Source organism: Streptosporangium sp. G12, from assembly GCF_052983175.1.
The window spans coordinates 1-56,651 of sequence record NZ_JBRIQO010000042.1; the positions used below are offsets into that span (position 1 = coordinate 1).

Annotated in this window: 48 protein-coding genes (1 of these 48 running past the window's edge); 25 read left to right on the forward strand and 23 right to left on the reverse strand. The window is 71.4% G+C overall.

The genetic code is table 11. The features are described 5' to 3' along the window. Positions 1-107: 107 nt before the first annotated feature. From ACVCAG_RS41805 to yjfF, 3 genes are read left to right on the forward strand one after another with little or no spacing between them, the layout of a single operon-like run. Positions 108-1,619: an ATP-binding cassette domain-containing protein gene (locus ACVCAG_RS41805; protein ID WP_440088866.1), complete on the forward strand. Its 1,512-nt coding sequence runs from the start codon at positions 108-110 to the stop codon at positions 1,617-1,619. Continuing rightward, entirely contained in the window at positions 1,616-2,734 is a 1,119-nt protein-coding gene (locus ACVCAG_RS41810; protein WP_440088864.1) for an ABC transporter permease subunit, read from the forward strand. Before ACVCAG_RS41805 ends, ACVCAG_RS41810 begins: the two co-directional genes overlap by 4 nt. Continuing rightward, the gene (gene yjfF / locus ACVCAG_RS41815; protein WP_440088862.1) at positions 2,731-3,723 is read left to right on the forward strand and encodes a galactofuranose ABC transporter, permease protein YjfF; all 993 of its coding nucleotides are present in this window, start codon (positions 2,731-2,733) and stop codon (positions 3,721-3,723) included. Before ACVCAG_RS41810 ends, yjfF begins: the two co-directional genes overlap by 4 nt. Positions 3,724-3,930: 207 nt before the next feature. On the opposite strand, the gene ACVCAG_RS41820 is transcribed toward yjfF, so the two are convergent. After that, the gene (locus ACVCAG_RS41820; RefSeq protein ID WP_440088861.1) at positions 3,931-4,530 is read right to left on the reverse strand and encodes a TetR family transcriptional regulator; all 600 of its coding nucleotides are present in this window, start codon (positions 4,528-4,530) and stop codon (positions 3,931-3,933) included. Between the two features lie 70 nt (positions 4,531-4,600). Here ACVCAG_RS41820 and ACVCAG_RS41825 point away from each other — a divergent pair, with 70 nt between their 5' ends. From ACVCAG_RS41825 to pcaG, 5 genes are all read left to right on the forward strand, one after another. After that, on the forward strand, positions 4,601-5,428 hold the full coding sequence (locus ACVCAG_RS41825) for a methyltransferase domain-containing protein (protein WP_440088859.1): 828 nt from the start codon (positions 4,601-4,603) through the stop codon (positions 5,426-5,428). Positions 5,429-5,597: 169 nt separating this feature from the next. Then, positions 5,598-6,395, forward strand: a complete 798-nt coding sequence (locus tag ACVCAG_RS41830) for a 3-oxoacid CoA-transferase subunit A (protein ID WP_440088858.1) — start codon at positions 5,598-5,600, stop codon at positions 6,393-6,395. After that, the gene (locus tag ACVCAG_RS41835) at positions 6,392-7,021 is read left to right on the forward strand and encodes a CoA transferase subunit B (protein WP_440088857.1); all 630 of its coding nucleotides are present in this window, start codon (positions 6,392-6,394) and stop codon (positions 7,019-7,021) included. Before ACVCAG_RS41830 ends, ACVCAG_RS41835 begins: the two co-directional genes overlap by 4 nt. A gap of 101 nt (positions 7,022-7,122) precedes the next feature. Then, a complete protein-coding gene (gene pcaH, locus ACVCAG_RS41840) occupies positions 7,123-7,893 on the forward strand; it encodes a protocatechuate 3,4-dioxygenase subunit beta (protein ID WP_440088856.1) in 771 nt (256 codons plus the stop codon). Continuing rightward, positions 7,890-8,414, forward strand: a complete 525-nt coding sequence (gene pcaG, locus ACVCAG_RS41845; protein ID WP_440088854.1) for a protocatechuate 3,4-dioxygenase subunit alpha — start codon at positions 7,890-7,892, stop codon at positions 8,412-8,414. Before pcaH ends, pcaG begins: the two co-directional genes overlap by 4 nt. Positions 8,415-8,448: 34 nt before the next feature. On the opposite strand, the gene ACVCAG_RS41850 is transcribed toward pcaG, so the two are convergent. After that, positions 8,449-9,282, reverse strand: coding sequence for an NmrA family NAD(P)-binding protein (locus ACVCAG_RS41850; RefSeq protein WP_440088853.1), 834 nt, complete (start codon positions 9,280-9,282; stop codon positions 8,449-8,451). Positions 9,283-9,411: 129 nt separating this feature from the next. Here ACVCAG_RS41850 and ACVCAG_RS41855 point away from each other — a divergent pair, with 129 nt between their 5' ends. From ACVCAG_RS41855 to ACVCAG_RS41885, 7 genes are all read left to right on the forward strand, one after another. Next, positions 9,412-10,389: an AraC family transcriptional regulator gene (locus ACVCAG_RS41855; RefSeq protein WP_447191455.1), complete on the forward strand. Its 978-nt coding sequence runs from the start codon at positions 9,412-9,414 to the stop codon at positions 10,387-10,389. 192 nt (positions 10,390-10,581) lie between these two features. Next, positions 10,582-11,019 (forward strand): type II 3-dehydroquinate dehydratase, encoded by a 438-nt coding sequence (gene aroQ / locus ACVCAG_RS41860; protein ID WP_440088849.1) that lies wholly within the window; start codon positions 10,582-10,584, stop codon positions 11,017-11,019. Next, a complete protein-coding gene (locus tag ACVCAG_RS41865; protein WP_440088847.1) occupies positions 11,019-11,864 on the forward strand; it encodes a shikimate dehydrogenase in 846 nt (281 codons plus the stop codon). The genes aroQ and ACVCAG_RS41865 overlap by 1 nt, the downstream gene beginning before the upstream one ends. 81 nt (positions 11,865-11,945) lie before the next feature. Then, complete coding sequence (locus ACVCAG_RS41870; RefSeq protein ID WP_440088846.1) at positions 11,946-13,769, forward strand: TIM barrel protein; 1,824 nt, start codon at positions 11,946-11,948, stop codon at positions 13,767-13,769. Then, positions 13,766-14,446 carry a TetR family transcriptional regulator gene (locus ACVCAG_RS41875; protein WP_440088845.1) on the forward strand — a complete coding sequence of 227 codons (681 nt, stop codon included), beginning with the start codon at positions 13,766-13,768 and terminating at the stop codon, positions 14,444-14,446. Before ACVCAG_RS41870 ends, ACVCAG_RS41875 begins: the two co-directional genes overlap by 4 nt. A 169-nt stretch (positions 14,447-14,615) precedes the next feature. Beyond that, positions 14,616-15,923 (forward strand): MFS transporter, encoded by a 1,308-nt coding sequence (locus ACVCAG_RS41880; RefSeq protein WP_440088844.1) that lies wholly within the window; start codon positions 14,616-14,618, stop codon positions 15,921-15,923. Next, positions 15,920-16,696, forward strand: a complete 777-nt coding sequence (locus tag ACVCAG_RS41885; protein ID WP_440088842.1) for an N-acyl homoserine lactonase family protein — start codon at positions 15,920-15,922, stop codon at positions 16,694-16,696. The genes ACVCAG_RS41880 and ACVCAG_RS41885 overlap by 4 nt, the downstream gene beginning before the upstream one ends. A gap of 28 nt (positions 16,697-16,724) precedes the next feature. On the opposite strand, the gene ACVCAG_RS41890 is transcribed toward ACVCAG_RS41885, so the two are convergent. The 7 genes from ACVCAG_RS41890 to ACVCAG_RS41920 form a co-directional block, all read right to left on the reverse strand. Continuing rightward, positions 16,725-18,791 carry an outer membrane protein assembly factor BamB family protein gene (locus ACVCAG_RS41890; RefSeq protein WP_447191456.1) on the reverse strand — a complete coding sequence of 689 codons (2,067 nt, stop codon included), beginning with the start codon at positions 18,789-18,791 and terminating at the stop codon, positions 16,725-16,727. A 314-nt stretch (positions 18,792-19,105) separates the two neighbouring features. After that, the gene (locus ACVCAG_RS41895; protein ID WP_447191457.1) at positions 19,106-19,825 is read right to left on the reverse strand and encodes an ABC transporter ATP-binding protein; all 720 of its coding nucleotides are present in this window, start codon (positions 19,823-19,825) and stop codon (positions 19,106-19,108) included. Continuing rightward, a complete protein-coding gene (locus ACVCAG_RS41900; protein WP_447191458.1) occupies positions 19,822-21,708 on the reverse strand; it encodes a branched-chain amino acid ABC transporter ATP-binding protein/permease in 1,887 nt (628 codons plus the stop codon). The genes ACVCAG_RS41895 and ACVCAG_RS41900 overlap by 4 nt, the downstream gene beginning before the upstream one ends. Next, positions 21,705-22,574: an ABC transporter permease subunit gene (locus ACVCAG_RS41905; RefSeq protein WP_440088835.1), complete on the reverse strand. Its 870-nt coding sequence runs from the start codon at positions 22,572-22,574 to the stop codon at positions 21,705-21,707. The genes ACVCAG_RS41900 and ACVCAG_RS41905 overlap by 4 nt, the downstream gene beginning before the upstream one ends. 1 nt (position 22,575) lies before the next feature. Continuing rightward, positions 22,576-23,706 (reverse strand): ABC transporter substrate-binding protein, encoded by a 1,131-nt coding sequence (locus ACVCAG_RS41910; RefSeq protein ID WP_440088833.1) that lies wholly within the window; start codon positions 23,704-23,706, stop codon positions 22,576-22,578. A 153-nt stretch (positions 23,707-23,859) separates the two neighbouring features. After that, the gene (locus ACVCAG_RS41915) at positions 23,860-25,602 is read right to left on the reverse strand and encodes a thiamine pyrophosphate-binding protein (protein ID WP_447191459.1); all 1,743 of its coding nucleotides are present in this window, start codon (positions 25,600-25,602) and stop codon (positions 23,860-23,862) included. Positions 25,603-25,652: 50 nt separating this feature from the next. After that, positions 25,653-27,101: an aldehyde dehydrogenase family protein gene (locus tag ACVCAG_RS41920; RefSeq protein WP_440088831.1), complete on the reverse strand. Its 1,449-nt coding sequence runs from the start codon at positions 27,099-27,101 to the stop codon at positions 25,653-25,655. 213 nt (positions 27,102-27,314) lie between these two features. Here ACVCAG_RS41920 and ACVCAG_RS41925 point away from each other — a divergent pair, with 213 nt between their 5' ends. From ACVCAG_RS41925 to ACVCAG_RS41940, 4 genes are all read left to right on the forward strand, one after another. Continuing rightward, positions 27,315-28,085, forward strand: a complete 771-nt coding sequence (locus ACVCAG_RS41925) for an IclR family transcriptional regulator domain-containing protein (protein ID WP_440088830.1) — start codon at positions 27,315-27,317, stop codon at positions 28,083-28,085. 15 nt (positions 28,086-28,100) lie between these two features. Continuing rightward, the gene (locus ACVCAG_RS41930) at positions 28,101-29,258 is read left to right on the forward strand and encodes a CoA transferase (protein WP_440088829.1); all 1,158 of its coding nucleotides are present in this window, start codon (positions 28,101-28,103) and stop codon (positions 29,256-29,258) included. After that, positions 29,255-30,019: a citryl-CoA lyase gene (locus ACVCAG_RS41935; protein ID WP_440088828.1), complete on the forward strand. Its 765-nt coding sequence runs from the start codon at positions 29,255-29,257 to the stop codon at positions 30,017-30,019. The genes ACVCAG_RS41930 and ACVCAG_RS41935 overlap by 4 nt, the downstream gene beginning before the upstream one ends. Before the next feature lie 247 nt (positions 30,020-30,266). Further along, positions 30,267-31,241 carry a ThuA domain-containing protein gene (locus tag ACVCAG_RS41940; RefSeq protein ID WP_447191460.1) on the forward strand — a complete coding sequence of 325 codons (975 nt, stop codon included), beginning with the start codon at positions 30,267-30,269 and terminating at the stop codon, positions 31,239-31,241. A gap of 109 nt (positions 31,242-31,350) precedes the next feature. On the opposite strand, the gene ACVCAG_RS41945 is transcribed toward ACVCAG_RS41940, so the two are convergent. Next, complete coding sequence (locus ACVCAG_RS41945; protein WP_447191461.1) at positions 31,351-31,986, reverse strand: TetR/AcrR family transcriptional regulator; 636 nt, start codon at positions 31,984-31,986, stop codon at positions 31,351-31,353. A gap of 177 nt (positions 31,987-32,163) precedes the next feature. On the opposite strand from ACVCAG_RS41945, the gene ACVCAG_RS41950 reads away from it, so the two are divergent. From ACVCAG_RS41950 to ACVCAG_RS41960, 3 genes are all read left to right on the forward strand, one after another. Continuing rightward, positions 32,164-33,375: a cytochrome P450 gene (locus tag ACVCAG_RS41950; protein WP_447191462.1), complete on the forward strand. Its 1,212-nt coding sequence runs from the start codon at positions 32,164-32,166 to the stop codon at positions 33,373-33,375. 40 nt (positions 33,376-33,415) lie between these two features. Then, positions 33,416-33,616 (forward strand): 4Fe-4S domain-containing protein, encoded by a 201-nt coding sequence (locus ACVCAG_RS41955; protein WP_440088824.1) that lies wholly within the window; start codon positions 33,416-33,418, stop codon positions 33,614-33,616. Between the two features lie 264 nt (positions 33,617-33,880). After that, positions 33,881-36,100, forward strand: a complete 2,220-nt coding sequence (locus ACVCAG_RS41960) for a LamG-like jellyroll fold domain-containing protein (RefSeq protein ID WP_447191463.1) — start codon at positions 33,881-33,883, stop codon at positions 36,098-36,100. Positions 36,101-36,305: 205 nt separating this feature from the next. Here the strand turns inward: ACVCAG_RS41960 and ACVCAG_RS41965 are convergent, their stop codons facing one another. The 11 genes from ACVCAG_RS41965 to ACVCAG_RS42015 all read right to left on the reverse strand — a co-directional run bounded on the left by ACVCAG_RS41965 (position 36,306) and on the right by ACVCAG_RS42015 (position 53,034). Then, complete coding sequence (locus ACVCAG_RS41965) at positions 36,306-36,806, reverse strand: 2Fe-2S iron-sulfur cluster-binding protein (RefSeq protein WP_440088820.1); 501 nt, start codon at positions 36,804-36,806, stop codon at positions 36,306-36,308. Next, positions 36,803-37,729: an FAD binding domain-containing protein gene (locus ACVCAG_RS41970; RefSeq protein WP_440088819.1), complete on the reverse strand. Its 927-nt coding sequence runs from the start codon at positions 37,727-37,729 to the stop codon at positions 36,803-36,805. Before ACVCAG_RS41970 ends, ACVCAG_RS41965 begins: the two co-directional genes overlap by 4 nt. Next, positions 37,726-40,041 carry a xanthine dehydrogenase family protein molybdopterin-binding subunit gene (locus tag ACVCAG_RS41975; protein ID WP_447191464.1) on the reverse strand — a complete coding sequence of 772 codons (2,316 nt, stop codon included), beginning with the start codon at positions 40,039-40,041 and terminating at the stop codon, positions 37,726-37,728. The genes ACVCAG_RS41970 and ACVCAG_RS41975 overlap by 4 nt, the downstream gene beginning before the upstream one ends. A gap of 342 nt (positions 40,042-40,383) precedes the next feature. Next, on the reverse strand, positions 40,384-41,652 hold the full coding sequence (locus tag ACVCAG_RS41980) for a hypothetical protein (protein WP_447191465.1): 1,269 nt from the start codon (positions 41,650-41,652) through the stop codon (positions 40,384-40,386). Positions 41,653-41,850: 198 nt separating this feature from the next. Next, a complete protein-coding gene (locus tag ACVCAG_RS41985) occupies positions 41,851-43,266 on the reverse strand; it encodes a family 43 glycosylhydrolase (RefSeq protein ID WP_440088816.1) in 1,416 nt (471 codons plus the stop codon). 302 nt (positions 43,267-43,568) lie between these two features. Further along, positions 43,569-44,600 carry a substrate-binding domain-containing protein gene (locus tag ACVCAG_RS41990; RefSeq protein ID WP_440088814.1) on the reverse strand — a complete coding sequence of 344 codons (1,032 nt, stop codon included), beginning with the start codon at positions 44,598-44,600 and terminating at the stop codon, positions 43,569-43,571. Between the two features lie 121 nt (positions 44,601-44,721). Beyond that, on the reverse strand, positions 44,722-47,973 hold the full coding sequence (locus ACVCAG_RS41995; protein WP_447191466.1) for a discoidin domain-containing protein: 3,252 nt from the start codon (positions 47,971-47,973) through the stop codon (positions 44,722-44,724). A 45-nt stretch (positions 47,974-48,018) separates the two neighbouring features. After that, positions 48,019-49,902, reverse strand: a complete 1,884-nt coding sequence (locus ACVCAG_RS42000; RefSeq protein ID WP_440088810.1) for a beta-L-arabinofuranosidase domain-containing protein — start codon at positions 49,900-49,902, stop codon at positions 48,019-48,021. After that, complete coding sequence (locus tag ACVCAG_RS42005; RefSeq protein WP_440088808.1) at positions 49,895-50,683, reverse strand: ABC transporter permease subunit; 789 nt, start codon at positions 50,681-50,683, stop codon at positions 49,895-49,897. The genes ACVCAG_RS42000 and ACVCAG_RS42005 overlap by 8 nt, the downstream gene beginning before the upstream one ends. Then, positions 50,680-51,627 carry an ABC transporter permease subunit gene (locus ACVCAG_RS42010; RefSeq protein WP_440088805.1) on the reverse strand — a complete coding sequence of 316 codons (948 nt, stop codon included), beginning with the start codon at positions 51,625-51,627 and terminating at the stop codon, positions 50,680-50,682. Before ACVCAG_RS42010 ends, ACVCAG_RS42005 begins: the two co-directional genes overlap by 4 nt. Before the next feature lie 132 nt (positions 51,628-51,759). Then, positions 51,760-53,034: an ABC transporter substrate-binding protein gene (locus ACVCAG_RS42015; RefSeq protein WP_447191467.1), complete on the reverse strand. Its 1,275-nt coding sequence runs from the start codon at positions 53,032-53,034 to the stop codon at positions 51,760-51,762. A gap of 204 nt (positions 53,035-53,238) precedes the next feature. Between ACVCAG_RS42015 and ACVCAG_RS42020 the strand changes: the two genes are divergently transcribed. Further along, positions 53,239-54,261 carry a LacI family DNA-binding transcriptional regulator gene (locus ACVCAG_RS42020; RefSeq protein WP_362688915.1) on the forward strand — a complete coding sequence of 341 codons (1,023 nt, stop codon included), beginning with the start codon at positions 53,239-53,241 and terminating at the stop codon, positions 54,259-54,261. A gap of 49 nt (positions 54,262-54,310) precedes the next feature. Here the strand turns inward: ACVCAG_RS42020 and ACVCAG_RS42025 are convergent, their stop codons facing one another. Both ACVCAG_RS42025 and ACVCAG_RS42030 read right to left on the reverse strand, forming a co-directional pair. Then, a complete protein-coding gene (locus ACVCAG_RS42025; RefSeq protein ID WP_447191468.1) occupies positions 54,311-55,075 on the reverse strand; it encodes an SDR family NAD(P)-dependent oxidoreductase in 765 nt (254 codons plus the stop codon). A 268-nt stretch (positions 55,076-55,343) separates the two neighbouring features. Then, the gene (locus ACVCAG_RS42030) at positions 55,344-55,904 is read right to left on the reverse strand and encodes an NAD(P)H-dependent oxidoreductase (protein ID WP_440088801.1); all 561 of its coding nucleotides are present in this window, start codon (positions 55,902-55,904) and stop codon (positions 55,344-55,346) included. Between the two features lie 91 nt (positions 55,905-55,995). On the opposite strand from ACVCAG_RS42030, the gene ACVCAG_RS42035 reads away from it, so the two are divergent. Together ACVCAG_RS42035 and ACVCAG_RS42040 are read left to right on the forward strand one after the other, a co-directional pair. Then, on the forward strand, positions 55,996-56,454 hold the full coding sequence (locus ACVCAG_RS42035; protein WP_440088800.1) for a MarR family transcriptional regulator: 459 nt from the start codon (positions 55,996-55,998) through the stop codon (positions 56,452-56,454). Positions 56,455-56,591: 137 nt separating this feature from the next. Next, on the forward strand, positions 56,592-56,651 hold the 5' end (the start) of the coding sequence (locus tag ACVCAG_RS42040) for a DNA alkylation repair protein (protein ID WP_447191469.1). Its footprint extends 600 nt past the window's final position; 60 of the gene's 660 nt are visible here — the first part of the coding sequence; it begins with the start codon at positions 56,592-56,594; its stop codon lies off the right edge, out of view.

Here is a 56,651-nt window from a genome sequence, read left to right on the forward strand (position 1 = left end):
TCGGGTGGTGACCGAGGAGACCACCTTCACCCAGGAGCAGGCCAAGGAAGCCCTGCCCACCCGCCAGTACTGAGCCGCCCACCCCGGAAAGAAGAAAGGAGCGCGGCATGGACGCACCGGCACCGATCGTACGGATGAGCGGGATCGGCAAACGATTCCCCGGCGTCAAGGCCCTGGACGACGTCGGCTTCCGGCTGCTGCCGGGCGAGGTGCACGCGCTGATGGGAGAGAACGGCGCGGGGAAGTCGACGCTGATCAAAGTCCTCACCGGCGTGTACGGCGTCGACGAGGGCGAGATCGAGCTGGCAGGGAAGCCGGTCGCCTTCTCCAGCCCGTCAGCCGCCCAGCAGGCCGGTATCAGCACGGTCTACCAGGAGGTCAACCTGTGCGGGAACCTCTCGGTCGCGGAGAACATCTTCGTGGGCCGGGAACCGCGCAGGTTCGGCCGCATCCGGTGGAAGGAGATGCGCCGGCGGGCCAAGGAACTGATGGGCCGCCTGGACCTGCGCGTCGACGTGTCGGCGCCGCTGGCGTCGTACTCGCTGGCCGTGCAGCAGATGGTCGCGATCGCCAGGGCGATCGACATCGACGCCAAGGTGCTGATCCTCGACGAGCCGACCTCCAGCCTCGACGCCGGCGAGGTGGCCCAGCTGTTCCGGGTGATGCGCCGGCTGAAGGAGCAGGGCATCGCCATCCTGTTCGTCTCGCACTTCCTCGACCAGATCTACGAGGTGTCGGACCGCATGACGATCCTGCGCGACGGGAAGCTCGTGGGGGAGTACCTCACCCGCGAGCTCTCCCAGGTCGACCTGGTCGCCAAGATGATCGGGCGGGAGCTGGCCGACCTGGAGAAACTCGACGAGAAGCCGCCCGCCCGGGTCGCGGAGCCGCTGGTGGAGGCTCGCGACCTCGGGCGGGCGGGCGCCATCGCCCCCTTCACCCTGACCATCAGGCAGGGCGAGGTCGTCGGGCTGGCCGGCCTGCTCGGCTCGGGCCGCACCGAGCTGGCGCGGCTGCTGTTCGGCGCCGACCACGCCGACAGCGGCTCGCTGGAGGTCGGCGGCAAGCAGATCGCGCTGCGCACACCGCGGGCGGCGATGAACCGGAAGATCGCCTTCTGCTCGGAGAACCGGCGGGCGGAAGGGCTCGTCGACGAGCTCACGGTGCGGGAGAACATCGTCCTCGCGCTGCAGGCCTCGCGCGGCTGGAGCAGGCCGCTGTCCCGGCGCAAGCAGGACGAGCTGGTCGCCAAGTACATCGCCACCCTGAACATCCGGCCGGGTGACCCCGAGCAGCCGGTCCGCACCCTCAGCGGCGGCAACCAGCAGAAGGTGCTGCTGGCCCGCTGGCTGATCATGGAGCCCCGGCTGCTCATCCTCGACGAGCCCACCCGGGGGATCGACGTCGGCGCGAAGGCGGAGATCCAGCGGCTGGTCGCCGAACTGTCCGACGGAGGCATGGCCGTGCTGTTCATCTCCGCCGAGCTGGAGGAGGTCCTGCGGCTCAGTCACCGGGTCGGGGTGCTGCGCGACCGCGCGCTGGTCGCCCAGCTCGACAACGACGACGCGCTCACCACCGACATCCTGATGCAGAAGATCGCGAGCGGAGCGCCGGCATGAGTTCTGTACAAAACCGCGTCGGCGCCCTGGCCCGGCATCGGCTGCTCTGGCCCGGCGTGATCCTGGTCGCGCTGCTGGCGCTCAACGTGGTGTTCACCGACAACTTCCTGCACGTGCAGATGAGGGACGGGCACCTCTACGGCAGCCTCATCGACATCCTCCGCTTCGGGGCGCCGCTGATCCTGGTCGCGCTGGGCATGACGCTGGTCATCGCCACCGGCGGCATCGACCTGTCGGTCGGCTCGGTGGTGGCGATCGGCGGGGCACTGGCCTGCATGCAGATCAGCGGCCTGGCCGACCAGAACTCCGTCGCCGGCGTGCTGTCGGCGATCGGCGTCACGCTGGTGGTGGCGCTCGCGCTCGGAGCCTGGAACGGGTTCCTGGTGGCCGCCGTGGGCATCCAGCCGATCATCGCGACGCTGATCCTCATGGTCGCGGGACGGGGCCTGGCCCAGCTGATCACCGACGGGCAGATCATCACGGTCAACAGTGCCCCGTACAAGCTGGTCGGCGGTGGCTACTGGCTCACGCTGCCGTTCGGCATCCTCATCGTGATCGCGCTGACGGCGCTGACCGCCTTCCTCACCCGGAGGCTGGCCCTGGGCATGTTCATCGAGGCCGTCGGCGGCAACGCCGAGGCCAGCAGGCTGTCCGGGATCCGCTCCCGGGGCGTGCTGATCGTGACGTACACCTTCTGCGGGCTGTGCGCGGGCATCGCGGGACTGATGATCAGTTCCAACGTGTCCAGCGCGGACGGCAACAACGCCGGCCTGTGGATCGAGCTGGACGCCATCCTGGCCGTCGTCATCGGCGGCACCTCGCTGGCGGGCGGCCGGTTCTCCCTCGGCGGCACCGTGCTGGGAGCGTTGATCATTCAGACCCTGACCACCACGATCTACTCGATCGGCGTGCCGCCGGAGACGACGCTGCTGTTCAAGGCGCTCGTGGTGACGATCGTGTGCCTGCTGCAGTCGCCGGCCTTCCGGCGGAAGGTGTTCCAGTGGGAGCGGGATCCCGCTCCGCCGCCTCCCGCTTCGGGGGACGGTCCCGGCCGCCCCCTCACGGGCACGGCCACCGGCGAGCAGGTACGGGAAGAGACGGTGAGGAACAGATGACGGACACCATCCTGGCCGGCCCGGCCGGGCGGCTCGCGATCCCCCGCAGGTACGTCCCGGTCGCGGTGACCGCGGGCCTGCTCATCGCGATGTTCGTGGCCGGCGGCATCCGGTACGAGGGGTTCGCCAGCGGGCAGGTGATCCTCAACGTCTTCGTCGACAACGCGTTCCTGCTCGTCGTCGGCGTCGGCATGACGTTCGTGATCCTCGCCGGCGGCATCGACCTGTCGGTGGGCGCGGTGGTGGCGCTGTCCACGATGGTCACGGCCAGCCTCGTCACGAACCAGGGCTGGCCGGCGCCGGTGGTGATCGTGCTGGTGCTGGCCATCGGCGCGACGCTGGGATTCGGGATGGGGGCGATCATCCACTACTTCCAGGTCCAGCCCTTCATCGCGACCCTCGCCGGGATGTTCCTGGCCCGCGGGCTGTGCTACACGATCGGCACCGACTCGATCCCGATCACCGACGGCATCTTCACCGCCTTCGCGCAGACCAGGATCGACCTGGGCGGCGAGATGTGGATCTCGCCGAGCGTGGTGATCGCCGCGATCGTGGTGCTGGTGGCCGCGTACGTGCTGCACCACACGCGTCTGGGGCGCACGGTCTACGCCGTCGGCGGCAGTGAGCAGTCCGCGCTGCTCATGGGTCTTCCGGTGGGGCGGACGAAGATCGCCGTCTACACGATCAGCGGGCTGTGCTCCGCGCTCGGCGGGATCCTGCTGTCCTTCTACATGCTGTCCGGATACGGCCTGCACGCCGTCGGCATGGAACTGGACGCCATCGCGGCGGTGGTCATCGGAGGCACGCTGCTCACCGGCGGCTCGGGCTATCTCTTCGGCACCGTGCTGGGCATCCTCGTGCTCGGCCTGACCCAGACGATCATCAGCTTCGAGGGAACCCTCAGCTCCTGGTGGACCAAGATCTTCATTGGCCTGCTGCTGTTCGCCTTCATCCTGCTGCAGCGGCTCATCGGCGTCCGGCGGACCTGAGGCGGGGACCGGCCGCCCGGCGGCCGGTCCCTCCGGCTCACGTCTCACGGCTGTGACCGCCTTGTCCGCGGTACGCCAGAACGTCCACGTCCACGTCCACGTCCCCGTCCGCCCTCGACCACGACGGCCGGCCGCGCGTCCGGCGTCACTTCGCGAGGCGGTGAGCCGCGCCGCGCTCCCAGCGGATCGCCGGCGCGGGCGGGCGGCTCACAGCAGCCGTCTTTGCACCACGTCGGCGATGACCGTGGTCACGATCCGGTGGACGGCTCCGGCCTCGGGCGGGACGCCCCCCGCGCCGGCGTACAGCAGGTGCCCGGCCCCGACCAGCGTGAACGCGAGCGTGTCGGTGTCGGCGTCCGCCGCGATGCGGCCCATCTCGCACTCGGCGGTGAGGTAGGAGGCGAGCATGGCCCCGGCCTCCGCCAGGACCGGGACGCCGGTGGACCCGGCCCGGCGCAGCCGGGCGCGCAGGTCGTCCCGGGAGATGACGAGGCCGACGATCGCCACGGCGACCGTCTCGAACAGCTCCGTCAGCGCGCCGGTGAGGTTGCCGGCGACGGTGCCGGTCCCGGCGGAGTCGTACAGGGCGGCGGCCTGAGGGCCGATCCGGGCGGCGCGGTCCAGCACGAGCTCGGCGAGGAAGGCGTCGAAGTCGGCGAAGTGCCGGTGCAGGACCCCCTTGGCGCAGTCGGCCTCCGTGGTGACCGCCCGGCTGGTCAGCGCGTTCGGCCCGTCCCTGAGCAGGACGCGCTCGGCGGCGTCGAACAGCTGCTCGCGCGCGTCGCGCATGGCCACCCCCGTCGGCACCGTGCATCCCTCTTCCCGGTCGAGGAGCCCGCCCGTTGACGAGTGGGCATGTGCCCACTAGCGTGGGCGCATGCCCACTATACCGCCGGCCGGAGCGCCGCTTCCTGGGAACGACCTTCATCGACACCGGCAGGTGGCGGAGTCGTTCGGCTCGGACGCCGAACGCTACGACCGCACCCGGCCCCGCTATCCCGACGCCATGGTGGACCGGATCGTCGCCGCCTGCCCCGGGCCCGGCGTCCTCGACGTCGGCTGCGGCACCGGCATAGAGGCCCGGCAGTTCCAGGCGGCCGGCTGCGAGGTCCTCGGCGTCGAGCCCGACGCGCGGATGGCCGACTTCGCGCGGCGCGGCGGGGTCGAGGTCGAGGTGGCGACGTTCGAGGCCTGGGACCCCGCCGGCCGGATGTTCGACGCGGTCGTCGCCGGGACGGCCTGGCACTGGGTGGACCCGGTGGCGGGAGCCGCCAAGGCGGCGCGGGTGCTGCGGCCCGGCGGGCGGCTGGCGGCGTTCTGGCACGTGTTCCAGCTTCCGCCGGGCTTGGTGGAGGCCTTCGCCGCTGTCTACCGGCGGGTGGTGCCCGACTCGCCGTTCGTTTTCCAGGGGGCGGGAAACGCCCTGGAGGGATACCAGGCGCTGTTCGCCAGGGCCGCCGACGGGATCCGGGAGGTGGGCGGGTTCGGCGACCCGGAGCAGTGGCGGTTCGACTGGGAGTGTTTCTACACCCGGGACGCGTGGCTGGACCAGCTGCCCACCTCCGGAGCTCTCACCCGGCTCCCGCAGGACAGGCTGGCGGAGGTGCTGGAGGGAGCCGGCGCCGCCGTCGACGCGATGGGGGGCGGCTTCACGATGCCCTACACCACGGTGGTCGTCACCGCCGCGCGCACCGGCGCGGCCTGACGCGGCCGGCGTGCGCGGCACGGCGGCCGGCCCGCCTTCCAAAAGGGAGCGCCGTCCCTCCCGTAACGCGGGCCGGTTCCTCCCCGCGCCGACGAGGGCGCTTTGACAGGACGGTCGCCGGTACACATACTCAAGTGCGCGATAATGAACTAAAGTTCGCACAGCGAACATGGCCGAACGGAGTGCCGTGCGCGGAGACAAGGTGATCGCCACGGCCGCGGAGGCCCTGGCGGACGTGCGCGACGGCGCGTCGTTCGCGGTGGGCGGGTTCGGCCTGAGCGGCATCCCGAACGTGCTGATCCAGGCCCTGTACGACACGGGGGTGCGCGGGATCGGCGTGGTGTCGAACAACTGCGGCGTGGACGGCGGCGGCCTGGGCGTCCTGCTGGAGGCGGGCCGGATCAGCCGGGTGACCGCCTCCTACATCGGCGACAACAAGGAGTTCGCCCGGCAGTACCTGACGGGGGAGCTGGAGGTGGAGCTCACCCCGCAGGGCAGCCTGGCCGAGCGGCTGCGCGCGGGCGGTTGCGGCATCCCCGCCTTCTACACCCCGGCCGGGGTCGGCACGCCGGTCGCCGACGGCGGGCTGCCGCTGCGGCACGGCCCGGACGGCTCGGTGGTGCTCGCCTCGCCGCCCAAGGAGGTGCGCGAGTTCGACGGCCGGGCCTACGTGCTGGAGCGCGGCATCACCACCGACTTCGCGCTGGTGCGGGCGGCCAGGGGAGACCGGCACGGCAACCTCGTGTTCGGCAAGGCCGCCAGGAACTTCAACCCGCTGGCCGCGATGGCCGGGCGGGTCACGATCGCCGAGGTCGAGGAGCTGACCGAGCTCGACCCCGACGAGATCCACCTGCCCGGGGTGTTCGTCCAGCGCGTCGTGCCGCTCACCCCGGAGCAGGCCGCCGACAAGGCTGTCGAGCGGCGTACCACCTCCGTGCCCGCGGAGCGAGGGGGGACCACCTCATGAGCTGGAGCCGTGACCGGATGGTCGCGCGCGCGGCGGCCGAGCTGCGCGACGGTGACCACGTCAACCTCGGCATCGGCCTGCCCACCCGCATCCCCTCCTTCCTGCCGGCGGGCACGGACGTGATCCTGCACTCGGAGAACGGCATCCTCGGCGTCGGCCCCTACCCCGCGCCGGACGCGGTCGACCCCGACCTGATCAACGCGGGCAAGGAGACCGTGACCGTGCTTCCCGGCGCGTCGTTCTTCGACTCCTCGCTGTCGTTCGGCATGATCCGCGGTGGTCACATCGACGTGGCGGTGCTGGGCGCGATGCAGGTCTCGGCCCGTGGCGACCTGGCCAACTGGATGGTCCCCGGCAGGCTCGTCAAGGGCATGGGCGGCGCGATGGACCTGGTCCACGGCGCCCGCAGGGTCATCGTGATCATGGATCACGTCGCCAGGGACGGTTCGCCGAAGATCGTCGAGGAGTGCTCGCTGCCCCTCACGGGGAAGGGGTGCGTCCACCGGATCATCACCGACCTCGGCGTCCTCGACGTCACGGGGGAGGGGCTGGCGCTGGTGGAGACCGCCCCCGGGGTGAGCCTGGCGGAGCTGCGCGATCGTACGGACGCGGAGGTGAGGGCGTGAGGAGCGTCTCCGCCGTGGCCGGGACGGCCCGCTCCGGTCTCGCCTCCCCTCGCGTCGGCGCCGGTCAGGGCCCGGCCGTCGTTCCCGAAAGGTAGGAGTTCATGTCCACACCCCTCACGCAGGCCGACATCGACCGCGAGATCGCCGAGCTCCGCGAGCTCCGCGAGCTCCGGAACGCCGGTGACGGCCGGGAGGCGCACCACCCGTCCCGCGACTACGGCCCCTACCGCAGCACCGTGCTCCGCCACCCGAAACAACCGCTGATCGCGCTCAAGGACCCGGACGCGGCCGAGCTGGCCGGGCCGGTCTTCGGTGTCACCGACGTCACCGCGCTCGACGCCGACCTGACCAGACAGCACCTCGCCGAGCCGCTGGGCGAGCGCATCACCGTGCACGGCCGCGTCCTCGACAGGGACGGCCGCCCGGTGCGCGGCCAGCTCGTGGAGATATGGCAGGCCAACGCCTCCGGCCGCTACCCGCACCAGCGCGACGACCACCCGGCCCCGCTCGACCCCAACTTCACCGGCGTCGGTCGCTGCCTCACCGGCGACGACGGCGGCTACGCCTTCACCACGATCAAGCCCGGCGCCTACCCGTGGCGCAACCACACCAACGCCTGGCGCCCCGCGCACATCCACTTCTCGGTCTTCGGCACCGCCTTCACCCAGCGCCTGGTCACCCAGATGTACTTCCCGAACGACCCGCTGTTCGCCCACGACCCCATCTTCAACTCCGTCACCGACGAGCGAGCCCGGCAGCGCCTGGTCGCCGCCTACGAGCACGACCTGTCCGTCCCCGAGTGGTCCCTCGGCTACCGGTGGGACATCGTCCTGGACGGCCCCGCCGCCACCTGGACGGAGGAGGGCCGGTGAACCCCACCCCCTCGCAGACCGTCGGCCCCTTCTACGGCTACGCGCTCCCGTTTCCCGGCGGCGGTGACATCGCGACCGGCGGGATCACCGTGCACGGGTACGTCTACGACGGCGCGGGCGCTCCGGTGCCGGACGCGCTGCTGGAGTTCTGGCAGGCCGCCCCGTCCGGCGACCTCACCGGCGCGCCGGGCACGCTGCGCCGCGACCCGGTGACCGGCGCGGTCATCGGCAGGCACGGTGTCGACTTCACCGGCTTCGGCCGGGTGCCCACCGACGCCGACGGCCGCTGGACGCTGCGCACGCTCGTGCCCGGCAACGGCTACATCAGCGTGTGCGTGTTCGCCCGCGGCCTGTTGCACCATCTCTACACCCGCGTCTACCTCGCCCACGACGCCTTCCTCGACTCGCTGCCGCCCGAGCGCGCGCGCACGCTGCTGGCCGCGCGGGAGGGGGAGGACCGCTACCGCTTCGACATCCACCTGCAGGGTGAGAAGGAGACGATCTTCTTCGACTTCGGCTGACTCCGGGCCGCCATCTCGTGGAGGCGTGCGGCCTTCACGGGGCGCGGAACCGGTCCGCGTGGTCGGTCACCCAGGCGCGGAACGTGCGTGCCGGGACCCCGGTGACCTCCTCCACCGTGGTGGTGGCCGCCACCGGCTCGGTCACCATCTCGGCCTGGGCCCGCAGGACGCCGTCCACGGCCTCGGGGGGCCAGCCGAGGTCGAGCATCCGCCGCCGCGCGGTCCGCGGCGAGGTCTCCTCCCAGCGCACCGGGCGGCCGATCACCTCGCCGATGACGCCCGCCTGCTCGGCCTGGGTCAGTGTCTCGGGCCCGGTCAGCTCGTAGGCCGCGCCGTCGTGCCCGTCGCCGGTGAGCGCGCGCACCGCGACCGCCGCGAGGTCCCGCTCGTGCAGCGGGGGCATGGCGGCCGCGCCGTACGGCTCGCGCACGACCGCCTCGGCGCGGATCCGCCCGGCCCACCGAAGGGCGTTGGCCGCGAAGGCGTGCGGTCGCAGGAACGTCCGTTCCAGCCCGGATCGCTCGATCATCCGCTCGATCCGCCGCTCGTGGTCGCGTACGGCCGCCGAGGAGAGGTAGACGACGCGGCGGGCACGCGCGGCGACCGCGTCCAGGACCGCGGGCATCCCCTCGGCCGTGGCGAACGGCCAGAGGAGGAACACGGCCTCGACCCCGTCCAGGGGCGCGCGCAGGCTGTCCGGATCGGCCAGGTCGGCGCGCACGACCTCGGCATCGTCGGGAAGGCCGGCCGTCTCGGGATCGCGGGCCGCCGCGCGTACCTCGGCGCCGGCCTCCAGCGACCGGGCCACGACCTGCCGGCCGATCGTGCCGGTCGCCCCGATCACCAGGATCCTGCGCCGACCTGCCATGAAGACTCCTCTCACGGTTGATCACACTGTGCGTCAACCGTATGAGCCCGTGCAGAGACAGCCAATGCGTGTGAATCTTGTCTTCATACGTGTACGTCTTCGGAGGAACAGCCTGGATAGACTTTCCCGATGGACGTGCTCAGCGACGTGATCGCCGCGATACGCGCGGGGGAGCCCCGCTCGGCACGCGTCCGGTGGTACGCCCCCTGGGGGCAGCGTTTCCCCGCCGTGCGCGGCTCCGCCGGTTTCCAGGTGGTCCTGCAGGGGTCGTGCCGGCTGGTCCCCCCGGACGGTGGCGACCCCATCACGCTGAACGTCGGCGACGTGGTGTTCCTGCCGCACGGAGGTGGCTACGCGCTCGCCGACAGCCCCGCCACCCCGCTGACCGAGCCCGCCTGCGACCCGCTGAACGACTCCCGGTTCGAGGACCGCTACGCCTCCGCGACCGTGGGAGAGGCCGGGCGCGACGGCTCGCAGGCGGTCACCGTGACCCTCTGCGGTGGATACCGGCTCGATCCCGGCCGGGCGCACCCGCTCCTCGGCGACCTGCCGGAGATCGTCCATCTGCCCGCCCGTCTCGGGCACCGCCCCGAGCTGCGCGCCGCCGTCGACCTCCTCGGCGGCGAGCTCGACGCTCCCCGCCTCGGCGTGGACACCATCGTGCCCGCTCTGCTCGACATGCTGCTGCTCTACATCCTGCGGGCCTGGTTCGACGAGCAGTCCGCACGCGGTACGGCCACCGGCTGGGCGGCGGCCCTGGCCGACCCGGCGATCGGCGCCGCGCTGCACGCCCTGCACCGTGACCCCGCGCTCCCGTGGACGGTCGAGACGCTCGGCACCCGGGCGGGACTGTCCAGGGCGGCCTTCTCCCGGCGCTTCACCACCCTGGTCGGCCGGCCGCCCCTCACGTATCTGACCTGGTGGCGGATGACCACCGCCGCCCGGCTGCTCCGCGAGTCCGACGCCTCGCTCGGCGAGGTCGCCACCCGGATCGGCTACACCTCGGAGTTCGCCTTCGCCAACGCCTTCAAACGGGAGTACGGCACCGCGCCGGGCAGATACCGGCGGCAGGGCCGGACCGCGATCCGGAGCGGTGCCCGGGCGTAACACCAGCACGGCCGGCCGGTGGCCGGACGACTGGAAAGCCGGGATGTCATGCGCTATAACGAACTCACTAGTTCGTACATGAGGTGAGACGTGAACGGGAAGGGTGTCCCCGCCGCTGTCCGCGTGGCCGCTCCGGCCCCGTGCCCGCCCCTGTCTAGTCAGCTAACGTACTAGTACGTACATTGGAGGGCGATGCCCAGCGTCCTGGTCCTCAACGGGCCCAACCTCAACCTTCTCGGCCGCCGCGAGCCGCACCTGTACGGCGGCGCGACGCTCGCCGACATCCGGGCGCGCTGCCACGGCACCGGCGCCACGCTCGGGCTCGAGGTGGACTTCCGGCAGAGCAACCACGAGGGCGTGCTGATCGACGCCGTCCACGAGCCGGGCCCGGCCGCGATCGTGATCAACGCGGGCGGCTACACGCACACCTCCGTCGCCCTGCGCGACGCGTTGGCGGCCGTCGCCCTGCCCACCGTCGAGGTCCACCTCACCAACATCCACCGGCGTGAGCCGTACCGGCACACGTCGTTCGTCTCCGAGGCCGCCGACGCCGTGATCTGCGGCGCCGGGGCGCACGGATACGTCCTCGCGCTGACTCACCTGGCGCACCTGCTGAAGAGGGAGAACTGATGGCCTCGTACCTGACCGGGTTGATCGGCTCGGGCATCGGCCCCTCGCTCAGCCCTCCGCTGCACGAGCGCGAGGCCGCCCACCACGGGCTGCGGTACGTCTACCGGCTGCTCGACACCGACAGCCTGGGGCACGACGTGGGGGAGCTGGTCCGTACGGCCCGCCGGTTCGGCTATGACGGGCTCAACATCACCCACCCGTGCAAGCAGGCCGTCATCCCGCACCTGGACGAGCTGTCGGCGGACGCCCGCATGCTGGGCGCCGTCAACACGGTCGTCTTCGACGGCGAGCGGGCCGTCGGCCACAACACCGACTGGACGGGCTTCGCCGAGTCGTTCGACCGCGGTCTGCCGGACGCGCCCACCCGGCGCATCGTCCAGCTCGGCGCGGGAGGCGCGGGAGCGGCGATCGCGCACGCGCTGCTGACCATGGGCGCCGGCGAGGTCACCGTCGTGGACGCCGACCCCGCGCGGGCGACGGCGCTGGCCGCCCGGCTGAGCGACCGCTTCGGGCCGGAACGGGCCCGCCCCGCCACCCGGGACGACCTGCCCGGGCTGCTCGCCCGCGCCGACGGCCTGGCGCACGCCACCCCCACCGGCATGGCGCTCCATCCCGGGCTGCCGCTGCCGGTCGAGCTGCTCCACCCCGGGTTGTGGGTGGCCGACATCGTCTACCGGCCGCTGGAGACCGAGCTGCTCGAACAGGCCCGCGCCCTGGGCTGCCGGACGCTCGACGGCGGGGGCATGGTCGTCTTCCAGGCCGCCCACGCCTTCCGCCTCTTCACCGGCCGCACCCCGGACAGCGAGCGGATGCTCGCTCACCTGACCGACCTGGTCGCGACCTGAGACCTCGCCCACCCGACCGGCCCGGTCGTCACCCGAGACCTCGCTCACCCGAGCGGCCCGGTCATCACCCGAGAAGGAGCCATGCGCACGTCCATCGCCACCGTCTCCGTCAGCGGCATCCTCACCGAGAAGCTCATCGCGATCGCCACCGCCGGATTCGACGGTGTGGAGATATTCGAGAACGACCTGCTCGTCTGCCCGCACCCACCCGAGGAGATCCGCGCCCGCGCCGCCGACCTGGGCCTCGGCATCGACCTCTACCAGCCGTTCCGCGACTTCGAGGCCGTGCCCGCCCCCGCGCTGGCGGCCAACCTGGAGCGGGCCGAGCGCAAGTTCCGGGTGATGGAGCGCCTCGGCGCGGACCTGCTGCTGGTCTGCTCGAACGTCTCGCCCGCCACGATCGGCGACGACGCCCTCGCCGCGGAGCAACTGCGGCGGCTCGCCGAGCGGGCCGCCGAACACGGCATCCGGATCGCCTACGAGGCGCTGGCCTGGGGCCGGCACGTCAACGAGTACCTGCACGCCTGGCGGATCGTCCGGATGGCCGACCACCCCAACCTGGGCACCTGCCTGGACAGCTTCCACATCCTGTCGCGCGGCTCCGACCCGATCGGCATCGAGGCCATCCCCGGTGAGAAGATCTTCTTTCTGCAGCTCGCCGACGCGCCGATGCTGGCCATGGACGTGCTGCAGTGGAGCCGCCACTACCGCTGCTTTCCCGGCCAGGGCACCATGAACGTCGCCGGCCTGGTCCAGCACGTGCTGAACACCGGATACGCCGGGCCGCTGTCGCTGGAGGTGTTCAACGACCACTTCCGCCAGGCCGACACCGGCCGTACCGCCCGGGACGGCATGCGCTCGCTCATCGCCCTGGAACAGACCTTGCACGGCGCCGCGCACCCCGCCGTGCCCACCGGCTTCGCCTTCGCCGAGCTCGCCGACGCGGGCTCCCTGAGCGGCGTGCTGGACGCGCTCGGTTTCACCCGTACCGGCTCCCACGCCGGCAAACCGGTCGAGCTGTGGAGCCAGGGCGGGGCCCGGATGCTGCTCAACGCCACCGGAGCCGACCCCGCCCTGGTCGCCATCGGACTGGACAGTCCCGACCCCGCGCGGGCCGTCAGACACGCCGAGACGCTGCTGGCGCCGGTGCTCCCGCGCGAACGCGCCCCGCAGGACGCCTCGCTGGACGCGATCGCCGCCCCGGACGGCACCGCGCTCTTCTTCTGCGACACCGCCTGGCTCGGCGACTTCGGCGACTCCGGCGCCGTCGAGGCCGTCGAGGCGGTCCCCGGGCAGATCACCCACATCGACCACGTGGCACTCACCCAGCCCTGGCACCACTTCGACGAGGCCGCGCTGTTCTACGGCAGCGTGCTGGGCCTGCACCCGCAGGAGAGCCTGGAGCTGCCCGACCCCTACGGCCTGCTGCGCAGCCGGGCGATGTCCACGACACCGGTGTCCGGCGCGGGCGTCACGGACAAGGTCACAGAGGCTACAGAGGCCGCCGGAGCCGCCGGGGCCGCCGAACAGGTGCGGATGGTGCTCAACATCGCCCAGGTCGGTGCGGGCGACACCCCGTGGCAGCACGTCGCCCTGGCCAGCGACGACCTGCTGGCCGTCGCCCGCAGGCTGCGCGCCGAGCATCCGGAACTGTTGCTGCCCATCCCGGGCAACTACTACGACGACCTGGAGGACCGCCATGACGTCGATCCCGAGCTGCGCCGGCTGGGCGTGCTGTACGACCGGGACGAGCACGGCGAGTTCCTGCACATGTACACGGTCACCGTGGGACGAGTCTTCTTCGAGATCGTCCAGCGTGTCGGCGGCTACCGGGGCTACGGCGCCGTCAACGCCCCGATCCGGCTCGCCGCACAGCACGCGGGCCATCCTAAGATGGGCCAATGACCTCGCAGCCCGCCACCACCGAACGCCAGCGGGACGCTGACCGCACCAAAGCGGAGATCCTCAAGGTCGCCCAGCACGAGTTCGCGCGCCACGGCTACGCCGGTGCGCGGGTCGACGAGATCGCCGCCCGGATGCGCACCACCAAGCGCATGATCTACTACTACTACGGCAGCAAGGAGCGGCTCTACATCGCGGTGCTGGAGAAGGCGTACGCCGAGGTCCGCGCGGCCGAGCGCACGGTCGACGTCGAGCACCTGGCCCCGGTCGAGGCGATCCGCACGCTGGCCGAGCTGACCTTCGACCATCACGACGCGCACCGCGACTTCATCCAGCTCGTCGCCATCGAGAACATCCACCAGGCCGAGCACATCCGCAAGTCGCAGGCGCTGGCGGGCCTCGCGACTCCGGTGCTCGATCTCATCGGACGCATCCTCGACGCGGGCCAGGAGTCCGGCGACTTCGTCACCGAGGCCGACGCCATCGACGTGCACATGATGATCAGCTCGTTCTGCTTCTTCCGGGTGGCCAACCAGCACACGTTCGGCGCGCTGTTCGGCCGCGACATGACCGCGCCCGAGCACCGGGCCAGGCTGCGCCGGATGGTCGGCGAGATGGTCGTCGGCTACCTGCGCGGGGAGGGCGGGGAGGGGCGCCCGGCGCCGGCTTCCTCGGCGTGACGGTGTGACTCCGCGTCCGGCGTGACCCTGCGTCCGGGCGCCGCCGCGGACGAACGCGAGCACGGATCCGGCAGGTAACCGATCGGCAACACCCTTGTAACGTACGAACCAGTGAGTTAGTTTCCTGCCATCGCGCCATCCCCCTGATCTCCCAACGTGAGGAGCGCCCGTGACAGTGCAGGGTAAACCCCGCAAGGCGGCCGCGGCGGCCTGGATCGGCAGTGCCTTGGAGTACTACGACTTCTTCATCTACGGCACCGCGGCCGCGCTGGTCTTCAGCAAGATCTTCTTTCCGGCCTCCTCGCCCGCGACGGGCACGCTCCTGGCGCTGGCCACCTTCGGCGTCGGCTACCTGGCCAGGCCGGTGGGCGCCTTCGTCCTCGGGCACGTGGGTGACAGGTTCGGCCGCAAGAAGGTGCTGGTCGTCACCCTGGTGATGATGGGCGTGTCGACGTTCCTGGTCGGCTGCCTGCCCACCTACGACGAGATCGGCGTGCTCGCGCCGATCCTGCTGGTACTTCTGCGCCTGCTGCAGGGCTTCTCCGTCTCCGGAGAACAGGCGGGCGCCAACTCCATGACGCTCGAGCACGCCCCCGAGGGACGGCGCGCCTTCTACACCAGCTTCACCCTCAACGGCACCCAGGCCGGGCAGATCATCGCCACCGCCGTCTTCCTGCCGATCGCCGCGCTGCCCGAGGAGCAGCTGCTGAGCTGGGGCTGGCGGGTGCCGTTCTGGCTGAGCATCGTGGTGGCCGTGGTCGGGCTGATCATCCGGCGCACCCTGGAGGAGACGCCCGCGTTCGAGCAGGAGGTCGCCGGCAACACCGTCGCCAAACTCCCGCTGGCCGTGCTCTTCCGCGACCACTGGAAGGACGTGCTGAGGGTGGTCGTGGCCGCGGTCATCGCCTCGGTGAGCACGATCTTCACCGTGCACGCCCTGTCCTACGCGGTCAACACCGTGGGGCTGGAGCGAGGCCCCATGCTGTGGGTGGGCGTCCTGGCCAACGTCGCGGCGGTGATCACCATCCCGCTGTGGGGCATGCTGTCGGACAGGGTCGGCCGCAAGCCGGTCTTCATCGGCGGGTCGCTGGGCTGCGCGGTGCTGATGTTCGCCTACCTGTGGTCGATCTCCACCGGCAGCTACGCCCTGATCTTCGTGCTGGGCATCGCGATGTTCGGTGTCGTGCACAGCGCCACCAGCGCGGTCTGGCCCTCCTTCTACGGCGAGATGTTCACCACCAAGGTGCGGCTGTCCGGCATGGCGGTCGGCACCCAGTTCGGCTTCGCGATCGCCGGCTTCGCGCCGACGGTGGCCACCGCGCTCGCGGGCACGGGCAAGGAGAGCTGGTTCGGCGTGTCGGTCATCGTGGCGGTGCTGTGCCTCGTCAACGTGGCCGCGGTGGCGACCGGCCGGGAGACCTACCGGGTCCCCACCGAGCAGCTCGGCCTCAAGCGCGCGGAGCCGTTGAAGGTATGAACGAGTTCCGCGTCCACGCCCTGCGCTACGCCGTACGCGACGCCCGGCGCGGGGAGCACTTCCACGGCTACGACGCCCGCGCGGGGCAGCCGCACCCCACCTCGTACTACGTGTGGCTCGCGGTCTCCGAGCGGCACACCGTCGTCGTCGACACCGGCATCGGCCGCACGCGCGCCCAGGACGTCGAGGGGCTGGACTACCGCACCTCGCCGGTGGAGGCCGTGGCCGCGCTGGGCGTACCCGCGGACTCCGTCGGCCACGTGGTGCTGACCCACCTGCACTACGACCACACCGGCACCGCGCGCGAGTTCACCTCCGCCCGCTACGTCCTGCAGCGGGCGGAGCTCGACTACTGGACCGGCCCCTGGGCGGACCGCCTCACCAGGGAACGCCGGCTGCTGAACGACGACGACCTGGCCCACCTGCTGGCCGCCCGCGAGGACGGGCGCGTGACGCTGGTGGACGGTGACGCCGACGTCGTGCCCGGCCTGAGCGTCCACCTGGTCGGCGGGCACACCGCGGGCATGCAGGTGGTGCGCGTCAACACCGCGCGCGGCGCCGTCGTCCTGGCCTCCGACGCCGCCCACTTCTACGAGAACCTGGAGGACGACCGCCCCTTCCCGATCCTGCACAGCATGACCGGCATGTACGGCGCCTTCGACAGGATCGGGCAGCTGGCCGGCGGCCCGCATCTCGTGGTCGCCGGCCACGACCCGGAGGTGCTGGAGCGCTTCCCGCAGCTGGGGCCCGACGTCGCGGTGATCTCCGGCTGAGCGGGCCGGCACCCGGCCGCCCGCACGGTCAACGGGGCAGGACCTCGATCTTGCCGGTGGGGCGGGCGCTGAAGGGGTCGTTGAAGAAGAACTCGCCCGGCCGGGTGAAGGTGTACCGGAACGACTCGCCCGGGTTGAGCCTGACGTCGAACAGTCCCTCGAAGAACTGGGTGGCGCCGTGGACGTTGACGTTGTCCGCGGGGTTGACGAAGGTGACCGTGGTGCCGACCGGTACCCGCAGGTGGGTGGGGGCCATCGCGTTCACCGCGGCGGACTCGGTGGCGCCGACCTGGCCGGTGGCGGCGTTGTAGGTGCGGGCGAGCACGACGGTGTCGTTCACGGCGCTCCCGTCGACCGGGCCGCCGGAGACCGGCCGCCGGACCACCGGTGCGGGCGGGGTGGCCGCGGGGGGCACGGTGCCGCCCAGCCTGAAGGCCCACAGGTGGTCGCCCCGGGTTGCCGAGTCGCCGTAGGGGATGCTGGTGCCGCCCGCGTAGACGGCGATGTACTGCTCCCCGTCGATCTCGTAGGAGATCGGGCTGCTGCTGACGGCGGCGCCGGTCTGCCAGCGCCACAGCTCGCGGCCGTCGCGGGCGTCCAGGCAGAGCAGGTTGCCGTCGGGCTGTCCGATGAACAGCAGGTCGGAGGCCGTGGTGAGGATGCCGTTGCCGTGCGCCAGCGAGTACGGCATGTTCCGCTTCCACCGGACCCGGTTGGTGCCCGGGTCCACGGCCACCACCCCGCCGGTCATGTACTCGCCGGGCGGCCGCAGCCCGTTGGACGGCTCGGTCAGCGAGTGCGCCGCCGCGACGTAGCCGAAGCCGGTGTACACCAGCCGGGTGCTGTGGCTGTAGGACTGGTGGTTCCAGTCGGCGCCGCCTCCGTGCCCGGGGATGGTGAGGATCGGCTCGTCCCAGTGCGGGGTGTACAGGGAGCCGATCCGGTAGTTCGGGACGGCGCGGTGCGGGAGTCCGGGGATCTCGGTGCCCAGCGGCTGCCGTGCGGGGGTGAGCTCGGTCCAGCCGCCCTGGCGGGGGAAGGGCTGGGTGGGCCAGGTCTTCTGCCGGGGCTCCTGGGGCACGGGCACCTCGTCGATGCCCAGCGGGGCCGAGCCGTCGGCCCGGTCGAGGATGTAGTACATGCCGGTCTTGCTGCCGTAGACGACGAGCTTGCGGGTCCGGCCGTGGACGCGCGCGTCGAGCAGGACGGGCGCCATGACGTTGTCCATGTCCCAGATGTCGTGGTGGACGGACTGGAAGTGCCAGCGGTGGGCGCCGGTCTTCAGGTCCATCGCCACGATCGAGTTGGCGAACAGGTTCTGGCCGCCGCGCTCCGAGCCGTCCTGGGAGGAGCGGGCGCCCCTGGCGTTGCCGAACGTCCAGTAGACCAGGCGCAGATCCGGGTCGATGGCGCAGTGCATCCACGGGGTGGCGCCGCCGGTCTGCCAGGAGTCGCCCTCCCAGGTGTCGTGGCCGAACTCGCCGGGGCCTGGAGTGCCCCAGAAGTGCCAGACCAGGTCGCCGGTCCCGGCGTCGAAGGCGAGCGCGGCACCGCGCGGGCCGTCGTTGGTGCCGCAGTACAGCATGCCGTCGTGGTAGGTGACCGCGACCTTCTCCAGGTTGCCGTAACCGTTGTGCTGCCGCTCCCAGACCACCTGGCCGGTGCGCTGGTCGAGGGCGATGAGCCAGTTGTCGTTGGCGCAGGTGTAGACCCGGCCGGCGCCGACCGCGACGCCGCGCCGGGTGACCGCCCCGCGGGTCTGCGGGTACTTCCATCTGACGGTGCCGGTGCGGCCGTCCACCGCGGTGACGTTGCCCAGGGCCGACTCGATGTAGAGCACGCCGTCCACGGCCACGGCGGTGCTCTGGCTGTTGCCCGCCATGAGGCCGCCCTCGATGTTGTTGACCCAGGCGGCCCGTAACCGTTTGACGTTGCCGCGGTGCAGGTCGCGCAGCCCGCTGTAGTTCTGGTTCGCCAGGTTCCCGCCGATCTTCGGGAAGTCGGTGTCGCGCCGGTGGACGGTCGCGGTGGCCTGGTCTGCCGGGGCGAGCACGGCAGCGGCGGCGGCCATGAGCAGCTCTCTGCGACGGATCATGATCATCCTCTCACTAGTCCACCAGGTGGATTGATAGTTCCGAGTGATGGACGCACGATAGATCTTGCCTGTAGGGGGGTCAATGCTTCTGGGGCCGGTATGCGGATCATTGGTTCCATCAGACGGACCATGGGTGATGCTTGGGCCGAGCACGCCGATCGGCGGGAGGGCGGAGACGGTCGGGCGAGCGGAGAGGGCCGGCCGGAGGAAGCGGCCGGCCGGGTGGAGACGGCCGGAGGCGGCCGGACGGGGGGAGACGAACGGCAGCCCGAACAGGGCCGCGCCCGTGGCCGGCAGCGCCCCCGGCCGGGCCGTCAGAGGCCCAGGTAGATACGCCGTACCTGGGGATCGTCACGAAGCTCGGCCGAGGTGCCGGTGGCGGCGATCTCCCCGTTCTCCATCACCAGGCAGGTGGTGGTGACGTCGAAGGTGAGCTTGGCGTTCTGCTCGACCAGCAGGATGGCCAGCCCGTCGGCGTTGAGCCGCTTGAGGACGCCGGCGATCTCCGCCACGAGAATCGGCGACAGGCCCATCGAGGGCTCGTCGAGCAGCATCATCTTGGGCCGGCACATGAGCGCCCGGCCGACGGCCAGCATCTGCTGCTGCCCGCCGGACAGCGCGCCGGCCAGCCGGTGGCGCATCTCGGCGAGGACCGGGAACAGCTCGAACACCTCGTCGATGGGCGTGCTCTTCCAGCTACTGGTGTAGGCGCCGAGCAGCAGGTTCTTCTCCACGGTGAGCCCGGGGAAGACATGCCTGCCCTCGGGGACGTAGCCGAGCCCGTGCCGTACCAGGGTGTGCGGCGCGGCGCGCAGCAGGTCGTGCTCGCCGAAACGGATCGCCGTGGCCCGGCGGGGCGCCAGGCCCATCACGGCCTTGAGGGTGGAGGACTTGCCGGCGCCGTTGGCGCCGATGATGCCCAGCGCCTGCCCCGGCCCGACGGTGAAGCTCACGCCGTGGGCGGCGCGGACGCCACCGTAGTGGACCGACAGGTTCTCGACGGTCAGTGTCGGGTTCGTCGTCGGGGTCGTCATCGGGTCGCCTCCTCGACGGCGGACTCGGTGGGTGCGGCCATGGAGTCGCCGAGGTACGCCTGCACGACGGCGGGGGCGACCGCGACCTCGGCGGGGGTGCCGTCGGCGATCACCTTGCCGCCGGACAGCACGGTGACGTGGTCGCACAGCGACATGACCAGTCCCATGTTGTGCTCGATCACCACCACGGTGACGCCGGAGTCCCTGATGGAGCGGACGATGTCGCCGAGCTGGCGGACCTCCTCGCCGTTCAGCCCGGCGGCGGGTTCGTCGAGCAGGAGCAGCGACGGCGACATCGCCATCGCGCGGGCCATCTCGATGCGGCGCTGGATCCCGTACGGCAGCGAGCGCGGGACGGCGGCGGCGTAGTCCGTCAGCCCGAACCTGGCGATGATCTCGTCGGCGCGTGCCCCGAGCGCCCGCTCGTAGCCGAACACCTTCCAGGGCAGCGCCAGGTAGCGCCAGATCCAGGAGGTCCTGGTGCGGTCGAGGCCGAGCAGCACGTTCTCCCGGACGTCGAGGTCCTCGAAGAGGCGCAGGTTCTGGAAGGTGCGGGCGACCCCGCGCTGGGAGAGCCGGTACGGCCTCGCCCCGGTCACGTCGTCCCCGTGCAGGCGCACCGCGCCCGCGCTGGGCGTGTAGAAGCCGCTGACGATGTTGAACAGGGTCGTCTTGCCCGAGCCGTTGGGGCCGACGACGCCGCGGATCTCGCCGGCGGTGACCGCGAGGGAGACGTCGTCGAGGGCGGTCAGCCCCTTGAAGCGCATCGTCACGCCCCGGACCTCCAGCACGCCCGCGTCGGCCGTTCCCTCCGCGCCGGCCGTTCCCTCCGCGCCGGCCGTTCCCTCCGCGCCGGCCGTTCCCTCCGCGCCGGCCGTTCCCTCCGCGCCGTCCGCACTGTCCGCGGCCCGGTCGTAGGGCTGGAAGGGGTGCAGCCGCACCCGCGTTCCCGGGTCGCGGCGCCGCAGCAGGGACCGGAGCCGGCGGGGCAGCCCGGCCAGCCCCGTGGGGGCGAAGACCACCACGAGGACCACCACGACGCCGTAGCCGAGCTGGGCGTAGGCCGAGGCGTCCAGCAGCGCCTCGCGCACCATGGCCAGCGCGACGGCGCCGACGACGCAGCCGAGGATGCTGGCCCGCCCGCCGATGATCACCATCGCGAGCAGCAGGAACATGTTGGCGATGTTGAACGACTCGGGCGCCACGAAGCGGATGAGCCCGGCGTACAGGACCCCGGCCAGGCCGCCGTACAGGCCGGACAGCACGAAGGCCGTCATGCGCAGCAGCGGGATCTCCGCGCCGAGCGCGCCGGCCGCCAGGTCGTCGTCGCGCATCGCGCGCAGCCTGCGGCCGAGCGGCGAGTGCGTGACGAACAGCGCGAACGCCAGCGAGAGGACGAAGACCACCAGCTCGACGTAGTAGAAGAGGTACGCGCTGGACAGGTCGAGCCCGAACAGCACCGGCGCAGGGATGTCGCTGATGCCCTCGGCGCGGCCCGCGATGTGGGCGTTGGTGACCCAGTTGGTGAAGGCCAGCGCCAAGCCGAGGGTGACGATGCCGAGATAGTGCGACTGCATCCGCAGCGCCGGGACGCCCACCAGTACGCCGAAGACCACGGACACGACCAGGGCCAGAGCCGCCGCGCTCCAGAAGCCGAAGCCCGCCCGCGTGCACAGGATGGCGACGGTGTAGGCGCCGACGCCGAAGAAGGCGACCTGGGCCAGGTTGATCTGCCCGGCCACGCCCATGGTCAGACCCAGGCCGATGGCGAGGATCGCGAAGATGATCGCGACGTTCACCACGTGCATGGAGTAGCCGCCGAGCCCGTACGGCAGCAGCCAGGCGGCCACCGCGAGGGGGACGAGGTATGCCAGACGTCTCATGCGCGGTTCACCGTCGTCTCTCCGAAGATGCCGGTGGGGCGGATCATCACGATGACCGCGAACACCAGGAACGTGACCAGCTCGGAGTACTCCTGGAAGTTGCCGGCCGCGAAGGCGTCCAGCAGCCCGAAGGTCATGCCGCCGACGATCGCGCCGGGCATGCTGCCGAACCCGCCGAGCATGGCCGCGGCGAACCCCTTGATGCCCAGGGTGCCGCCCATGGTCGGGTTGACGTACAGCATCGGCCCGATCAGGCTGCCCGCCAGTGCCGCCAGGCCCGCGCCGATCGCGAAGGCCATCGCGTTGCTGCGGCCGACGTGGATGCCGACCGCGGTGGCCGCCTGGTGGTCCATGGCCACCGCCTGCATGGCCGCGCCGCGCTTGGTGCGCTGCAGGAACAGCGCGAGCAGGCCGGTGGCGGTCGCCGCGACGGCGATCACCAGCAGGCTGTAGGTGGGAATGCGGATCCCGCCCAGGTCCAGCGGCGCGGTAGGGACGGGGGAGGGGACCGCGTGCCCGGTCGCCCCCCAGACGAGCACCGCGCCCGCCTCCAGGACGGCGCCGAAGCCGATCGTGCCGATCAGCATCAGCGTGAAGTCCTTGTTCTCCAGCGGCCGCAGGAAGCGCTCGATGACCAGCCCGATGAGGCCGGTGACCCCGATGGCCACCGCGACCGCGATCGCGAACGGCAGCTGGGTGGCCAGGTAGAACGTGGAGGCGGCGTACGCGCCGATCATCACGACGCTGCCGTGCGCGAAGTTGACCAGCCCCATCGTCCGGTAGACGATCGAGAAGCCCATCGCCACCAGCGCGTATACCGCTCCGAACGTGACCCCGCCGATCAGGGTCTGGAGGAAGACCTGCACGTCAGCTCGCGTCCTCGGGAACGACCGTGCCGCCCTTGACCAGGCCGATCTTGGTGGCGTGGATGCCGACCCCCGACTCGTCGTAGTCGTAGTCGCCCAGCAGCCCGGCGCGCTTCACGCCGCGGATGGCGTCGGCGAGCGGCCGGCCGCCCGCGCCCTTGGTCTGCTTGAGCGCCTCGATCAGGATCGACGCGCCGTCGTAGGCCTTGGCGACGTGCATGCGGGCGTCCTCGTTGTAGGCGGCCTTGTACTTGGCGGCGAACGCCTTGATGGGCTCGCTGGCCTCGTTGCTCAGGTACGGCGAGCTCACGACGGATCCCTCGGCGTTGTCCAGGCCCGCGGTGGTCGCGTACACGTCGGTGCCCATCGGCGCGCCGCCCGCGAACAGCGCCTTCAGGCCCAGCTCGCGCGACTGCTTGGCGATCAGGCCTGACTGGACCTCCTCGGCGCCGATGAACAGCACCTCGGGTTCCTGCTCGCGGATCTTGGCGAGGTTGGCGTTGAAGTCCTTCTGGTCGGGGGTGACGACCTCGTCGGCGATCGCGGTGACGTTCCTGGACTTGAGCGCGGCCAGGAACGCGTCGTGCTCGCCGGCGCCGTACGCGCCGTTGTTGCTGATCAGCGCGATCTTCTTGTAACCCTTGTCGTCCACCAGGTACTTGGCGAGGGTCTCGTCGAACGTGACGCTGGTCGGCGCGTTCAGGAACAGGAACGGGCTCTTGAGGTCGGCGAGCTTGGGCGACTGCCCCGAGGTGATGTTCGGGATCTCGGCGTCCTTGAGGATCGGGGCCATCGCCAGGGTGACCGCGCTCTCGGCGGTGCCGAGCATCGCGACGTAGCCCTCGCTGGAGATCTTCCTGGCCAGGTTGGTGCCCACCGTGGGGTCGCCCTGGCTGTCGAAGAGGTCGAGCTTGATCTGCCGCCCGTTGACGCCGCCCGCCTTGTTGGCCTCGTCGACGGCGAGCTTGACGCCCTTGTGCTCCCACTGGCCGAGCGGGCTCAGCTGCCCGCTCTGCGCGTTGATGTTGGCGATCTTGATGGGGCCGGTGGCGTCCGCCTCCTGGGCGGCCTGCTGGCCGGGGGCGGAACAGGCGGCGAGCGCCATCAGCGCCGTCAGGGCCGTCAGGGCCACTGCGGAAATGGAAACTCTTGCGGAGAACAAGTGATTCACCTCATTGGGGGGTGGAGGAAAGTGCGGTGATCGACACGGCCCCGTAATGCACGGACTAGTACGTTAGTTATACGGCCTGGCGAAACCCGGGGAAATACCGAACGGGCAACGGTTTCAGTCGGGGAAAACACCCTGATAGATGTCCTTGATGTTCCAGTGGCCGGGGGTCGGCACGGGCTCGTTGACCATCGGCACGTCGATGAGCGCGGGCCGCCGGTTCGCCACCGCCGCCCGCAGGGCCGCCCCGAACTCGTGCGGCGCGGCGACGGTGTGGCCGTCGGCGTCGCACGCGGCGGCCAGCGCCGCGAAGTCGGGACTGTAGGGGAGCCCGGCGGGGTCGGTGAAGTCGCAGCCGTGGCTGCGGCCGAAGTTCGCGGACTGCAGGTCGGAGATGGTGCCGTGCGCCCTGTTGTTCATCACCACGAAGATCACCGGTGCGCCCTGCTCGACGGCGAGTGGCAGGGCGGGCAGCTGGGCCCCCATGCCGCCGTCGCCGATGAGCGCGACCACGACGCCGTCGGGGCGGGCGAGCTGGACGCCGACGGCGGCGGCCGGGCCGAACCCCATGGTGGAGGCGCCGCCGGGGGCGATGAAGCGGCCCTCGGCCGGCAGCTCGTAGCACTGCGCGACGCCGTTCTTGTTCCAGCCCACGTCGGTCACCAGGGTCGCGCCGGGCGGCAGCGCGTCGCGCAGGTCGGCGAGGATGCGCTCGGGCCGCAGCGGGAAGGCGTCGCTGCGGCCCCGCTCCCGGCTCCCGGCGAACAGCTCCGTCCTGGCCTCGCGGATGCGCTCGCGCAGCTCGGGCCGGTCCGCCCGCGGATGTGACGTGACGGCCTCGGCCAGGGCCCGCACCGCGAGCCCGACGTCGGCGACGGCGCCGATCTCGACCGGGTAGTTGCGGCCGATCTCGGCCGGGTCGATGTCGATCTGGATCAGTTTGCCGCGGTCGCCGAGCGTCCAGGTGAAGCGGGGATCCCATGAGCTGGCGTCGGTCTCGGCGAACCGGGTGGCCAGCGCCAGCACCACGTCGGCGTCCCTGGCGTAGGCGTTGGTCAGCTCCAGCCCCCAGAATCCCGGCATGCCGAGCACCAGCGGGTGCGCGTCGGGGACGGTGCCCTTGGCCATCAGCGAGTGCGCGATCGGGATGTCCAGGTGCTCGGCCAGCGACAGCAGCGCCTCGGCGTCCTCGCGCAGGCCGCCGCCGACGTACAGCAGCGGCCGCTCGGCGCCCGCGAGGGCCTCGGCGATCCGCTCCGCCGTCGCGGCGGGCAGGCCGGGCGGCGCGGCGTGGCTGACCGGCGGGTACGGCGCCGCGGGCCGGGAGAGGACGTCCATCGGCACGTTGACCAGCACCGCCCCCGGCCTGCCCGTCGTCGCCGTCCAGAAGGCCCGCTCGACGGACCGGCCCACGTCCTGGGCCCGGCGCACGTTCCAGGCGCGCTTGACGAAGGGCCGGAAGACCGACGCCTGGTCGGCGTCGGCGTGCAGGTTGATCTCCTGGTGCGGGTGGCGGCCGTGGTAGTAGGACGGGATGTCGCCGGAGATCACCACCATCGGCACCGAGTCGAGCGCGGCGGTCATCACCCCGGTGGCGGCGTTGGTCAGGCCGGGACCGACGTGCACGAGCAGCACGCCGGGCCTGCCGGAGGCGCGGGCGTAGCCGTCGGCCGCGTGCGCCGCCGCCTGCTCGTGCCGGGCGATGACGAAGCGGATACGGCTGTCGGCCAGCGCGTCGAGCACGGCGATGTTGGTGTGCCCGCAGGTGCCGAAGACGTACTCGACGCCGAGCTCCTCGAGCTGGGCGACGAGCGCGTGGGCGACGGTGGTCACCGGTCTTCCCAGACGGTCGGCGGTCACTGCTCTCCCCGGATGGTCGGTGGTCACCGGTTTCCCCGGATGGTCGGCGGTCACTGGTCTCCCCAGATGGTCAGCCCGCGAAGGAGCAGGGTCTTGGTCACGGTGAAGTCCTCGATCATCCAGCGGGGCGACTCGCGGCCGATGCCGGAGTCCTTCACGCCGCCGAACGGGAGGTGGTCGAGGCGGAAGTTGGACGAGCCGTTCACGACCAGGCCGCCGACCTCCAGCTCGCGCCAGGCGGTGACGATGCGGCGCACGTCGTGGGTGAACAGCCCGGCCTGCAGGCCGTAGCTGCTGCGGTTGCACTCCCGGACGACCTCGTCGAAGGCGTCGTAGGGAAGCACGGCGACGAGCGCGCCGAAGACCTCCTCACGGACGACCCTCGCGTCGGCGGGCGGCGTGACGACCACGGTCGGTTCCATCACCGCGCCCGTCCGGCCGCCGCCGGTCGTCACGGTCGCGCCGCCGCGCGCCGCCTCCTCGGCCCAGCGCGCCACCCGCTCGGCGGCCTCGTCGTCCACCATCGAGCCGACGTCGGTCGCCGGGTCGAGCGGGTCGCCCACCGTCAGCGCCCGCACCTCGCCGGTCAGGGCACGGGCGAACTCCTCGAACCGGCTGCGCTGCACGTAGACGCGCTGGACGGAGATGCAGCTCTGGCCGGAGTTGCTGTATCCGGTGCGCGCGCAGATACGTGCGGCCTCCGCCACGTCGGCGTCCTCGCAGACGATGGTGGCGGCGTTGCCGCCGAGCTCCAGCAGCACCCGCTTGGGCCCGGCGGCGTGGGCGACGGCGGCACCGGCCCTGACGCCGCCGGTGAAGCTGATCACGGCGATCTCCGGCGCGGCGCACAGCCGCGCGCCCACGTCCCCGCCCCCGTGCAGGACCTGGACGGCCTCCTCCGGCATCCCGGCCTCCAGCAGCAGCCGGACCAGGGCGGCCGAGACGGCCGGGGCCTGCGGCGGCGGCTTGACGACCGTGGTGTTGCCGGCCGCGAAGGAGGCGGCCAGCTTGTGGGCGAGCAGGTTCGCCGGGGCGTTGAACGGCGTGATCGCGAGCACCGGGCCGGCCGGGGCGCGCTGCGTGATCGCGGTGTTGCCCACCCCGCGGGCCCAGCCCGCCACGGGCAGGACCTCGCCGCCGATCGCCCTGGCCTCGGCCGCCGCGACGGCGAACGTGTCGGCCACCCGCAGCATCTCCCCGCGGCCGTCCTTGAGCGGCTTGCCCAGCTCCAGGGCGAGGAGCCGGGCGAACTCCTCGGCGCGGGCGGTGACCGCGGCCGAGGCGCGCTCCAATATCGTCGCGCGGGTGGCCGGGGCGAGCCGCGCGACCGCCCCGGCACTCCGGCGCGCGTAGTCGAGCGCGGTGGCGATGTCGTCGGGACCGGCGAGCCGGGCCCGGCTCACGACCCGCCGCACGTAGGGGCCGACGCGGTCGGAACGGGGGCCCGCACCCAGCCACTTCCCGGCGATCAGGCATTCGGCTTCCTGGACTGCGTCCATGTCATCTCCATAGAGATCCGCTTGGCGGTTCTCAAGAACCGCACTGTGGATTGCCTCACGGTATGAGGAGGGTAAAGGTTCTGGCAAGGGGCAATTGATCCGCATGGTGGTTCATCTGGACCGCTGGGCGGACTGGTGTTAGCGTACGGACCGCATGCGAGAGTGAGCGGAAAAGGTTCACCTTCGACTCACAAGTGAGGACCCGTGCCTTCGATGAACAACCCGGCGGTCTCCGGTGACAGCGGTGGCGGCGTGCGCAGCGTCCAGCGGGCGTTCGACATCCTGTCCCTGCTCACCGACGACCGCCGGACGCTGACGATCCGCGAGGTCGTCGACGAGACGGGGCTGGCCAAGACGACGGCGCTGCGCCTGCTGCAGACCCTGGAGCACATGGGGCTGCTGTGGGCCACGCGCAAGGGCTATGCGGCGGGGCCGGCCCTGTGGCGCTGGGCGCATCTCGCGCGCGACGCCTGGGAGCTGCCCCCGGAGACCGTGCAGCTCATGCGCGAGCTGGGGGAGCGGCACCGGGAGACCGTCAACCTCTACGTCCTGCGGGACGTCCACCGCATCTGCATCGCCCAGCAGGAGAGCCCGCAGCCGCTGCGCCATGTCGTGCGGGTCGGCGACGAGCTGCCCCTGTGGGCGGGCGCCGCCTCGAAGGTCCTGCTCAGGGACGCCCCGGCGAGGCTGCTGTCGAGGGTCTGCCAGCTCTCGCCGTACGGCGAGGAGCACCTGGCGACGTTGCGGGAGTGGATCGCCGGAGTGGCCGGGGACGGCTATGCGGAAAGTCACGGCGAGCGCGAGCCGGGCCTGTCGGCGGTGGCCGCCCCCGTGACGGGCGCGGCGGGCGCGACCGTGGCGGCGCTCTCGCTGAGCGGTCCGACGGTCCGCTTCGGCGAGGAACGTGTCCAGGAGTTCGCCGCGGACCTGCGGGAGGCGGCCAAGCGCATGTCGGACCGCGGCTTCGACCATCCCCTGACCTGACCTTATGGAGCGTGAATGCAGCAGTTGCCACTGGACGGCATCAAGGTCGTGGACCTGACCAACGTTCTGGCCGGGCCGTACTGCAGCTACCAGCTGATGCTGTTCGGCGCGGAGGTGGTCAAGGTCGAGATGCCCGGCGACGGGGATCTCGCCCGCCGTCTCGGCCCGGACCCCGAGCTCAACCGGGAGGGGCTCGGCGCCTCCTTCCTGGCACAGAACGCCGGGAAGAAGTCGGTCGAGATCGACCTGAAGAGCCCGGCGGGCAGGCAGGCGTTCGAGGCCATGGTGGCCGGCGCCGACGTCCTGCTGGAGAACTTCAGGGCCGGGGTCCTGGCCAGGCTCGGTTACGGCTGGGACCGGCTGCGGGAGCTCAACCCCGGTCTGGTCTACTGCGCGATCTCCGGGTTCGGCCAGAGCGGCCCGATGAGCGGGGCGCCCGCCTACGACCAGATCGTCCAGGGGCTGTCCGGCATGATGAGCGTCACCGGCACCCCCGAGACGGTGCCGCTGCGCGTCGGCTTCCCGATCTGCGACTCGATCGGGGGGCTGATGGCCGCACTGGCGATCTCCGCCGCCCTGGCCGGGCGCGCGCGCGGCGGGACCGGCTGCTTCCTGGACCTGTCGATGCTGGAGGCGTCCATCTCCGCGATGGGCTGGACGGCCTCCAACTACCTGGTCAGCGGTGTCGAGCCGGAGCCGATGGGCGACCAGAACGCCACCGCCGCGCCCTCGGGCACCTTCGAGACGGCCGACGGGCCGCTGAACATCGCCGCCAACCAGCAGGTTCAGTTCGAGACGCTGTGCCGCCTCGTCGGGCGGCCGGACCTGCCCGCCGATCCCCGGTTCGCCGCGAGGGAGGCGCGCAAGACCCACCGCCGGGCCCTGAACCACGAGCTCAACCTGGCGTTGCGGACCAGGACGGCGCTGGAGTGGGAGGAGATCCTCTCTCGAGGGGGCGTCCCGGCCGCCCGCATCCTCACCGTGGCCCAGGCGCTGGCGCTCGGCCAGCTCCGCGGGCGCGGCTTCCTCACGGAGCTGCCGTTTCCCGGCGGCGACGAGCGCCGCGTGACGGTCACGGGCAACGGCGTCCTGGTCGACGGCGCCGCGTTGCGCCCGCGCGCTCCGGCTCCCCTCCTCGGCCAGCACAACGTGGAGTTCGGAGTGACGTCATGAGCGGCGTGGGCGACATGAGCGACGCAGCCGACTGGTGGGGAACGGCGGTGTCCCGGATCGAGCCCGACGTCATCGAGCTGCAGGGCCGGCCGGTGCAGGAGCTGATCGGGAAGGTCGGCTTCGCCGAGATGATCTGGCTCATGCTCCGCGGCCGGCTGCCGGACGAGCGGCAGGCCGCGCTGCTGGAGGCGGCGCTGGTCTCCTCGGTGGACCACGGCCCGCACGCCCCGTCGATCGCCGCCGCCCGGATGGCGATCACCTGCGGCGTCGGGCTGAACAACGCCGTCGCCACCGGCGTCAACCTGCTGGGCGACGTGCACGGCGGCGCGGGGGAGCAGTGCGTGGAGATGCTGGAGGAGGTCGTACGCACCGGTGACGCGGCCGCCACGGTGGCCCGCCGGCGGGCCCGCGACAAGTATCTGCCCGGGTTCGGGCACCGTTTCCACACCCGCGACCCGCGCCGCGACCCGCTGCTCGCCCTGGTGGACGAGGCGGTGGCCGGCGGGGTGGTGGCCGGTGCCCACCTGCGCGCGGCCCGGCAGGTGGAGGAGCTGATCAGCCCGGTGCCGATGAACATCGACGGCGCCACCGCGGTCATCTACGCCGAGCTGGGCTTCCCCGCGCCGCTGGCCCGCGGCCTGTTCGTGCTGAGCCGCAGCGTGGGAATCCTCGCGCACGCCTGGGAGGAGTCGGGCCAGGGCCGGCGCAACAAGGGGCCCATGCCTCCCTCCATCCTGCCCACCGACCTCAGGGCGCGGTGACCGCTCATCTCGCCTGCCGGCCTCAGGCTTCGGGGACCGCCGTGCTGACGGAAAAGCCGCGTCGTTCCGTCGGCGCCATCCTCGCGGCGATCCATCAGGCGGATCGCCGGACCCGGATGACGGACGCACGATAGGCCGGACGCGGCGATGAAGCAAGAGCTTGTTCAGGGCGTCGGCGCTGGATACGCTCGAGACCTCCCAGTGGACCAAGCGATCCATCTAGTGGACCAAAGCACGTGAGGTGCTCATGCGCGTCAGGCGTTCGTCCCTGTCCATCGCCGCCCTCGGCGCGGCGGCACTCCTGCTCACCGTCACCTCCCCCGGTTCCGCGGCCTCTCCCGGTTCCGCGGTCTCGCCGGGCCACGGCAGGGGGGCCGAGAACCTCGGCGACCCCGACTACGGCGTCTGCCGGGGCACCGACCCCCGCTGCTACCACAACTGGGGCAACTTCGACCCCGCCGAGGGCTATCGCCTGCTCGTCTACAGCCGCACCGCCGGACCTCGCCACGCCCATCTGGGGACTCCCCTCGGCCCCGGCCTGAACCCGCCGCTCAACGACGACAACGTCGCGGTCAGGGCCATGGTCGGGCTGGGGGCGGAGAACGGGTTCGCCGTCGACTACACCGAGGACGTCACCCAGCTGTCCTCTGCGGGCAGGCTGCTGTCGTACGACGCCGTGATGTTCCTCAGCACCACGCGCGACACCCTCGACGACGCCGCGCAGACCGCCCTGCGGCAGTACGTCCGCGCCGGCGGCGGCTTCGTCGGCGTCCACAACGCCTTCGGCACCGAGTACAACTGGCCCTGGTACGAGGGCCTGCTCGGCAACGCCAACTTCTACGACCACAGCGCCAACCAGCCCGGAGTCGTCGAGACCGTCGGCAGGCGGGACGTCTCAACCCAGGGGTTGCCGAAGCGCTGGGCCTTCTCCGACGAGTGGTACAACCTCGTGCCGTTCCCGACCCGGGTCAGGGTGCTGGCCAAGGTGGACGAGAGCACACTCGCCCGGGGGGTGCGCGGCGGCCTCGGCCACCCCGGGCACGGAGACGACCACCCGGTCAGCTGGTGCCAGTACTACGACGGCGGCAAGGCCTGGCTCACGACCCTCGGCCACGACGTCAAGGCATGGACCGACGAGCCGATGGAGGGCGACCGGTACTTCGTCCAGCACCTGCTCGGCGGGGTGAGATCGGTGCTCGGCATGGCGCCGTTCTGCCGCTGATCCGAGGGGCCGGGCCGCCGCCGGACGCCACCGGCCGCCGCGGGCGCGCCGGCGGCCCGCATGGGCTCGAAGCTCCCCCGGGAGGACCCCCGGGACGCGGCGGGCGGTCTCAGGTGGGCGTGCCGGCGTCGACGCGGTAGAGCGCGCTGAAGAGCGGCCAGGTCAGGGTGGCCATCTCGGCGGGGGGTCGCGGGCATCCGCGCTGGAGCCAGTCCGCGGCCACGCCGATGAGCGCTCCCGCGGTGAACGCGGCCGGGACGTCGTGCGGGATGTCCGACGGAGGGCCGGAGTATCCCACCGGATCATCGGCGGTGATCTGGTGGAGGCGCTCGTGGACGGCCGCGGCGATGCGGCGGCGGATGTGGTCGACGACGCGTGCGCTGCCCTGCGGCCCCAGCAGGGTGCGGTAGAGCCCGGCGTGCTCGGCGAGGCTGGCGAAGAACGCCTCCAGCGACTGGGTCGCCTCCGGCGCCGGGTCCGCCGTCTCCGGGCCGGGGCCGGGCAGGGACTCGATCAGCCCGTCGATCATCGCGGTGCAGGCGGCCTCGGCGAGTTCGTGGACGTCGCGGTAGTGGTCGTAGAAGGTCGAGCGGCTCACGCCGGCGCGTTCGGCGACGTCGGCGACGGTGATCCGGGAGAGGTCCCGCTCCTCGACGAGCTCGATCAGCGCGCGTGCCAGGGCCGTGTGGGTGCGGCGCACGCGCCGGTCACCGGAGGGGGGGTCGCTGTTCTTGGTCGTGGCCACGTTCTTACTTTACCGTCAACCTACATCTGTAGGTTTCCCGACATCTGTAGGGTAGCGTGAGGGTGCATTCGTCACCCGGCGTGCGGCTCCTCCTCTCACGCCCGCGTGACAGCGGAGCACGGTACAGGCACGCACCACACGGCCCGCCCGATCCATCCGTTCGCAAGGAGATGACGCATGAGTGCCGACGAGCAGGTCCTGCGCTACCCGATCCCCAACGACAGGGCTCTGGAGCCGCCCGCGGAATGGGCCGAGCTGCGCGGCACGTGCCCGGTGGCGCACGTGGAGCTGCCCAGCGGTGACCGGGCGACGCTGCTGACCCGCTACGCCGACGTCAGGCAGGTGCTCGCCGACCCGCGCTTCACCCGCCAGCTCACCGCCCCCGACGCGGCGCGGCTGTCGGCGGAGGGCGGCGGAGTCTTCAGCAGCGAGATGGCGCAGATCATCCCCGACGGGGGCGAGGAGCACCAGCACTGGCGGCGCCTGGTCGGCAAGTGGTTCACCGCCAAGCGGATGGCCGCCCTGCGGCCCTCGATGGCCCGGATCGCCGAGGAGCTCATCGACGACATGGTCAAGCGCGGCGCCCCCGGTGACCTCAGGGCGGACCTGGGCTTCCCGCTGCCGGTGTACGTCATCTGCGACATGCTCGGCGTGCCGGCCGCCGACCGGGACCGGTTCTCGTACTGGTCCGACACCCTGCTCAACCTCACCCGCTACACCAAGGCCGAGACCGAGGCCGCCCAGGTGGAGTTCTTCCAGTACATGTCCGAGCACGTCGCCGCCAAGCGCGCCGAGCCGGGCGAGGACCTGCTGAGCGAGCTGATCGCGGCCGGCGGCCCCGAGGACGGCGGGCTGTCCGACATCCAGATCCTGGTCACCGGCATGGGCCTGCTGGTCGCCGGGCACGAGACCACCGCCAACATGATCGGCAAGATGGTCTCCATGCTGCTGGCCGACCGCGGCCGGTGGGAGCGGCTGCTCGCCGACCCCTCGCTGGTACGCACGGCGGTGGAGGAGACGCTGCGGCTCGACGCCAACTCCGGCTTCGGCCTGCCGCGCTACCTGCCCGTGGAGACCGAGGTGAGCGGTACGGCCCTGCCCCGCGGCACCACCGTGGTGTGCAGCATGGCCGCGGCCAACCGGGACGAGAGCGTCTTCGAGGCCGCCGCCGAGATGGACCTGAGCCGCAGCCCGAACCCGCACCTGGCCTTCGGCGCGGGCGCCCACTCCTGCCTGGGTCAGTCACTGGCGCGCACCGAGCTGCAGGTCGTGCTCGAGGTGCTGCTGCGCGGGCTTCCGTCCCTGGAACTGGCCGTCCCGGTGGAGGAGCTGGAACGAGTCGAGGGGCTGGCCGTCGGCGGCCTGCGCACGGTACCGGTCCGCTGGTGACCGGGCACCGCCCCACCCGACAGGCAGAGAGGAACCCGGTATGAAGGTCACCGTGGACGAGGACAAGTGCTGCGGCGCCGGCCAGTGCGTGCTGATCGCGCCCGAGGTGTTCGACCAGCGCGACGACGACGGCATCGTCGTCCTGCTCGAACCCGAGCCCGGCGCGGACCGGCACACCCTGGTCCGTGAGGCCGCCGCGGTCTGCCCCGCCGCCGCGATCGCGCTGAGCGAGCAGGACTGAGCGCCGGACGCGCTCGTTCCCCGTTGTGGCCGGGTGGAGCCGTGGGCCGCTGCCGCGTCTCCTCCCCGGCCTCACGTACAGGTCGGTGAGACGGCGTTCGGTCAGGGCGCGGCCGATCGCCTCCACATCAGAATAATGTTCTTATGTCGTGATTTCTCTATATAAAAAGGCGCATACTGCGATCGGTAACGGCGGCTGCGGGGGCCGTCGCAACGGTTTTCCGACCGCTACGGGGAGTTCATGGCAAGGCTGTCTCGCTTCCGCATGTCAATCGTCTTCACGATCACCGTGTGCGCGAATCTCGTCGCGCCCGCCACCGCACACGCCGTGGTGCCCGAACCAGGTCTCGTCGCCGCGTACGGACTGAACGAGGGGACCGGAACAGTCGTCGGCGACGCGTCCGGCAACACGAACAACGGCACGGCCACCGGTACCTCGTGGGTGCCGGGCAGGTACGGCAGGGCGCTCGCCTTCGACGGCGCGTCGAGCCTGGTCACGATCGCCTCCTCGGCGAGCCTGCGTCCCACCGCCGCGCTGACGGTCGAGGCGTGGATCAACCCTTCAGGCACCGGCCGGCACCCGGTGCTGGTCAAGGACGCCGACGGCCGGCCGGGCTACGCGCTGTCGGAGTCCGACGGCGCGGAGTACGGCGACAGACCTCCTTCGGCATCGGTGAACACGGGCACGGTCCGCACGGTGAAGGCGCGGCGGGGCCTCTCGCTGAACGGCTGGCACCACCTCGCCACCACCTACGACGGCAGCCGGCTGCGCCTCTACATCGACGGCGAACTCGACCGGTCCGTGCCGGTGGCCGGTGCCGTGCGAGCGGGGGACGGCCCCCTCCACATCGGCGGCCATCCGGCGTGGGGCGCGTACTTCAAGGGTGCGATCGACGAGGTGCGCGTCTACAACGTGGCCAGGACGCGGGCGCAGATACAGCTGGACATGAACAATCCCGTCACCGGGACCGACGCGCCGCCGACGACCCCGACCGGTCTGACCGCGTCTGCGTACCAGGCCAATGTGGGCCTGGAGTGGACGGGGTCGACCGACGACAAGGGCGTGCGCAGGTATGACGTCCACCGCTCGACCGTCTCGGGGTTCACCCCGTCGGACGACACCTGGATCGGTTCGCCCGCGTTCGACTACGCGACGTTCCTCGGGGACGCGGGCGCCCCGTCCGGGGTGTACTACTACCGCGTCGTCGCGATCGACACCGCCTCCCAGGCGAGCCCTCCGTCGGCACAGGTCCAGGTGACGGTCACCGCCCCGGGCAACCCGCCCTCGGCCCCGGGACCGCTCATCGGCGGCGGCCGTGCCGACCGGGCCGAACTGAGGTTCACCTTCGCCGACGGCCACTGGGGCGTCGGCGCCTACCAGGTGCATCGCTCGCCGACGGCCGGTTTCACGCCCACCCCCCGGACCCGGATCGCGACCATCCAGACGGCCCTCTACACCGACCGTCCCCTGGACGAGGGGACCTACCACTACCGTGTGATCGCGGTCGACGGCGCGGGACAGTTCGGGCCCGCGTCCAACGAGTTGCGGGCCCGGATCCCCGACCTGCCGCCGAGCACGCCGACGGCGGTCGCGCAGGGCGGCGTCGGCCAGGCCGTCGTCACCTGGACCGCGGCCACCGACGACGAGGCCGTGAGCGGCTACGAGGTCTACCGGTCGACCTCCTGGAACGCCCAGTTGGGCAGCGGAACGATACTGGTGGCCAGAACCGGCGCGTCCACGCTTTCCGTGGTCGACACCGGCCTGTCGCCAGGGCACTACTACTACCGGGTCCGGGCGATCGACAACGCGGATCAGCCGGGTGAACTGTCCGAGTCGGCCCCCGCCGACCCCACCACCTGCGCTCCCGCCGACTGTCTCGTGGCAGCGTACGGGATGAACGAGGGCGCGGGCACGACGGTGGGGGACTCGTCGGGGGCGGGCAACACCGGGACCGCCGCCGAGACGACCTGGGCCACCGGCAGGTTCGGCAAGGCCCTGTCGTTCGGTGGTTCCCACACGGGTGGGGTGCGGGTTCCCGACTCGGTGTCCCTGCGCGCGGACACGGCGCTCACCATGGAGGCGTGGGTCTACCCGACCGGCGCCGGGTCCGCGGCCGGCCAGAGCATCCTTCTGAAGAGCCCTCCCTGGGGCTCCGGCGAGTACGGTCTCTCGATGGGTCCCTCGGATCCGGAGCAGGGGCCGTACGCGTCAGTGGCGTCCAACACCACCCTGAACAGGCCGCCGCTCCCGCTGAACACCTGGGTGCATCTGGCGGGGACGTTCGACGGTGACGTCATCCGGCTGTACGTGAACGGGACACCGGTCGCCGAGAGCTACCCGGGAGTCGGCCCCGTCAGGGCGGACGTCTTCAGCCCCCTGCTCATCGGGCACAGCGGTTTCACGGGACTGATCGACGAGGTCCGCGTCTACACCACCGCGCTCACCGCGGCACAGATCCAGGCCGACATGAACACACCCCTCTGACCCGACCGCGTCCGATCACCCGTACCCGCGGCACGCCGGCGCCGGGGACCTTCGACGGGCCCGCTCACCCAGCGGGATCGCGAACCGTCTCCGGCGCCCAGGCCGGGGGCGGGACTCCAGCCCCGGGAAGGCGCGCCCGTGGCCGGCGTGTGGACGGGGAGGGCGACGGACGGGGCCGGCACCCGCCGCTCTCGCCGAGGTGACCTCAGGATCGGAGGTCACCTCGGGACGGGCTCTCCGGCCGTTCGCCCGCGGCCCGCGCGATCGCGCGCCGGATGGGTTCGTAACCGGTGCACCGGCAGATGTTGGAGCCGACCAGGGCGGCGACGCGCTCCGGGTCGTCGCCGAGGGCCGGGTCCGACTCCAGCGCCCCGGCGGCCACCATCAAAAAGCCCGGCGTGCAGAAACCGCACTGCAGGGCGTGCTCGGCGGAGAAGGCCCGCTGCAGCGGATGGGGCTCGCCGCCGGGGCCGGACAGCCCTTCGACGGTACGCACCGAGCCGCCGTCGCACTGCACGGCCAGCATGAGGCACGACCGGACGGCCTCGCCGTCGACCAGCACCGTGCAGGCCCCGCAGACGCCGTGCTCGCAGCCCAGGTGCGTGCCCGTGAGGCGGCAGTCCTCGCGCAGCACGTCGGCCAGAACGCGCCGGGGCTCCACGTCGAGCGCGCGCTCCTCGCCGTTCACCGTGATGGTGATCCTCATCGGTGGCCTCCTCGGGACGTGCCGGCCCGCGACAGCCGATCCCTCGCCGCCTCGCACAGGGTCCTGCCGACCAGGACGGCGACGGCCTGGCGCCGGTACTCCACGTCGGCGTACGGTTCGGGCAGGGGCGCGGCGTCCTGCTCGGCGGCGACGCGGCCCGCGCGGGCGAACGGGTGGTCGCCGGGCACCCGGCGTCCGGTCGGGGGCGTGATCTCGGCGCCGATCAGCGCCTGCTCGGCGGCACGGGCCCGTACCGGCCGGTCGGCGCAGTTGACGAGCCCGATCCTCGCCTCGGTGATCACCCCGTCGGGCGCGGTGAGCGTCGCCGCCACGGCCACCTGGGCGAAGCAGAAGTGCGTGCGCCGGTGCTCGACGAAGCCGACGCCGGTGTCGTCCGCGAGCAGCGGGAACCGTACGGCGGTGATGAGCTCGTCCGGCGTGCGCGAGGTCAGGAACGGCCCGAGGAAGTAGTCGCGAGCCGCGATCTCGCGTGGGCCGCCGGCGCCGTGCACCTCGACGGCGGCGTCGAGGGCGAGGGCGAGGGCGCACCACTCCGCGGCCGGGTGCGCCCAGGCGAGGCTGCCCACCAGGGTGCCGCGGGAGCGGATGGGCGGATGGGCGACGTTGACGACGGCGCGGGAGAACAGGGTGCCGAGCGGGCCCGGCACGGCCCGTTCCCGCTCGAAGGCGGCGTGGCGGATCAGGGCGCCGACCCGCAACGTGCCGTCGTCGACGCTCATGTGGTCGAGCTCGGCGACGCGGTTGATGTCGACCACCAGCTCGGGGCGGATGCGCTGCAGGCGCATCTCCAGGACGAGGCTCTGGCCGCCGGCGAGGACCCGGGCGTCCCGCCCGGAACCGAGGGCGTCGACGGCCTCGCGCACCGTGCGCGGCACGACGTAGTCGAAGGCGGCGGGTTTCACCGGACCTCCTCCGGGAGTTTCGGGGCGCGGGCCGCCCGCCACACCACGTCCGGGGTGAGCGGCATCTGCAGCAGGCCGGGGTCGGCCAGCCGCAGCGCGTCGGCCACCGCGTTGACGATCGCGGCCGGAGTGCCGATGCAGCCCGACTCTCCCGCCCCCTTGGCGCCCAGCGGCGTGCTGGGGCTCGGCGTGCGGGTGTCCCTGAGCTCGATGGGCGGGATCTCGGCGGACGTCGGCAGCAGGTAGTCCAGCAGCGCCTCGGCGAGCAGGGGCACGCTGTTCTCCCCGAAGGGGATGCCCTCGTACAGCGCCTGGCCGATGCCCTGCACGGCCGACCCGAAGGCCTGCCCGCGCACCATGGCCGGGTCGAGCACCACCCCGCAGTCGTCCACCGCCACCAGCCGCAGCACGCGCACGGTGCCGAGCTCCGGATCGACCTCCGCCACCGCCGCGTGGGCGCCGAACGGGAACGCCATGCCCGACTCGAACCGGCCGCCCACCCGCATCGGCCCGGTCGCCTTCACCAGCTCGGCCAGGTCCATCGCCGCCGAGCCGCCGTGGACGGTGTGCACGGTGCCGCCGGACCACGCCACCTCCTCCTCCGGCACCTCCCACAGAGCCGCGGCCCGCGCCCGCGCCTCCTCGACGAGGAGCGTGGCGGCGTTCCGCAGCGCCGCGCCGGCCACCTGCGCCGACCGGCTGGCGAAGGAGCCCACCCCGTCCGGCTGCTCGTCGGTGTCGCCCTCGACCAGCCGGACCCGCGCCCCGTCCACACCGAGGGTCTCGGCGACCAGCGCCGGGAAGACCGTCTCGTGGCCCTGGCCGCTGGAGGCCGTGCCGCAGCGGGCGGTGACCGTGCCGTCCTCGTGCGCCTCGACGCCGGCGAACTCGTGCAGCCCCCCGGGTTCGCCACCGGAGCGTTCCACGTAGCAGGACAGGCCGATCCCCAGGGGGAGGGACTCCGGGTCCGTCCGGCGGCGGGCCTGCTCGGCCCGCCATCCGTCGTGGTCGAGGGTCTCCAGCGCCAGGTCGAGCGCGGCGGCGTAGTTCCCGCTGTCGTAGCGCCGCCCGGTGGGCGTCTCGTAGGGGAAGTCCTCGGGCGGGATGAAGTTGCGCCGCCGCAGTTCCGCCGGGTCCATTCCCAGCCGGCGGGCCAGCGTGTCGATCGACCGCTCCAGCGCGATCGCCGCCTCGGGGCGCCCCGCGCCTCGATAGGGGTAGGTCACCATGGTGTTGGTGAGCACCGAGCGGACGGTGGCGTGCACCCTCGGGGTGGTGTACGGACCCGTCGCCATCCAGGCGGTCTGCATGGGCAGCCCGACCCCGATGTGGGGGTAGGCGCCGACGTCGGCGTCGATGTTCAGCTCGTACGCGAGCAGGCGTCCGTCGGCGTCGGCGGCGAGCCGGACCTTCTGGTCCTGGCCCCGGCCCCGGGTGGCGACCATCATGGACTCCAGCCGGTCCTCGATCCACCGGACGGGACGTCCGAGCTCCACCGCCAGGAAGGCGACCGCGATGAACTCCGGGAAGGTCGCGCTCTTCGACCCGAACGCGCCCCCGGTGTCCGGCACCACCACGCGCACCCGCTCGACCCGCGGACCCAGCAGCGCGGCCAGCTCCCGGCGCAACCGGTGCGGTGCCTGATGGCCCGACCACACCGTCAGCAGGTCTCCCTCGGGCACGGCGAGGATCGTCCTGCACTCCATGGGGGTGGGCATCAGCAACTGCTGGCGGTACCGGCCCTCCACCACGACCGCCGCCTCTCGCCACACCGACTCCTCGATCGGCTTTCCGGCCTCCCCCAGCAGGGCGACGTTGCTCAGCCCGTCGAACAGGCGGACGGAGTCGTCCGCGGCGGCGGACGGCGTCACCACCGCGGGCAGCGGATCGATCCGGAAGGTGACCTCGGCGGCCCCGTCCTCGGCCCGGTAGCGGTCCTCGCCCAGGACCACCGCCAGCGCCTCGCCCGGGTAGCGCACCCGGTCCCTCACCAGCACCGGCCACTCCCGGCCGGCCACGGTCTCCTCCGTGGACAGCTGGGCGAGCATCGCGTACGGAACCGGGGGCAGGTCCTGCAGCGCGGCGGCCGACCGCGCGCACGGCGGCATCTCGGAGAGATTCGCGGCGGACCAGGCTCCCACCACTCCCGGCACCTCGCGGGCGGCGGAGCAGTCCACCTCGCGCAGTACGCCGTGCGCGACGTCGCTTCTCACGAACACGGCGTCCAGGCAACCCGGCACGTCCATGTCGGCGACATAGCGGCCCTCACCGGTGAGCAGCCGTTCGTCCTCACGCCTTGACCATTGCTCCACAACCAAAACCTCCGCGCCGCGCAAGTCATCGCATGGTCCGGTCAATTTCCAGTGGGATGCGTGGGGGGGCGACGGACATTCGTGGTGAGCCACCAGTGGCAATTGGCGCGAATCGTTTGTGGACACATCGGGTGCGCGAATGAGACGCACTGAATCAACGATACATGTGTATTTGATGGGGTTTTGCTGGGCTTGGAGGGAATTTTGAGATGATTTTTCCCGGGTTCCGTTGGCCGGGGATTTTCCGGTCACCGATCACCTCCGCGGGGAGGGTGCAGGGGGAGGGGCCGGGGGAGCAGGGCGGCTCTCCCCGGCCCTGCCGGTCGGGGCCGGTCGGGAGCGTCAGTAGCCGTAGCGGCCCTTGAGGTGACGCCACCAGTCGCGGAACATCCAGGCGTCGAAGTCGGTGATCTGGCTCGCGCTGCCGGCCTTCATGAGGAATCCGCCGACCCCGGAGGGCGTCCAGTCGTAGAAGTCGTCCAGCCCGAAACCGTGCCCGATCTCGTGGAGCAGGATGTGGATGTTGTCGGAGTCGAGCGCGCCGACGAAGTACTCGCTGCCTATGCGCTGGCCCCAGTCACCGCCTGCGCCGCCGCCCATCCCGGCGGTGAGCCACAGGGACATGTCGTAGTGGCGCGCCGCTCCACCCGGGCAGTTCGGGTACTGGCCGTTCTGGTTGAAGAAGCGCCCGCACGGCTCGGCGCACTGCGGGGCGCCCTCGCGGATGTTGTTGACGTAGACGTCGACGGAGTTGTCGCTCCACTGCAGCGTGGCGCGGTCGCGCACGGCCCACCCGACGACCTTGACGGGGACGTTGGTGTACGGCCAGCCGTTGTGGCCGGCCATCAGGTCGGTCCACTTCTTGACCTGGCGGGCCAGGGAGGCGTGGATCCGGTCGCGTAGCGCGGCGGAGACCGGCGCGCTCGACTCCCAGCGCACGCAGTAGTTGAGGCTGCCGCCGTTGGCCATGACCTGGTCCCACCCGTAGTTCCTGAAGGTGTTCAAATGCGGGTAGGTGCTCTCGTAGTGCTGCCACACCTGGTTGAGCGGGTTGACCAGGTTGGCCGGCGGGTTCCATCCCGTGCCGCCGCCGGGCACGGTGCCGTTGGCCTTGACCTCCAGCAGGCCGACCGACGAGCTGCCGGTGAGCAGCACCCGCAGCCTGGTCGTGGTGACGGGGGTGAAGGTGACGTGGTTGTACTGGTCGAGCGCCCGGTTGTAGGCGCTCGCCCCGGTCAGGTCGACGTAGGCGCTGCCGTTCCAGGACTGCAGCCGCCACGACGCCGGAACGCGCACGCCGCCGTTGTCGTCGAAGAAGTAGACGTCGGCCGAGGTCAGAGTCCGTGCGGAGGACCAGGTGAGCAGCGCCCACTGCTCGCCGGTGTTGGGCCAGGTGCCCCAGCGCCGGTTGACGGTGTCGTTGGAGGAGGGCGGGTCGATGCCGTCGTTGACCGCCGCGACGCTCTCCCAGGCGGAGGTGTGGGACGCCGACGCGGTCGCCGAGGGCGCCAGGTTGGCGTCCGCCGCCGCCGCGGCGGGCACCGTGCCGCCGGGGGACAGGAGCAGGCCGAGCACCAGGGCGGGAACCGCTGCCGCCCACCATCGTTTCATCGGGAACCTCCGTGTGTCGTCGTTGTCGCGTCGCCGGGCTGACCGGGGGCCGCCGTGCGGCGGCCCCCGTGCCCCGGTTCACCCGCCGGTCAGGTCGGCGGGTCTCGACGTGGTGCTGAGGACGTGGTGCTGAGGACGTGGTGCCGGAGATGTCGTGCTGGAGACGCGTTGTCGGAGATGTCGTGCCGGGGACCGGTGCTAGAGCGCCATCCACTCCAGGACGCCGGTGGAGTAGCCCGTCCTGGAGGTGATGTTCAGCCGCAGCCGCGTCGTGGAGATCTGGTCGAAGGTGGTGACGTTGTAGGTGTTCGCGCCGACGCCGCAGGCGGACTGGCCGGGCACGTTCACGTAGGCGCTGCCGTTCCAGTACTGGACCTGGCAGGACGCGGGCAGGTCGATGCCCTGGTCGTCGTCGAACCAGTAGGTCGCGACCTTGCTGAGGTCGCGCGCGGCCGGCCACCGGTACTCGATCCACTCGGTGCCCTGGTGGTTCCAGTTGCCGTAGGCGCCGTGGCCGTGGTCGGCCGAGCCGGAGGGGACGAACCCGTCCTTGATCGCGCCGAGTGTCTCCCACGGGGAGACGTAGGAGGTGGACGCGGTCGCCGTCAGCGCGTGGTTGGTGCCGGCCGGGGGCTGGCCGCCGCCCCCGCCGCCGATCGGGGTCGTGGTCTGCACGACCTTCCGCATGGTGCCGTCGGCGTTCCAGTACAGCTTGTCCAGGGTGACCGAGCGGCGGAAGTCGCCACCGCCCGGGGCTCCGGCGTTGTGGTAGACCATGTACCACTGGCCGTTGAACTCGATGATCGCCGGGTGGTTGGTGGTCGAGGTGACCTGGTCGAGCACGACGCCACGCTGGGTCCACGGCCCCATCGGGTTGCTCGCCGTGGCGTAGCGGATGCAGGCGTAGCCGGGCTGGGAGCACCCGGGGTCGTTGGCGGCGTAGGCGAGATAGTAGGTGCCGTTGCGCTTGAACATCCAGGGGGCCTCCCAGAAGTTGCTCACCCCCGCCGGGGTGACGACCGGGCCGTCCAGGTTGATCATGTCGGGCTTGAGCTTGGCCGCGCGGACGCCGTAGTAGGAGCCCCAGTAGATGTACGCCTGGCCGTCGTCGTCGGTGAAGACGGTCGGATCGATGTTCAAGGGGGAGGAGTTCGGGGTGCTGTCGCTGATCAGCGGCCCGCCCTTGGCGTCGGTGAACGGGCCGAGGGGGGAGTCGCCGACCGCGACGCCGATGTTCATCCACCCGGGGCCGTTGCCGTTGATCGAGGTGTACCAGTAGTACTTGCCGTTGCGCGGTTCGACCTCACTCGCCCAGGCGTCGCCGCCGGCCCACGGGAAGCCGGCAATCGAGAGCTTCGCTCCCTGGTCGGTGAAGGTGGAGGCGTCGGTGGAGGTGTAGACGTGCCAGTCGCGCATGACGAAGTTGGTGCCTCCGGCGGGGGCCTCGTCATGGCCGGTGTAGAGGTAGAGGGTGTTCCCCACGACCAGCGCGGCGGGGTCGGCCGTGTAGATCGCGGTCGTGATCGGGGTCGCGGCCCTGGCGGGCACGGTGGTGGAGGGGACGAGTGCGATCGCGACGATCGCGGCGAGGATGGCGGTCCATCGTCGTCTCATGCGGCGCTCCTGGGGGGTCGGGGGAGTTTCGCGCTACATTTGTTTGCGTTAACATAATTTTTGTGAACGTGCCTTTGAATTCCCTCGGTGGCGGATGGCGCGTTTCGACCGGGGTTTCCCGAGTGTTTTCCACAACGCAAAGCCTGTCAAGTCCCCACTTGACTTATTCCGTACGCGTTCTGTGAGCTCCGTGCGAACCGAGAGAACAGCGAAAAAGGCACGCCGAAGACGGCGGCGCACCGGCTGAAAAATACATTGTCGGAAATGCCGCGCGGACCGCTTCATTGTCATCTCGCGATCATTCAAAAAGCTCTGGGCGCCCTCCCGGTGCTCTCCCTGACGACCAGTTCCGTTCCGATGACCTCGACGGTTTTCCCGATTTCTCCCTCCATCCGCTGGAGCAGCAGGCGGAAGGCGTGGTCGCCGAGGGCGCGGAAGTCCTGGCGGACCGTGGTCAGCGACGGCCGCAGGTAGCCGGTCTCGGGGACGTCGTCGAAGCCGGCCACGCTCACGTCCTCGGGGACGCGCCTCCCCGCCTCGCGCAGTGCGCGCAGCACCCCCAGGGCCATCTGGTCGTTGGCCACGAAGATCGCCGTGACGTGCGGGCACTCCGCCAGCCGCCTGCCCAGCCGGTGGCCCGACTGCGGGCTCCAGTCGCCGGACAGCACCTCGGGCACCGGACGTCCCGCGGCCTCCAGTGCCGAACGCCACCCCTGGACGCGCTCCCGCGTGGCCGTCCAGCCGGCCGGTCCCGAGATGTGCCACACCGTCTCGTGGCCCAGGTCCAGCAGGTGCCCGGTGGCGGTGGCCGCGCCGCCGGCCTGGTCGGTCATGACGACCGGGACGGGCATGCCCGTTCCGGCGTCCACCGCGACCAGGGCGAGGCCGGGGTGGAGGTCGCGCACGACGCCGGCGGCCGCCTCGTGCGGCACCACGACGATGACGCCGTCGACCTCCTGGGAGCGCAGCCCGCGCACCCCCTCGCCGATCGAGCCGAGATCGGCCGAGTCGAGGCAGGCGATGCTGATCGCGTAGCCGTGCCGCCTGGCGGCCCGCTCGATGGCGTACAGCGTGGCGGACGGGCCGTGCAGGGTGATGTCGAAGCCCACCACCCCCAGCACGCCCGAGCGGCCGGTGGCCAGCCGGCGGGCGGCCTGGTTGGGCCGGTAGCCGAGGCGCTTCACCGCCGCCAGGACCCGCGCCCGGGTGTCCGGGCGCACCCGCTCGGGGGCGTTGAGCGTACGCGACACCGTCATGGCCGACACCCCGGCCAGCGCCGCCACGTCGCGCAGCACCGCCGGTCTGATCCGTGTCCGGCCGCGGTCCGGTGCCATCCGGTCCCTCCCGTCGTGTCGTCGGCCGCGCCGGCACCCGGGGCGGGAGACCGGCGCGGCCGGGGGGCGTGCCGTGCCGGCCCTTCCCCGCCCGTGGGGGTCTGCGCCCCCACGGGCGGGGTCAGGTTCCGTAGGCCCTGACCTCGAGGAGGCCGACGGAGCTGGTTCCGGTGGCGGTGAGCAGGACGCGCAGGCGGGTGGTGGACAGGGCGGGGAAGGTGACGGTGTTGTACTGGTTCTTGGCCAGGCCGTGGGAGCTCGCTCCGGGGACGTCGGCGTAGGCGGTGCCGTTCCAGTACTGCAGTTTCCAGGAGGCGGGCATGTCGATGCCGTCCTCGTCGTCGAAGAAGTAGACGTCGGCGCGGTTGAGGGTTCTGGCCGTGGTCCAGGTGAGGTCGGCCCACTGCTGGCCGGTCTGTGGCCAGGTGCCCCAGCGGGGGTTGACGGTGTCGTTGGAGGAGGGCGGGTCGATGCCGTCGTTGAGGGCGGCGACGCTCTCCCAGGCGGAGGTGTGGGACGCCGACGCGGTCGCCGAGGTCGCGAGGTTGGCCGGTGGCTGCACGCCGCCCCGGTTGTAGATCTTGATCTCGGTGAGCCCGGTCTTGGCGCCGGAGGCGTTGGTGGCCAGGACCCGCACCCGCTGCGCGCTGACCGGGGAGAAGCGCACCACGTTGTAGTTGGCCCGCGGCGCCGCCGGGGTCTTGACCTGGCCCGGCGCGCTCACCCAGGAGCTGCCGTTGTGGTACTGGACGTCGTAGGCGGACGGCGCCCGGTAGGTGCCGCCGGCCGGGCGGCTGTCCTTGAAGTGCAGCCGGACCTCGTTGAGCGTCTTGGCGGAGCCGAGGTTCAGCTCGTACCAGTCCTGGGCGTTGGGGGAGCCGCCCGCCCCCCAGAACGGCTCGTTGGTGGGAAGGCCGTCGATCGCGCCGGCCAGGTTGCTTCCGGAGCCGGTGTGCGAGGCCGAGGCGGTCGCCCCGGCGGCGAGGTTGGCCAGGTTGGCCGTCAGGTCGACGCCCGCCTTGGCGAGCATGTCCACCATCCGGGCGCCGCTCTGCGCCACCTGGCCGGGGGCCTGCAGGCCGGGGGCGGCGGCGCTGTGGGTGACCGTGCCGCCGGTGGTGACGTCGCCGGTGGCCGGGTCCCAGGTGAAGGGCACCAGGGAGCCGACGGTGGCGGTCCGGGTGCCGTTGACGTAGATGGAGTAGCCCTCGGGCACGCCCGGGTAGCGCACCACCCCGTCGGCCGGGTCGTCCCAGACGATGGTCAGGTCGGCGTTGCGGTAGCGCAGGTTGTCGACGGTGAAGTGGGTCCAGCCGATGTTGATCGGCGACAGCTCCACCTTCGCGTCGTTACGCGGGCGCAGGCCGGCGACGTCCTCGATCACCGTCCAGTTGCTGCTGCCCAGGATGTTGTGGTGGATCCAGGAGCGGTAGTTGACCGAGGAGCCGTTCCAGTCGGCCCAGAACTCGTTGGCGTCGGGCCAGGAGGTGTTGCCGTTGACGTACTGGGCCCAGGTGTTCCAGTACAGCAGCTTCTTGTAGTCGGTCGCGTTCATCCACGCGTTGGGGTAGTTGCGCAGCACCGACGAGTACAGCCGGAACTGCACGGTGGAGTTGATGGTGGAGAAGTTGTTCGAGCCCGGGTTGCCCGCCGCGGCCGCCGCCGCCTTGTCCACCTGGTTGGCCGTGTAGAAGGGGAAGATCGGGTACTCGGCGGGGTTGTCGTACAGGCGCAGGGCCTGCCGGTAGGTGGCGGTGTTGGGGACGGCGCCGACCGCGAACGGGTAGTAGTTGTTGATCTCCTTCCAGGGTACCCACTCGTTCGTCGACTTCAGCCGGTGCTCGAAGAGCTGCCGGTTCGGGTTCCACAGCACGTTGACGATGGCGTTCTGGATCTGCGTGGCGAGCGTGCGCATCTCGCCGGCCTTGGCCGTGTTGCCGATCGCCTCGTAGGCCTGGGCCGCGGCGAGCGCGCCGCTGTACTGGTACGCCGACTCGGCGCGGTCCATGTCGCCGTTCTTCCAGTGGAAGGAGACGGCGTCGGCGTCGTTGCCGGTCAGGGCGCCCCAGTCGTACTCGATGAGCTTGTTGTCGTCGTGGTCGTAGTAGGCGAGCTGGCCCTTGACGTCCTGCTCGGCGTAGCGGGCGAGGTTGGCCGCGATGCCGCTCTGGCCGCCGTGGATCTGGTAGCTGCGCCAGGCCGCCTCGGAGATGTACTGCGTGTAGCTGTTGGACCAGTTCTCCGGGTCGCCGGGGTTGTCGAGGAAGCGGCCGTTCTTGGAGGTCTGGCCGACGCTGAGCCAGTTGCCGTAGGAGTAGATCGGGTCGCGCAGATACTTGAGGTCGTCGATGTGCATGGGCTGGGTGAGCGCGATGGCGTTGTTGTAGCCCAGCACGCCCTCGGTCGAGGTGGGGAACTGGAAGGTCTGGCCGGGGATGTCGGCGTCGAGGTGGTTGAAGCGCATCAGCCACCAGCGGTAGTAGACGTTCTTCTTGATCGCCGGCTCGGCCACGTCGATGTAGGGCACGTTCTGCGCCCACCACAGGTTGTAGGCGCGCACGTGGGTCGCGAACGCGGTGGCGTTGGAGTACCCCCTGTAGGCGTTGTACTCCGTCAGCGACTCGGGGATCTCGTTGGCGACGAAGCCCATCACGACCTTGGCGGTCACGGTCGCCCCGGCCGCGACGGTGACGGACCTGTTGAGCCCGCCGCCCGAGACGCTGAAGCCGTCGCCGCTGAGCCTCGGGTAGAGGGTGGTGAGGTTGTTGCGGGCGTTGACCTGCCCGGTCAGCTCACTGCCCGAGCCGGAGGTGGCGTAGGGCGAGGTCGCCCGCAGCTGCAGGGTGGCGGAGCCGCTGCCGCCGTTGGTGATCGACAGGTTCGTCACGGCGACGTTGTTGTCGGTGACGAACTTCGTCTGGGTGACCGTGACCGAGCCGCTGGTGTGCACGCTCCGCCAGTGGCTGGGCACCTGCCGCCGCTGGCTCACCTGCTCGGTGAAGGTGCCGGGGGTGACGGCGACGGTGTACGCGTTGTTGTCGCTGATGCTCTCCCAGTACGCCACCTGGCCGCCGAAGCCGAGCACCGCGGGGTTGTGGGTCTTCATGAAGACCGCGCGGCCCCTGCTCATCAGCCAGGTGCCCGCCGGGTCGTTGCCGGTGCGGGCCAGCAGCCGGTCCATCCAGAAGTCGGTGCCGGAGCTCTCGGCGTTGTAGATGGACTGCATCATGTTGCCGGGGGTGTACGAGACCGGCGGGGCCGGGATCGCCGAGCCGCTGAAGGTGGGGAATCCGATGGTCTGGTCGGCGTGCGCGGGAGAGGCGGCGGCGAGTGAGCCCGCTAAGAGAAGCAGGGCCATGACGATTCTTCTCATCGCTTGGTGATCCGATCGGGTTGGGGGGTGGGATCGGGGGTGCGCTCAGCCGGCGGGAAGCCAGACGCGCATGGTGGCGGGGCCGTGGTTGCCCCATCGGTGGTAGGGCACGAGCCGTAGCGTGAGTTCCTCCTCTCGCGGCGTGTCGCCGGCCTCTGCGTACGGCCGGCCGTTGTCACCTTCCGGTCGTCGCGACGCGCGGACCTCCACCCGGACCACGCCGTCGTGGAGCGGACCGTCGTGGGCCGGGGCGTCGCCGGGCGCGCCGCTCCGGGGCTCGCCGCCGGTGCGCTCGACGGGGGGCCGTGAGGAGTCGACGACCACCTCGGCCAGCCGCACCTCGTCCCGGGGCGACTCGGCGCAGTAGACGAGGGGGCCGCGCTCGACGGCCACGCAGCCGCGCACCGCGTCCACCCGCGGGTCGGGACGCACCCAGCGCGCCTCCATGGGCAGCTCGGCCGCGACCACCTCGCCGGGTGCCCAGACCCGCTCGCCGAACACGAGCGCCGACCCTCGCCGTACGGGCGTCAGGTCCTCCGGCCCCCGCGAGACGGTGTCTCCGGGGCGCGGGGCACCGGCGGCCCACGGGGGGAGGCGGAGCGAGACGTGGCGGGGGCCGGCCGGAGCCTCCACGACGCGGACGGCGACGGAGCCGGACCAGGGGTAGCGGGTCTCCACGCGCACGGTGAGGCCGTCGTGGCTGATCTCGCAGGCCGTGGGGTGGTGGATCTGGATCCCGCCCGGGGTGGCGGTGGCGACGTAGGCGGGCAGGGAGGCGAACGTGCGGGCCAGGTTGGTCGGGCAGCAGGAGACCTGGAACCAGGGAGCGCGCGACGCGCTCTCCGCGCGGGGGCTGACGTCCTCGGTGACCCGGCCCGGGGTACGGACGTGCAGCGGGTTGGCGTAGAAGAAGGAGCGGCCGTCCAGGGCGGGGGAGGCGGCCACGAGGTTGTAGAGGGTTCGCTCGGCCTGGTCGGCGTAGCGGGAGCGGCCGGTGGCCAGCAGCAGCCGGTGCGCCAGCATGACCGAGCCGATCCCCGCGCAGGTCTCGGCGTAGGCACGGTCGGGCGGCAGCTCGAAGTCCTCGCCGAAGGACTCGCCGGTGTGCCGGGAGCCCATGCCGCCGGTCAGGTGGGTGCGCCGGGCGACGGTGTGCTCCCACTGCGCCTCGATCGCGGCGAGCAGTTCCGCGTCCCCCGTCTCCACGGCCACGTCGGCCGCGCCGCAGGCCAGGTACATCGCCCGGACGGCGTGCCCGCCGAAGGCGGCGGCCCGCCGCACCGGGACGTCGTCCTGGAAGTAGGCGCGGCCGAGCTCGATGTCGGCCAGGGCCGGCCGGCCGCGCCGCTCGACGAAGCGGCGGGCCATCTCCAGGTAGCGTTCGGTGCCGGTGAGCCGGTACAGCTCGACCAGCGCCATCTCGATCTCCGGATGGCCGCACACCTCGTGGCCCTCCATGAAACGCCGGCAGACCTGGTCGGCGGCGAGCCGGACGGCGTCGGTCAGCGGGTGCTCTCCCGCCGTCCGCCAGCGGGCGACGCCCGCCTGGATGAGGTGGCCCGCGCAGTACAGCTCGTGGCCCCACTCGAGGTCGCGGTAGCGGTCGCCGCTCCAGCGGGTGTTGAGGTAGCCGTCGGGCTCCTGGGCCGCGACCACGGTCGCGGCCAGCTCGTCGAAGCGCCGGTCGCCGGCCCAGGCCATCGCCTCCAGCAGCTTGTAGACCTCGGAGTCGGCGAACTCCCTGCCCCGGCGCGGCTCGCCGCGGAAGTTGCCGATCCAGCCGAGCTTGTCCATCCACTCCAGGCAGTGGCCGATGATCACGTCCTGGTCGAGTGTCCGGCGGTCCCCCCAGAAGCCGGGATCCAGCCGTACGGCATCGAGCCCGAGCGGGGTGAGCACGCCGGAGGACGGGACGACGGGGTTAGCCACGCAGTGCTCCTGACATGAATCCGCGCACGTAGTAACGCTGGAGGAGGAGGAAGAGGGCGAGGCAGGGCAGCGCCATGAACACCACGCCCGCCTGCATGGTCGGGAAGTCGACCGCGCCGAAGTCGTGCAGCCGCATGTTGACCACCGCGACCGGCAGGGTGAACCTGTCGTTGGAGCTGATCAGGATCAGCGGGGCCACGTAGTCGTTCCAGGAGGCCAGGAAGGCGAACAGGCCGACCGTGACGAGCCCGGGGGCGACCGCGGGCAGCAGCACCCGGACCAGCGCCCCGAAACTGCCGCAGCCGTCGATCATCGCGGCCTCGTCCAGCGCGCGGGGCACCGACTCGAACGCGTTGCGCATCATGAACACCGCGAACGGCAGCTGGAACATGATCATCACGAGGGCGAGGCCGGCCAGCGAGTCCTGCAGTCCCAGCCAGCCGAGCAGCACGTAGAGCGGGATGAGAATGGTGGGGTAGGGGACCATGAGGATGGCCAGGATGAGCACGAACAGCACGCCCCTGCCGGGGAAGCGGTGGCGCGCGAAGGCGTAGCCGGCGAGCGTGGCGACCACCAGCGTCCCGGCCACGGTGAGCGTGACGAGGACGACGGTGTTGACCACGTAGGTGCCCAGGCCCTCCCCGTAGGAGGCGAGCCGCCGGTAGCTGTCGAGGCTGAAGGCGTCGCCCAGGCGGATCGAGGACCAGCCGCTCCACACGAGCGGATAGACGAAGAACAGGGACAGGATTCCCGCGGTGAGATAGTGGGCGGCTCGTTTCACGGGTTCCTCTTTCGGATGAAGGCGAGCTGGAGCCCGTTGAGGAGGACGAGCGCGAGCAGGATGAGGACGGACATGGCGGCCGCCGACCCCAGGTCGAACCGGATGAACGCCTCGCGGACGATGACCATGACCACCGAGGTCGTGCTGTTGCCGGGACCGCCCCTGGTGAGGATGTAGAACTGCTCGAAGCCGAGCATCGAACCGGTGACCATCAGGCACAGCACCAGCGCGATGGTCGGCCGCATGAGCGGCAGCGTGATGCGGCGGAACGCCTGCCACGCCGTGGCGCCGTCCACCCTCGCGGCCTCGTAGAGCTCGGTGGGGATGGCCTGCAGACCGGTGAGCAGGATGAGCATGTTGAACCCGGCCCAGCGCCAGATGACCAGCGTGACCGTGGAGCCGAAGGCGACGGAGGGGTCTCCAGCCGTCCACGAAACGGGCTCGTCGATGAGGCCGACGGCCGTCAGGATGTCGTTCAGCGGGCCGATCTGGTCGCTGAGCAGGCCGAAGAACAGCAGGGTCGCGGTGGCCCAGCCGACGGCGGCCGGCAGGAAGAAGGCGCCCCTGAACAGGCCCGCCCCCCTGCGCCGGTTCTGGACCAGCAGGGCCAGGCCGAAGGAGATCGCGAACAGCAGGACCGTGACGACGGCGGTGTACCTGAGGGTGAAAACCACCGCGTCGGCGACCAGCGCGTTGTCGGCGACACGCGTGTAGTTGCCGGGCGCGTTGAACGTCGGAGGAGCCAGCAGCGGCCACTTGTTCAGTGACATCCAGACCACGAGGCCGAGCGGGAGCAGGAAGAACAGCCCGACGACGAGGGCGGCCGGGGCCGCGTAGGCGAGCCCGACCAGGCCGGGCGAACGCCCCCGGGGACGGCGGCGAGGGCGGCGGGTCAGGGAGAGGCGCTCGCGCGGGACGGCGCGGGTTTCGAGGAGATCTGGCATGTTCTCTCCAGCCGGTGTCCCGGCCGCCGATCCGGCCAGGACACCGTGCTTGCTCGTACTGGACCGGTGGTCAGTGCCCGGAGGGCGTCGGGACCGGTGTGCCCCTGCCGGATACCGGCCGGGACCGGTGTGTCACTGCTGGTTCAGAGAGGCGGTGATGGCGGTGGCGCCCTCCTTGAGCGCCCCGGCCGGGTCGGTTCCGAACAGCGCGGCGCGGAGCGTCTTGAGCCAGGGGCTCTGGAGGTCGTTGTAGGACTCGTTGAACTTCAGCGCGTAGGGCGTCCGGCCGGTGGCCATGATCTCGTTCATCGCCTGGACCCTGGGGTCGGTGGCCGTGAGGTCGGTGCGGGCGACGGTCGACTTGCTCTTGGCCTGCAGGTCGGCCTGGACCTTGTCCGACAGGGTGAAGGACAGGAACTCCCAGGCCGCCTCCGCCCGCTCGCTGGTCGCGCTGACCCCGATGACGTCGCCGCCCACGAAGGTGGACGTGCCGCCGTCGACGCCGGGGATGGGCGCGACGCCGACGTCGACGCCCTTCTCCTCCAGCATTCCGAGCCACACCGAGGGCCCGGGGGCGACGCCGATGGTGCCGGCCTGCAGGGCGCCGAGCCAGGTCGTGCCGTTCTCGTCCTTGGAGCCGGGGGCGGCCACGCCGTCGGCGTAGAGCTTGGCGTAGACGTCGAAGACCGCTGCCATCTGCGGGTCGTCGACCGTGCTCCGGGTGCCCTCGGGGTTCATCACCTCGCCGCCGCCCGCCCAGACCGACGGCCAGAAGGTGAACACGTCGCAGCCGCCGCAGTTGCCGCCGAAGTAGGTGCCGTAGGTCTTGCCTCCGAGCTTGGTACGGATCGTGGTGGCCTGCTCGGCGAACTCCTTGAGCGTCGCCGGGGCCTCGTCCGGGTCGAGCCCGGCCTTCTTGTACAGGTCCTTGTTGACGAACAGCACGGAGATGTCCACGGTGTGCGGCACCGCGTAGATCTTGCCGTCCTGCGTGGCGGCCTTGATGTGCGCGGGCGCCACCTTGTCCTTGAACGGCAGGGCGCCGAACCTGTCGGTCACGTCCTGCCACAGCCCCTGCGAGATGTAGTTGGGCGCGAACACCACGTCGGAGGCGAACAGGTCGGGCAGGTTCCTGCCGCCCGCGGCGGTGGCGATCTTGGCCGGATACTCCTCGTTGGGGTAGGCGGTCACCTTGACCTTGTTCGTGTGGGAGGCGTTGTAGGCGTCGGCCAGAGCCTTGGTGTGGGACTCGGTCGCCGCCCTGGTCCACACGGTGATGGTGACGGCGGCCGACTGCGACGGGCCGGCCGCCGGCTGTGCCTGGCCGCACGCGGCCGACAGGACGGCGGTGCACAGTACGGCGAACGCCGCTTTACCTCTGCGGCGTCGGGGTATCCCGCTTTCCATGATTTTCTCCTCTGCATCCCCCGAGACGCACCGAAACCTACCTAAAAGGTTTTCGGAAACGTAAGCGCAACATGAAAGGCTGTCAATAGTCGCGATGAGCTCGGTGGCTTGCCCTGAGGTGGCCCTCGGGGCTATTTTCTGCAGAAACCAACTGACGTGTGCCTAGGTAACAATTTCATCTCGAACGAAAAGGTTTTCGTAGTGATGAGTTCTCAGCAGTCGCGCGCGGCCACGATCACCGACGTGGCCGCGCTGGCCGGCGTGTCGATCGCGACCGTCTCCAAGGCGCTCAACGGGCGTGCCCAGGTCCGCGAGGAGACCCGGCAACGGGTGCTGCGAGCGGCCGAGAAGCTGGCCTTCCAGCCGAACGCGCTGGCCCGCGGCCTGATATCCGGCCAGACCCGCACCGTGGGCCTGCTCACCAGCGACAGCGTCGGCCGTTTCGGCATCCCGGTGCTCCTGGGCGCCGAGGACGCCTTCGGCGCGGGCGAGATGTCCGTTCTGCTCTGCGACGCCCGCGGCGACGCCATCCGCGAGCAGCACCATCTGCGCACCCTGCTCGCCCGCCGGGTCGACGGCCTCATCGTGGTGGGGCAGAGCACCGACCCGCGCCCGTCGATCAGCCGCGACCTGCCGCTGCCCGTGGTCTACGCCTACGCGCCGTCCGAGGACCCGCAGGACGTCTCGTTCGTCCCCGACGACGTGGAGGGAGCCCGCACCGCCGTGCGGCACATGGTGACGATCGGCCGCCGGCGCATCGCGCACATCACCGGACCCACCCACTACCAGGCCGCCAGGGACCGGGCCGAGGGCGTCCTCTCGGCTCTGGAGGAGGCCGGGCTGTCCCTGGCCTGCGGGCAGGTGCTGAGCGGGGAGTGGTCGCAGCGCTGGGGGCGGCAGGCCGCCGAGATCGCGTTGCGGGCCGATCCGGAGCTGGACGCCGTGGTGTGCGGCAGCGACCAGATCGCCGCCGGGTTCGTCGAGGCGGCCCGCGAGCGCGGGCGCCGCGTCCCGGACGACGTGGCGGTCGTCGGCTACGACAACTGGGAGGTCCTGGCCACCGAGACCAGGCCCCCGCTGACCACGATCGACATGAACCTGGAGAGCCTGGGCCGCACCGCCGCCCAGCACCTGTTCGCCGCGATCGACGGCCGGGCCACCCCCGGCGTGCACCGCATGCCCTGCCGCCTGATCATCCGTGGCTCCACCGCGTCCTCGGGCGACTGAGCGCGGATCCCGCGGCGTGCCTCCTTCTCCGGGCGAGGGTCCCGCAGCGCTACCAGGCGGTCGCGCCGCCGTCGACCGGGTAGTTGGCGCCGGTGATGTACGACGCCCGGTCGGAGGCGAGGAAGGCCGCCACCTCGACGATCTCCTCGGGCCGGGCGAACCGCTTGAGGAGCGTCTTGCCGGTTACCGCGTCCCGGGCCGCCCGGTCGTCGCCGAGATCGCGGTCACTGGCCGGGGTCAGGACGGGCCCGGGGCTGATCGCCACCGCGCGGATCCCGTGGCGCGCGCCTTCGAGCGCGAGCTGCCGCGTCATGCCGATGACGCCGGCGTTCGCCGCGGTGTGCGCGATCATCGGAGGGACCTCACCGGCGATCATTCCGGCCATGGACGCGATGTTGATGATGACGCCGCCACCACGCCGGACCAGGTGCGGCCATGCGAACTTCGACACGAAGAAGGGGATGTCGAGTTCGCCGGCTATGGCCACCCGCCAGTCGTCGACCGAGAAATCCGGCATCGGGCCGAAACGTTGCAGGGCCGCGTTGTTGTAGACCACGTCGAGGCCGCCGTAGGCGGTCACGGCGTCCTCGACGACCTGCCGCGCCTGCTCCGGGTCGGTGAGATCGACCGGCGCGATGCCCGTCATCTCACCGCCGTCGCGACGTACGAGTTCGACCGTCTCGTCGTTGGCGTCGGCCTGGATGTCGCACCCGACGACCATCGCGCCCTCTCTCGCGAAGATCAGCGACGCGACGCGACCCTGACCTCCCGCGGTGCCGGTGATCAGCACTACCTTTCCGTCCAGCGTTCCCATGGAGATCCTCCTGATTCGTGGTTCATCCGGGTGATGACCGCGCGAGCCGGCCGGGACGGACGGCCTCCGTCACGATCGGCCCCGCGGATGCCCGCTGCCGGTGGCACTCCGCCGTCACCGGGGTCGCGACACCCCTGAACCGGCCCCGGTCGCGGTTCATGGGTGCCGTCGCGGAGAGGTTCGCGATGTCCGTGCCGCCCGACGCGGACGGCTCGCACGCGTCGGTCGCGATGTCCGTCCTCGTCGGATCGGTTCGCGGGGGCGGTGTTCAGCGAACGCGCATCGGTGCGAGCGCCGTGCTCCATGCCACGACCTGACCCAGCATCGCGGTGAGTGACTCGCGCTGGAAGTCGTTGGGCCTGAACACGCTGAAGTTCTCGAAGTCGGTGAAGAGCGACAGCGCCACCTGGTTCCGCACGTCGGCCATCTGGAGCTCGGCCGCGATCAGGCGCAGATGTTCCACGGCGCGGGTGCCGCCGGCCGAGCCGTAGCTGACGAACCCGACGGCCTTGTTGTTCCACTCGCCGTACAGGAAGTCGATGGCGTTCTTCAGCGCGCCTGACGTCGAGTGGTTGTACTCGGGCGTCACGATGACGAACCCGTCGAACGAGGCGATCTTGTTCGCCCACCTCAGGGTGTGCGGCTGGGCGTACTGGCCCATCGACGGCGGCATCGCCTCGTCGAGGTGCGGGAGGTTGTAGTCGAGCAGGTCGACGAGTTCGAACTCCGCGTCGGTCCGCTGGGCGGCGACCTGGTGCACCCAGCGGGCGACGGACTCTCCGTTGCGTCCGGGGCGGGTGCTGCCAAGGATGATCCCGATCTTGGTCATCGGTGTACTCCACTTCTCTGACGGTAGATGGTTGCTTCGTCAAGAAAGGAAAGTACTAGTGCTTGCTGCGTGAAGCAAATAGGATGTGTCCATGACCACAACGCGGCCGTTGCAGCCCCTGACTCCCGATGAGGAAGCTCTGATCCGTGCGCTGCCTCGCCTGATGTACGCGCTGCCCCGCGCGATCGACGCCGACATGACCCGCGAGCAGCAGTTGCCGCTCATCGAGTGGACGGCCCTGATGCGGTTGTCCGAAACGCCGCAGAAGCAGATGCGGATGGGCGAGCTCGCGGTCGCCTGTGAACTCTCGCTGAGCGGGATGACCCGCGTGGTCACCCGCCTGGAGGGTCAGGGCATGATCGAACGGGTCAGGTGCGACAACGACGCCCGCGGGTGGAGCGCCGTTCTCACCGAAGCCGGCCTCGCCCGCCTGGAGCGGGCGTGGCCGAGCAACCTTGCCAGCGTGCGCCGGCACTTTCTCGACCACCTCGAAGGCGTCGATCTCGCCCGGCTTGCCCGCGCGCTTCAGCGTGTCCCGATCAGCGACTGACACGGGTGCCGGGAACCGCCGCGGATCTGCGAGGACGCGGGATCTCCTGCCGGTGGCCGCCGCCGGACCGGCGGATACGGCGGGAGGCCGGCTTCCGCCGTAGGCTGGGTCTCGCACACGATGGACAGAAGGCTGAGGTGGCCGAGACGATGGTGGCCGAGGTGATGGCCGAGCTGGCCGAGCTCGCGGATTCGCGG

Excerpts from the sequence above, each read along its gene's own strand:
- pcaH (WP_440088856.1), top strand. The coding sequence starts at position 7,123 with ATGTCCACACCCCTCACGCAGGCCGACATCGACCGCGAGATCGCCGAG.
- ACVCAG_RS41955 (WP_440088824.1), top strand. The coding sequence starts at position 33,416 with ATGAAGGTCACCGTGGACGAGGACAAGTGCTGCGGCGCCGGCCAGTGC.
- aroQ (WP_440088849.1), top strand. The coding sequence starts at position 10,582 with ATGCCCAGCGTCCTGGTCCTCAACGGGCCCAACCTCAACCTTCTCGGC.
- ACVCAG_RS41855 (WP_447191455.1), top strand. The coding sequence starts at position 9,412 with ATGGACGTGCTCAGCGACGTGATCGCCGCGATACGCGCGGGGGAGCCC.
- ACVCAG_RS41885 (WP_440088842.1), top strand. The coding sequence starts at position 15,920 with ATGAACGAGTTCCGCGTCCACGCCCTGCGCTACGCCGTACGCGACGCC.
- ACVCAG_RS41990 (WP_440088814.1), bottom strand. The coding sequence starts at position 44,600 with ATGGCACCGGACCGCGGCCGGACACGGATCAGACCGGCGGTGCTGCGC.
- ACVCAG_RS41925 (WP_440088830.1), top strand. The coding sequence starts at position 27,315 with ATGAACAACCCGGCGGTCTCCGGTGACAGCGGTGGCGGCGTGCGCAGC.
- ACVCAG_RS41825 (WP_440088859.1), top strand. The coding sequence starts at position 4,601 with ATGCCCACTATACCGCCGGCCGGAGCGCCGCTTCCTGGGAACGACCTT.
- ACVCAG_RS41980 (WP_447191465.1), bottom strand. The coding sequence starts at position 41,652 with ATGAAACGATGGTGGGCGGCAGCGGTTCCCGCCCTGGTGCTCGGCCTG.
- ACVCAG_RS41865 (WP_440088847.1), top strand. The coding sequence starts at position 11,019 with ATGGCCTCGTACCTGACCGGGTTGATCGGCTCGGGCATCGGCCCCTCG.
- ACVCAG_RS41900 (WP_447191458.1), bottom strand. The coding sequence starts at position 21,708 with ATGAGACGTCTGGCATACCTCGTCCCCCTCGCGGTGGCCGCCTGGCTG.
- ACVCAG_RS41960 (WP_447191463.1), top strand. The coding sequence starts at position 33,881 with ATGTCAATCGTCTTCACGATCACCGTGTGCGCGAATCTCGTCGCGCCC.
- ACVCAG_RS42020 (WP_362688915.1), top strand. The coding sequence starts at position 53,239 with ATGAGTTCTCAGCAGTCGCGCGCGGCCACGATCACCGACGTGGCCGCG.
- ACVCAG_RS41940 (WP_447191460.1), top strand. The coding sequence starts at position 30,267 with ATGCGCGTCAGGCGTTCGTCCCTGTCCATCGCCGCCCTCGGCGCGGCG.
- ACVCAG_RS42035 (WP_440088800.1), top strand. The coding sequence starts at position 55,996 with ATGACCACAACGCGGCCGTTGCAGCCCCTGACTCCCGATGAGGAAGCT.
- ACVCAG_RS41965 (WP_440088820.1), bottom strand. The coding sequence starts at position 36,806 with ATGAGGATCACCATCACGGTGAACGGCGAGGAGCGCGCGCTCGACGTG.
- ACVCAG_RS41995 (WP_447191466.1), bottom strand. The coding sequence starts at position 47,973 with ATGAGAAGAATCGTCATGGCCCTGCTTCTCTTAGCGGGCTCACTCGCC.
- ACVCAG_RS41920 (WP_440088831.1), bottom strand. The coding sequence starts at position 27,101 with ATGGACGCAGTCCAGGAAGCCGAATGCCTGATCGCCGGGAAGTGGCTG.
- ACVCAG_RS41835 (WP_440088857.1), top strand. The coding sequence starts at position 6,392 with ATGAGCTGGAGCCGTGACCGGATGGTCGCGCGCGCGGCGGCCGAGCTG.
- ACVCAG_RS42010 (WP_440088805.1), bottom strand. The coding sequence starts at position 51,627 with ATGCCAGATCTCCTCGAAACCCGCGCCGTCCCGCGCGAGCGCCTCTCC.
- ACVCAG_RS41850 (WP_440088853.1), bottom strand. The coding sequence starts at position 9,282 with ATGGCAGGTCGGCGCAGGATCCTGGTGATCGGGGCGACCGGCACGATC.
- ACVCAG_RS42030 (WP_440088801.1), bottom strand. The coding sequence starts at position 55,904 with ATGACCAAGATCGGGATCATCCTTGGCAGCACCCGCCCCGGACGCAAC.
- ACVCAG_RS41810 (WP_440088864.1), top strand. The coding sequence starts at position 1,616 with ATGAGTTCTGTACAAAACCGCGTCGGCGCCCTGGCCCGGCATCGGCTG.
- yjfF (WP_440088862.1), top strand. The coding sequence starts at position 2,731 with ATGACGGACACCATCCTGGCCGGCCCGGCCGGGCGGCTCGCGATCCCC.
- ACVCAG_RS41890 (WP_447191456.1), bottom strand. The coding sequence starts at position 18,791 with ATGATCCGTCGCAGAGAGCTGCTCATGGCCGCCGCCGCTGCCGTGCTC.
- ACVCAG_RS41870 (WP_440088846.1), top strand. The coding sequence starts at position 11,946 with ATGCGCACGTCCATCGCCACCGTCTCCGTCAGCGGCATCCTCACCGAG.
- ACVCAG_RS41805 (WP_440088866.1), top strand. The coding sequence starts at position 108 with ATGGACGCACCGGCACCGATCGTACGGATGAGCGGGATCGGCAAACGA.
- ACVCAG_RS41875 (WP_440088845.1), top strand. The coding sequence starts at position 13,766 with ATGACCTCGCAGCCCGCCACCACCGAACGCCAGCGGGACGCTGACCGC.
- ACVCAG_RS42015 (WP_447191467.1), bottom strand. The coding sequence starts at position 53,034 with ATGGAAAGCGGGATACCCCGACGCCGCAGAGGTAAAGCGGCGTTCGCC.
- ACVCAG_RS42025 (WP_447191468.1), bottom strand. The coding sequence starts at position 55,075 with ATGGGAACGCTGGACGGAAAGGTAGTGCTGATCACCGGCACCGCGGGA.
- ACVCAG_RS41985 (WP_440088816.1), bottom strand. The coding sequence starts at position 43,266 with ATGAGACGACGATGGACCGCCATCCTCGCCGCGATCGTCGCGATCGCA.
- ACVCAG_RS41830 (WP_440088858.1), top strand. The coding sequence starts at position 5,598 with ATGGCCGAACGGAGTGCCGTGCGCGGAGACAAGGTGATCGCCACGGCC.
- ACVCAG_RS41935 (WP_440088828.1), top strand. The coding sequence starts at position 29,255 with ATGAGCGGCGTGGGCGACATGAGCGACGCAGCCGACTGGTGGGGAACG.
- ACVCAG_RS41895 (WP_447191457.1), bottom strand. The coding sequence starts at position 19,825 with ATGACGACCCCGACGACGAACCCGACACTGACCGTCGAGAACCTGTCG.
- ACVCAG_RS41930 (WP_440088829.1), top strand. The coding sequence starts at position 28,101 with ATGCAGCAGTTGCCACTGGACGGCATCAAGGTCGTGGACCTGACCAAC.
- ACVCAG_RS41950 (WP_447191462.1), top strand. The coding sequence starts at position 32,164 with ATGAGTGCCGACGAGCAGGTCCTGCGCTACCCGATCCCCAACGACAGG.